This is a genomic window from Coleofasciculus sp. FACHB-542 (assembly GCF_014695825.1).
Classification (GTDB): domain Bacteria; phylum Cyanobacteriota; class Cyanobacteriia; order Cyanobacteriales; family FACHB-T130; genus FACHB-T130.
In genome coordinates, this window is the sequence record NZ_JACJPB010000033.1 from 1 (window position 1) to 57,671 (window position 57,671).

General features: G+C 47.5%; 50 protein-coding genes, 1 tRNA gene and 1 pseudogene (1 of these 52 running past the window's edge). 20 read left to right on the forward strand and 32 right to left on the reverse strand.

Going from position 1 to position 57,671, the window contains the following annotated elements:
• Positions 1-111 precede the first annotated feature (111 nt).
• The 7 genes and pseudogenes from H6F52_RS11055 to H6F52_RS11085 all read right to left on the reverse strand — a co-directional run.
• Positions 112-876, reverse strand: a pseudogene (locus tag H6F52_RS11055) (IS701 family transposase); the annotation flags it as partial.
• 230 nt (positions 877-1,106) lie between these two features.
• Positions 1,107-1,613, reverse strand: a complete 507-nt coding sequence (locus tag H6F52_RS11060) for a GNAT family N-acetyltransferase (protein WP_190534597.1) — start codon at positions 1,611-1,613, stop codon at positions 1,107-1,109.
• A 2-nt stretch (positions 1,614-1,615) separates the two neighbouring features.
• Positions 1,616-2,101, reverse strand: a complete 486-nt coding sequence (locus H6F52_RS11065; protein WP_190428394.1) for a cupin domain-containing protein — start codon at positions 2,099-2,101, stop codon at positions 1,616-1,618.
• 117 nt (positions 2,102-2,218) lie between these two features.
• A complete protein-coding gene (locus tag H6F52_RS11070; protein WP_190534600.1) occupies positions 2,219-2,752 on the reverse strand; it encodes a GrpB family protein in 534 nt (177 codons plus the stop codon).
• A gap of 251 nt (positions 2,753-3,003) precedes the next feature.
• Positions 3,004-7,590 carry a CHAT domain-containing protein gene (locus H6F52_RS11075; protein WP_190534603.1) on the reverse strand — a complete coding sequence of 1,529 codons (4,587 nt, stop codon included), beginning with the start codon at positions 7,588-7,590 and terminating at the stop codon, positions 3,004-3,006.
• A 9-nt stretch (positions 7,591-7,599) separates the two neighbouring features.
• Complete coding sequence (locus H6F52_RS11080) at positions 7,600-8,547, reverse strand: DUF1822 family protein (protein ID WP_190534606.1); 948 nt, start codon at positions 8,545-8,547, stop codon at positions 7,600-7,602.
• On the reverse strand, positions 8,544-9,314 hold the full coding sequence (locus H6F52_RS11085; protein ID WP_190429063.1) for a hypothetical protein: 771 nt from the start codon (positions 9,312-9,314) through the stop codon (positions 8,544-8,546). The genes H6F52_RS11080 and H6F52_RS11085 overlap by 4 nt, the downstream gene beginning before the upstream one ends.
• A 173-nt stretch (positions 9,315-9,487) precedes the next feature.
• Here H6F52_RS11085 and H6F52_RS11090 point away from each other — a divergent pair, with 173 nt between their 5' ends.
• From H6F52_RS11090 to H6F52_RS11105, 4 genes are all read left to right on the forward strand, one after another.
• Entirely contained in the window at positions 9,488-10,168 is a 681-nt protein-coding gene (locus H6F52_RS11090) for an actin-binding WH2 domain-containing protein (RefSeq protein WP_190534609.1), read from the forward strand.
• A 23-nt stretch (positions 10,169-10,191) separates the two neighbouring features.
• Entirely contained in the window at positions 10,192-10,893 is a 702-nt protein-coding gene (locus H6F52_RS11095) for a hypothetical protein (RefSeq protein ID WP_206754033.1), read from the forward strand.
• A 209-nt stretch (positions 10,894-11,102) separates the two neighbouring features.
• Positions 11,103-13,901: a TIGR02921 family PEP-CTERM protein gene (locus tag H6F52_RS11100; RefSeq protein ID WP_190534616.1), complete on the forward strand. Its 2,799-nt coding sequence runs from the start codon at positions 11,103-11,105 to the stop codon at positions 13,899-13,901.
• A gap of 178 nt (positions 13,902-14,079) precedes the next feature.
• Complete coding sequence (locus tag H6F52_RS11105) at positions 14,080-14,943, forward strand: alpha/beta hydrolase (RefSeq protein WP_190534619.1); 864 nt, start codon at positions 14,080-14,082, stop codon at positions 14,941-14,943.
• Between the two features lie 267 nt (positions 14,944-15,210).
• Here H6F52_RS11105 and H6F52_RS11110 read toward each other — a convergent pair whose 3' ends face one another.
• From H6F52_RS11110 to H6F52_RS11160, 11 genes are all read right to left on the reverse strand, one after another.
• Positions 15,211-16,125: a branched-chain amino acid transaminase gene (locus H6F52_RS11110; RefSeq protein ID WP_190534622.1), complete on the reverse strand. Its 915-nt coding sequence runs from the start codon at positions 16,123-16,125 to the stop codon at positions 15,211-15,213.
• Between the two features lie 253 nt (positions 16,126-16,378).
• Positions 16,379-17,854: a DUF697 domain-containing protein gene (locus tag H6F52_RS11115; protein WP_190534625.1), complete on the reverse strand. Its 1,476-nt coding sequence runs from the start codon at positions 17,852-17,854 to the stop codon at positions 16,379-16,381.
• A 91-nt stretch (positions 17,855-17,945) separates the two neighbouring features.
• Positions 17,946-18,022 (reverse strand) — tRNA-Met (locus H6F52_RS11120).
• Between the two features lie 46 nt (positions 18,023-18,068).
• Complete coding sequence (locus H6F52_RS11125) at positions 18,069-19,022, reverse strand: asparaginase (protein WP_190412552.1); 954 nt, start codon at positions 19,020-19,022, stop codon at positions 18,069-18,071.
• A gap of 133 nt (positions 19,023-19,155) precedes the next feature.
• Positions 19,156-19,656 (reverse strand): CGLD27 family protein, encoded by a 501-nt coding sequence (locus tag H6F52_RS11130; RefSeq protein WP_190412553.1) that lies wholly within the window; start codon positions 19,654-19,656, stop codon positions 19,156-19,158.
• A gap of 20 nt (positions 19,657-19,676) precedes the next feature.
• A complete protein-coding gene (rsfS, locus tag H6F52_RS11135; RefSeq protein ID WP_190412872.1) occupies positions 19,677-20,138 on the reverse strand; it encodes a ribosome silencing factor in 462 nt (153 codons plus the stop codon).
• Positions 20,139-20,288: 150 nt separating this feature from the next.
• Positions 20,289-20,894: a bis(5'-nucleosyl)-tetraphosphatase (symmetrical) YqeK gene (gene yqeK, locus H6F52_RS11140; RefSeq protein WP_190436863.1), complete on the reverse strand. Its 606-nt coding sequence runs from the start codon at positions 20,892-20,894 to the stop codon at positions 20,289-20,291.
• Positions 20,895-21,040: 146 nt separating this feature from the next.
• Positions 21,041-22,270 (reverse strand): glycosyltransferase family 4 protein, encoded by a 1,230-nt coding sequence (locus H6F52_RS11145; protein WP_190528377.1) that lies wholly within the window; start codon positions 22,268-22,270, stop codon positions 21,041-21,043.
• Between the two features lie 216 nt (positions 22,271-22,486).
• Positions 22,487-22,936, reverse strand: coding sequence for an anti-sigma regulatory factor (locus H6F52_RS11150; RefSeq protein ID WP_190412556.1), 450 nt, complete (start codon positions 22,934-22,936; stop codon positions 22,487-22,489).
• A gap of 22 nt (positions 22,937-22,958) precedes the next feature.
• On the reverse strand, positions 22,959-23,957 hold the full coding sequence (locus H6F52_RS11155; protein ID WP_190429387.1) for an anti-sigma factor antagonist: 999 nt from the start codon (positions 23,955-23,957) through the stop codon (positions 22,959-22,961).
• A gap of 223 nt (positions 23,958-24,180) precedes the next feature.
• Positions 24,181-24,324 (reverse strand): hypothetical protein, encoded by a 144-nt coding sequence (locus H6F52_RS11160; RefSeq protein ID WP_190534628.1) that lies wholly within the window; start codon positions 24,322-24,324, stop codon positions 24,181-24,183.
• A gap of 109 nt (positions 24,325-24,433) precedes the next feature.
• Here H6F52_RS11160 and H6F52_RS11165 point away from each other — a divergent pair, with 109 nt between their 5' ends.
• Positions 24,434-25,222 (forward strand): 7-carboxy-7-deazaguanine synthase QueE, encoded by a 789-nt coding sequence (locus tag H6F52_RS11165; protein ID WP_190534631.1) that lies wholly within the window; start codon positions 24,434-24,436, stop codon positions 25,220-25,222.
• Between the two features lie 198 nt (positions 25,223-25,420).
• Positions 25,421-26,899, forward strand: coding sequence for an esterase-like activity of phytase family protein (locus H6F52_RS11170; protein WP_190534767.1), 1,479 nt, complete (start codon positions 25,421-25,423; stop codon positions 26,897-26,899).
• 164 nt (positions 26,900-27,063) lie between these two features.
• On the opposite strand, the gene H6F52_RS11175 is transcribed toward H6F52_RS11170, so the two are convergent.
• The 4 genes from H6F52_RS11175 to H6F52_RS11185 all read right to left on the reverse strand — a co-directional run bounded on the left by H6F52_RS11175 (position 27,064) and on the right by H6F52_RS11185 (position 28,815).
• Complete coding sequence (locus H6F52_RS11175; RefSeq protein WP_190429385.1) at positions 27,064-27,708, reverse strand: DUF3318 domain-containing protein; 645 nt, start codon at positions 27,706-27,708, stop codon at positions 27,064-27,066.
• An 83-nt stretch (positions 27,709-27,791) separates the two neighbouring features.
• Entirely contained in the window at positions 27,792-28,349 is a 558-nt protein-coding gene (locus tag H6F52_RS11180) for a hypothetical protein (protein WP_190412560.1), read from the reverse strand.
• Positions 28,350-28,402: 53 nt separating this feature from the next.
• Positions 28,403-28,528 carry a hypothetical protein gene (locus H6F52_RS26105; protein ID WP_277881937.1) on the reverse strand — a complete coding sequence of 42 codons (126 nt, stop codon included), beginning with the start codon at positions 28,526-28,528 and terminating at the stop codon, positions 28,403-28,405.
• Positions 28,529-28,584: 56 nt separating this feature from the next.
• Positions 28,585-28,815, reverse strand: coding sequence for a hypothetical protein (locus H6F52_RS11185; RefSeq protein WP_190528383.1), 231 nt, complete (start codon positions 28,813-28,815; stop codon positions 28,585-28,587).
• 404 nt (positions 28,816-29,219) lie between these two features.
• On the opposite strand from H6F52_RS11185, the gene H6F52_RS11190 reads away from it, so the two are divergent.
• The gene (locus H6F52_RS11190) at positions 29,220-30,089 is read left to right on the forward strand and encodes a hypothetical protein (RefSeq protein ID WP_347276209.1); all 870 of its coding nucleotides are present in this window, start codon (positions 29,220-29,222) and stop codon (positions 30,087-30,089) included.
• 217 nt (positions 30,090-30,306) lie between these two features.
• Here H6F52_RS11190 and H6F52_RS11195 read toward each other — a convergent pair whose 3' ends face one another.
• The 3 genes from H6F52_RS11195 to bchL form a co-directional block, all read right to left on the reverse strand.
• Positions 30,307-31,713 (reverse strand): ferredoxin:protochlorophyllide reductase (ATP-dependent) subunit N, encoded by a 1,407-nt coding sequence (locus H6F52_RS11195; RefSeq protein WP_190412562.1) that lies wholly within the window; start codon positions 31,711-31,713, stop codon positions 30,307-30,309.
• Between the two features lie 290 nt (positions 31,714-32,003).
• Positions 32,004-32,498, reverse strand: coding sequence for a DUF5331 domain-containing protein (locus H6F52_RS11205; RefSeq protein WP_347275935.1), 495 nt, complete (start codon positions 32,496-32,498; stop codon positions 32,004-32,006).
• A 115-nt stretch (positions 32,499-32,613) separates the two neighbouring features.
• On the reverse strand, positions 32,614-33,480 hold the full coding sequence (gene bchL, locus H6F52_RS11210; RefSeq protein WP_190412565.1) for a ferredoxin:protochlorophyllide reductase (ATP-dependent) iron-sulfur ATP-binding protein: 867 nt from the start codon (positions 33,478-33,480) through the stop codon (positions 32,614-32,616).
• A gap of 827 nt (positions 33,481-34,307) precedes the next feature.
• Between bchL and thiO the strand changes: the two genes are divergently transcribed.
• Entirely contained in the window at positions 34,308-36,296 is a 1,989-nt protein-coding gene (thiO, locus tag H6F52_RS26110; RefSeq protein WP_190534636.1) for a glycine oxidase ThiO, read from the forward strand.
• 183 nt (positions 36,297-36,479) lie between these two features.
• Positions 36,480-36,659: a ssl1498 family light-harvesting-like protein gene (locus tag H6F52_RS11220; protein WP_190534638.1), complete on the forward strand. Its 180-nt coding sequence runs from the start codon at positions 36,480-36,482 to the stop codon at positions 36,657-36,659.
• Positions 36,660-36,778: 119 nt separating this feature from the next.
• On the opposite strand, the gene H6F52_RS11225 is transcribed toward H6F52_RS11220, so the two are convergent.
• The 5 genes from H6F52_RS11225 to H6F52_RS11245 all read right to left on the reverse strand — a co-directional run bounded on the left by H6F52_RS11225 (position 36,779) and on the right by H6F52_RS11245 (position 41,043).
• Entirely contained in the window at positions 36,779-37,582 is an 804-nt protein-coding gene (locus H6F52_RS11225; RefSeq protein ID WP_190534640.1) for a tetratricopeptide repeat protein, read from the reverse strand.
• Between the two features lie 181 nt (positions 37,583-37,763).
• Positions 37,764-39,824: an RNB domain-containing ribonuclease gene (locus H6F52_RS11230; RefSeq protein WP_190436886.1), complete on the reverse strand. Its 2,061-nt coding sequence runs from the start codon at positions 39,822-39,824 to the stop codon at positions 37,764-37,766.
• A 129-nt stretch (positions 39,825-39,953) separates the two neighbouring features.
• Entirely contained in the window at positions 39,954-40,169 is a 216-nt protein-coding gene (gene rpsR, locus H6F52_RS11235; protein WP_190412875.1) for a 30S ribosomal protein S18, read from the reverse strand.
• 86 nt (positions 40,170-40,255) lie between these two features.
• On the reverse strand, positions 40,256-40,450 hold the full coding sequence (gene rpmG, locus H6F52_RS11240) for a 50S ribosomal protein L33 (protein WP_190412570.1): 195 nt from the start codon (positions 40,448-40,450) through the stop codon (positions 40,256-40,258).
• A 50-nt stretch (positions 40,451-40,500) separates the two neighbouring features.
• Positions 40,501-41,043 carry an RDD family protein gene (locus tag H6F52_RS11245; protein ID WP_190412571.1) on the reverse strand — a complete coding sequence of 181 codons (543 nt, stop codon included), beginning with the start codon at positions 41,041-41,043 and terminating at the stop codon, positions 40,501-40,503.
• A 293-nt stretch (positions 41,044-41,336) separates the two neighbouring features.
• Here H6F52_RS11245 and glp point away from each other — a divergent pair, with 293 nt between their 5' ends.
• Positions 41,337-42,578 (forward strand): gephyrin-like molybdotransferase Glp, encoded by a 1,242-nt coding sequence (glp, locus tag H6F52_RS11250; RefSeq protein ID WP_190534773.1) that lies wholly within the window; start codon positions 41,337-41,339, stop codon positions 42,576-42,578.
• A gap of 94 nt (positions 42,579-42,672) precedes the next feature.
• Here glp and H6F52_RS11255 read toward each other — a convergent pair whose 3' ends face one another.
• Positions 42,673-44,313: a serine/threonine-protein kinase gene (locus H6F52_RS11255; protein WP_190412572.1), complete on the reverse strand. Its 1,641-nt coding sequence runs from the start codon at positions 44,311-44,313 to the stop codon at positions 42,673-42,675.
• Between the two features lie 302 nt (positions 44,314-44,615).
• Between H6F52_RS11255 and H6F52_RS11260 the strand changes: the two genes are divergently transcribed.
• The 7 genes from H6F52_RS11260 to H6F52_RS11290 all read left to right on the forward strand — a co-directional run bounded on the left by H6F52_RS11260 (position 44,616) and on the right by H6F52_RS11290 (position 53,945).
• Positions 44,616-44,852 carry a hypothetical protein gene (locus H6F52_RS11260; protein WP_206754034.1) on the forward strand — a complete coding sequence of 79 codons (237 nt, stop codon included), beginning with the start codon at positions 44,616-44,618 and terminating at the stop codon, positions 44,850-44,852.
• A 32-nt stretch (positions 44,853-44,884) separates the two neighbouring features.
• Complete coding sequence (gene pheT / locus H6F52_RS11265) at positions 44,885-47,428, forward strand: phenylalanine--tRNA ligase subunit beta (protein ID WP_190534644.1); 2,544 nt, start codon at positions 44,885-44,887, stop codon at positions 47,426-47,428.
• Positions 47,429-47,499: 71 nt separating this feature from the next.
• Positions 47,500-47,769, forward strand: a complete 270-nt coding sequence (locus H6F52_RS11270; RefSeq protein ID WP_190534645.1) for a YciI family protein — start codon at positions 47,500-47,502, stop codon at positions 47,767-47,769.
• Positions 47,770-48,113: 344 nt separating this feature from the next.
• On the forward strand, positions 48,114-48,533 hold the full coding sequence (locus tag H6F52_RS11275) for a hypothetical protein (protein ID WP_190412576.1): 420 nt from the start codon (positions 48,114-48,116) through the stop codon (positions 48,531-48,533).
• Between the two features lie 3 nt (positions 48,534-48,536).
• Positions 48,537-50,681 (forward strand): ATPase domain-containing protein, encoded by a 2,145-nt coding sequence (locus tag H6F52_RS11280; RefSeq protein ID WP_190534647.1) that lies wholly within the window; start codon positions 48,537-48,539, stop codon positions 50,679-50,681.
• 312 nt (positions 50,682-50,993) lie between these two features.
• Positions 50,994-51,131, forward strand: coding sequence for a hypothetical protein (locus tag H6F52_RS11285; RefSeq protein WP_190534649.1), 138 nt, complete (start codon positions 50,994-50,996; stop codon positions 51,129-51,131).
• A 60-nt stretch (positions 51,132-51,191) separates the two neighbouring features.
• Entirely contained in the window at positions 51,192-53,945 is a 2,754-nt protein-coding gene (locus H6F52_RS11290; protein WP_190534651.1) for a bifunctional diguanylate cyclase/phosphodiesterase, read from the forward strand.
• A gap of 152 nt (positions 53,946-54,097) precedes the next feature.
• Here the strand turns inward: H6F52_RS11290 and H6F52_RS11295 are convergent, their stop codons facing one another.
• Complete coding sequence (locus H6F52_RS11295; protein ID WP_190534653.1) at positions 54,098-55,141, reverse strand: adenosine deaminase; 1,044 nt, start codon at positions 55,139-55,141, stop codon at positions 54,098-54,100.
• Between the two features lie 168 nt (positions 55,142-55,309).
• On the opposite strand from H6F52_RS11295, the gene H6F52_RS11300 reads away from it, so the two are divergent.
• The 3 genes from H6F52_RS11300 to H6F52_RS11310 form a co-directional block, all read left to right on the forward strand.
• Complete coding sequence (locus tag H6F52_RS11300) at positions 55,310-56,650, forward strand: adenylosuccinate synthase (RefSeq protein ID WP_190425281.1); 1,341 nt, start codon at positions 55,310-55,312, stop codon at positions 56,648-56,650.
• Positions 56,651-56,775: 125 nt separating this feature from the next.
• On the forward strand, positions 56,776-57,384 hold the full coding sequence (locus H6F52_RS11305) for a 50S ribosomal protein L25/general stress protein Ctc (protein ID WP_190428852.1): 609 nt from the start codon (positions 56,776-56,778) through the stop codon (positions 57,382-57,384).
• A gap of 127 nt (positions 57,385-57,511) precedes the next feature.
• On the forward strand, positions 57,512-57,671 hold the 5' end (the start) of the coding sequence (locus H6F52_RS11310) for an AAA family ATPase (protein WP_190534654.1). It continues 1,409 nt past the right edge of the window; the window shows 160 of its 1,569 coding nt (coding positions 1-160); its start codon is at positions 57,512-57,514; the stop codon falls past the right edge of the window.

Genomic DNA, 57,671 nt, shown 5'->3' on the forward strand with positions numbered 1-57,671 from the left:
CGTTCTTCGTTGCTGAGCGTGACTGTATATTTTTCTGGCATCGGAAGTTTTGGGTTTTAGCCAGTTTCCCCGATCCCTGTTTATCTGTCAAAACTATCGTGGTTAACTACTAGTTTCTGATTTGTTGTTGCTAAATTTTCTCTCGAATTTACACCATTTATTTGCCCTAACGCTTTGCCCTGAAGGAAGCCAGACTCCATGATCCCTTCTAATTGCTACTACATAGGCTAAGTTATATTCACCTAGTTTTTTGAGGAATTGGCTACTTTCACCATATAAACTATCTGCTAGTACCAGTTCAATCTGAAAGCCCTCTTCAATTAAATTTGTAATGATTTCTGACGCTAACTCTATTTTTGTTTTATATTTATCTGCTTCTTTTAGGGTTCCTTTTGGCTTGAATACTTTGACCATTAATGGAAAGGTTATATTCGAGTAAACTCCATAGGCATTTACTGAAACTATTCCGTTATCGACTTTTCCGACACTCCCTAAATATTGTCTCGCTACATAATCAGTCTTTTTACCTTTTTTCCTGTCTCCAGTTTCATCTATTACTACTGTAATCTTATTACCATTTAATGCTTTTTTGAGTTCATTTAATCTTCTTTGTTTTATTTTCTCTACCGACCAATCTGAATTCGCTATAAAATGATGTAATGATTGGGCTGAGTTTATACTTACAGCTTTCGCTATCTCTGGTAATGATTTTCTTTTGATTGGTGACATTATCCCCAAATGTAAATATTTGAAGCATTCATAATTTCTTACTTCCTTAAACAGGTCTTTATACTCTGCACAATATTCATCTATGAGCGTCACTGTTCGGTGAGCATCTCTTGGCAAATGCTTGAGGATTTGTAATTCTACATCCATTGCCCTACTTACCTTTCAGGGTTTTCTCTATTCATTCTTTTATTTAGAATACCCGGAAAATGACAGAAGAGGGATAACTTAGATGCCTACTTTGCCGTAATTCCGGGAATTTAAGTTGCGCTTTACTACAGGCATACTACAAAAACTTGCGGAAATAATACCTCACCCGATTGGGTGACAAGCAGACATTGCAGATCGTAGTTTGCGATCGCGATGAATTCCTGCACTGCTTAAAGCGATCGTAATTTTTCAAAGTAAAGAAGAGGATGCTCGTTGACGACTTCCCGTCCCGTTTGCCTCATCCCTAGCTTCTCAAGCACCCGCACAGACGCAATGTTTGGTTCGTCCACATCCGCCCTCACCTTGGGAAGGGAAAGCGTGTCCAGAGCATAACCCAATACAGCGCTAGCTGCTTCTGTTGCGTAACCATATCCCCAGCGATCGGGATGAACTCCGTAGATTAAACTGGGAGTCCCTTCCTCTGAAGGCAAGAAGCCAGCAAAGCCAACAAGATATTCAAGGTCGCGCATAAAGACTAGCCAGAGTCCGTACCCATGCTGTTCAAAGTTCGCGATGCTGTCCTCAACGAAAGATTCTGCCTCGTCAGACGAGATTACCCGGTTGTCGAATAAGAAAGACCGGACGCGATCGCTCGTCCAAAGCGTGTGAATGAGTTGAATATCCTCGCTCTGGCAGGGTCGAAGCTGTAATCTACTTGTTTCGAGTACGCAACTCATCGTTATTCGGTGTCTAGTGATCCAAACGGTTTAGCATCTTCTAAGTCAAAGATTTCAATAGCATCCTCACGGCGAAACATGCGTTTTCCAAGGCGCGGGAAATCGGCAATTTCTATATCGAGGTTTTCTCCTCCCGCCAGATAAACTAAGTCTTCCTCACCTGCATTCCTCAAATGATGAGCTACCGAAGGAGTCGGGAATGCCATGAAGTCTCCTGCACCAACTTCAAATTCTTCGCCGTCAATTTCCGCAATTCCGCTGCCCGATAGGATGTAAATCCATTCTTCCTCGCGGTAGTGGGAATGATATACAAAGGATTCCTTTCCTGGAGGGACTTTTACAAAGTTGACTCCGGTGCGCTTTAGTCCGAGCGCTCGCCCCATTTGTGTCCCTGAGATTTCGGATTTCGGATTCCAGGGGTGTGAGAATGTTTGCATATTGTCTTCAATTTGTTGACGCCGCAAAATCAAAGATTTCTTCTCTGCCATGTTCGTAACCCTCAGGTGGTTTACTGGATACCTAATAGCTAAGTTCAGCGATCGCAATATGGGGTTTCATAGAGGTTTCTCCTCGCCAGCAAAATATAAGTTTGGATAGGGACACTGTTACTCATTTACTGAAGACACACACCACTCTGCCGCTTTTTGGTCAATGGTTTTGATAAAGTCGTCTTTCCCGTCCATATATCCCTCTATATCATCGGGATACATCTCTGCTAATTTCCGCTTAAGGTTACTGTATTGCTGTGCATCTTCAGGATGAGCAATCATGTAATCTCGAAATGCTAAGTGACGCTTTACCTGTGCTGAACCAATCTCGAATGTATGAACTTGATGTGTTCTGATACCTGCTTGGCTATTCTTGCGGAAGAATCGACGACCAGGAATTCCATAATCACGCATCACTTCATAACCCTGTGACTCCATTGCTGCACTCTGCTCATCTACACGAGAAATATCTTTCACTTCAACCAGCAGATCGATAATGGGCTTTGCGTAAATATTAGGAATTGCCGTGCTACCAATATGATGTATTGCAACCATATTTTCGCCCATTGCCTCGGCAACTTGCTGCGACTCAGCCTCGAACGCATCTCGCCACTGTAGATTGTGTGGAACTACTTCAACTTTGAACGGCATGACTGGCACCTGTAGTAATGCAAGATTCTGGGAATGAGGAGCGATTCTTGGCTACACTCGCAAATTCTCTAATTGTGAAATTCTTGATTAGTAGATAAGTGCTGTTTGAGGTCATTAATCTTGTATCAGTTTGAGAGGGTCTGGCATTTCGGTTTATTCAGTTAGGAAACTGTTGATTTTAAGCCAGAGGAATTTGGAAGCAACAAAGAGGCAGATATCGCGATCGCAATTAACCTGGATTTTGTGCAACTTTACTGGCAAATCGACAGGCTTTGTGTTTGCAGATAGTCCCGCATCCAGGCACAGTTTAGAACCAGTAGGGCATCCAGATCCAAATTCCATAAAATAATTGTGCGATCGCTACTAGCTGAAGCGATTGTTTGACCATCTGGGCTAAAACTTATCCCCAAAACGCTATCAGTATGCCCACGTAAGGTTTTGAGCAATTTCCCACTCAGGCTCCAGAGTTTCACCGTTCCGTCAGAACTGGCAGAAGCTAGAGTTTGACCATTCGGGCTGAAGCTGATGCTATTGACTCGATTGGTATGTCCGGTTAAGGTTTTGAGCAACTGACCGTTGCTCCAAAGTTTTACGATTCCATCAGCACTGGCAGAAGCGAAGGTACTACCATTGGGACTGAAGCTGACATCTAAGATACCAGCACTATGTCCCGGTAGAGTGCTGAGCAAACTTCCTTTAAGTTGCCAAAGCTTCACCGTTTCGTCAGCACTCACAGAAGCTAAAGTCTGTCCATCCGGGCTAAAACTCACGCTTGTTACCGATTCATGATGTCCGATTAAGGTATCCAGCAGAGTTCCATCCCGATTCCAGAGTTTCACAGTTCTGTCAGCACTCGCTGAGGCTAAAGTCTGACCATCTGGACTGAAACGAACACTCAAGACACTAGCAGTATGTCCCTGGAAGGTCTTCAGAAGCGTGCCGTCTTTGTGCCACAATTTTATCGTTTTGTCAGCACTCGCTGAAGCAAACGTCTGTCCATCTGGGCTAAAACTGATGCTGGAAATCTCCCCATTGTGTCCTTTGAGAGTTTTTAGCAGCTTCCCGTCTTGATGCCAAAGCTTCACTGTTTTGTCGGCGCTGGCGGAAACCAAAGTCTGACCATCTGGACTAAAACTTACACCCCGCACCTCAGAATCATGCTTCTGCAAAGTGGGAAGTTTCTCAGCGTTAGGGTGCCAGAGTTTAACTGTAGTATCGGCGCTGGCAGAAGCCAAACTCTGACCATCGGGGCTGAAACTCACACTGTAAATCGAAGCGCTGTGTCCTTTGAGAGTAGAAACAAGCGTGCCATCCAGACGCCAAAGTTGCACCGTTTTGTCTGCACCGGCAGAAGCCAACGTTTGACCGTCTGGGCTAAAACTAACCGCCCAAACGAGATCCTTGTGTTCGGTGAAAGTTCTGTAGGGACGAGTTTCAAAACCTCCCAGACTCCGATTCTGACGCCAGAGTTTCACTGTAGTATCTGCACTAGCAGAAGCCAAAGTCTGACCGTCGGGGCTGAAACTGACGCTATTAACTGAAGCGGTATGTCCTTTTAAAATCCCTAGCAATTTACCATTGCGGTGCCACAGTCTAATTGTTTTGTCGGTGCTAGCTGTCGCTAAGGTTTGGCTGTCTGGGCTGAAGTGAATACTTGTTACCCAAGAGCGATGACCCTTTAAGGTGACAATTAGGCTGCCGTTCCGCCGCCAAAGTTTCACCGTTTTATCCGCACTGGCAGAGGCGAGAAACTGACCATCTGGGCTAAAAGCAACGCTATTGACTTTGCCAGCGTGCCCTTTGAGAGTAGTTATGAGTGTACCGTCCCGGTGCCAGAGTTTCACCGTTTTGTCATAACTTGCAGAAGCCACCATTTGGCTGTCTGGGCTGAAGCTGACGCTTTTTACTTTGTCTCGATGTCCTTCCAGCGTCGTCAACAGCCTGCCATCCCGTTGCCAAAGTTTAACTGTCCCGTCATCACTGGCAGACGCGATGGTTTGACCATCCGGGCTAAAACTGAGGCTAATGACTGTTCTTTGATGTCCCTCCAGACGGTTATACTCTCTGACGCCATAGACTGCTTGCTGTAGAACCGTTACCACTCGAATGCGGGTATCGGGTTTGGCTTCGATAGATTGTTGTAGCTGTCTACCTGCCTTTAAACTTTCCAGCAATGCTTCTAGTTCTTTATTTGAGGCTAAAAGTTCATCTGAGGAGGCACTTAAAGCATTGAGTTGAGCATCAATTTCACCCGTTTCGGCTCTCTGCCATTGCTTTGTGGCAATTCCCACTAGCAATCCTAGTCCTATCAAACCGCTGGTGAGTCCCAGGATAACTTGTCTTCGTTGGCGATCGCGTACTCTCTGCTCTCGTGCTTGCAGTGCCAAACTCGCCTGTATAAAAGTTTGCTCCTTTAAACTCAGATCGGCTGAACGTTCGGCGTACCAATGTTGGGCTTCTAATAACGGCGCACCTCGCCACAGTACCCCCTCATCTTGCTGGCTCTCCCATTGTCGCAAAGCTATCCGCAATCGCTCCTGCCAAGTCCGGAAGCTGCGGTCATCTTCTAGCCACTGGCGCAAGCGTTGCCACTCTCGAATCAGTGCTTCATGGACGATTTCGACGGTTTCACCCCTGGTTGCCTCATCTTGTCTGCTAACAACCAAACGTGCATCCGCTAAGCGCGTAACTAAGTTCCAATTGTCTTGTCCTACGTCGGTGCGGGTGGCGATGCGGCGAGTATCGGCGGTGCCTTCACCGGGATGCACTAATTGGAGAAAGATACGCTTTGCCTGTTGCTGTGCTTCCGGTTTGAGTGCCGCGTACACCTGTTCGGCATAACTGGCGAGTGCTTGTTCAACACCTCCAATGGCATCATAGGCAGCATGAGTGAGGATACCATTGCATTGTTGTTCCCACAGCAAGGTTAGGGCAAACTCCAGCAAGGGCAGTTGACCGGGTTCGCAACTAACGGCATCTAAAATGCGCGATCGCAATCCTTCCTCGATCTGTACACCTAAATTTTGGGCTGGTTTTGCGATCGCTGCTTGCAGTTCTAAGCGGCTCATTTGCCCTAAAAATTCTGGGGGGAAGCGCTGCAACGCAGAGGCAAAGGGGTGGTAAGAAAGGGCGTATTCGCAGAAATCTGCTCGTAAAGTGAGAATTAAGGTAAAACTGGGTATCTGGTTGACAGCAGTTAACAATTCATCTTGAAAGCGTTGACGGATTTCCGCTTCCTGGCAAAGCGCGTACAATTCCTCAAACTGGTCGGCAAATAAAAGCAGGTGGTCAGTTGTGGGAGTTTTATCTAAAATTCGCTCTAACACAGCGATTAATGGCAAGTCACCCTGCTGAATTGCTGTTGCTAGTTTGTTGATTTCAACCAAACGATCCGTTTCACGCAACTGCGGTTCTAATAGGGGAATCAGTTGTTCTGCCAGTTTTAAAAAAGGACGATTCCCCGGACGAAAGCTAACAATTAGCCAGTTTTCTATCTGACGCAGACGCGGAATTAAGCCTGCAAAGACTGCGGAAGATTTACCGCTACCGGAAGGGCCAATCGTAGCAACGAGTGGCTGATTATATACCGCTTTCAACAGTTTTTCAGTGAAAGCCTCCCTGCCAAAGAAAAACGGTGCATCGGCTTCTTGAAATGCAGACAAACCCCGATAGGGACAGGAGAAATCTTGCCCAATTTGTAGGGGAACGGCGCTGTGTCCGTACCCCTCAAGAGACCCTTTTCCTCTATCATGTAATCCTTGCCAAATTATGGGCACCGCTGTGGGATTTTGGCATATTACTGGCAACCAACTGGCGCAAGGACATCGATCCTCTAAAGCTTGCAGCTGTTCTCGTGCTTCTCGCACAGAGGTATAAAAAGACTCACCCCTAGAAAAAGAAGTGAGGAAATACTTGAGAAATTCCTGAGCAACCAAGTCAGGGACTGGTTCCCGCATGACAATGATTTGAGGAATGTGGAGGCTTTCGAGGGAACGTGCTAAGCCTAGCCCATCGCAGGAGTTGAAAACTGCCAGTTGTAAGCCGCGTTCTATTGCTCTTTTCAGAGCATAGGTTAACTCGGTGATGGATAAGCGATCGCTACCATTAATTTCGATCTCGCCCGTTTCGCCACAAGCAAGGCTGGAACTATGTCCGGCAAAAAATAAGATATCCCACCCTGATGAGTCCCAAAGTTTCTGGTATAACTGGCGGCGTTGCGGTTCGACTAAAAAGACAATTTCTGCATCACAAAGTAAACTTGAAAGCAACTGTCGGTCTGCTTCAATATCAATTCCATTCCCATTTCCCAAAATCGCTAAAATTCTGGGTTTTTCCCGTACTGGTGCATCAGTTTCTACCCGTTCGTAAGCAGTTGCTCCCAGCGCTACTTCTGCCTTAGGGTAACGCTCGAAAAAATCCCATAAATGCCAAGGAAGTCGTCGCAGTTGGTTGTTTTCTATTTGCAGAATCAACCGCACTGTATCGGTTGGTAATAATTTTTCGAGTAATTTTTCTCGAATGGGGCGAAATGACTCAGCTTTGAGCCAGATTGCCAAACTATCTGCTAAGGTTTGAGCAGACTGGCGGCAAGCGTCAAGTAAATCTTTTGGAGAACCCTGAATAATTTGTCCTCCTCTTTCTTCCAAGCGAAACAGGAACGACAGACTGCGATAAATAGACTGCCAGTGTTCGTATTGTTCCAGTAACTGAGTTGCTGGGGGCAATTTACCTTTGGCACGGGTGGTAACAGCATGGTTGCCTTCTCCCCGAATTTCCAGCGTTGCTATTGCTCCCTGATGCAAGTCACCATCGATATCCAAGATGACTAACTTTTCCATTGCTGCGTGCTAGATGACAAAGGCTTCTGTGATGCTAGTATCTCCTAACGCTACTTTGACACTAAATTGTTCCCCCACTTGTCCTCTGAATTCATACTGCATGAAGGTGTCAGTCCCGCTAGCGATAATTTCTCTGAATACCTCCCCAGATTCTGTTAATACCATCAACTTCAGTTGATGTGGCAGCGCCATTTGTGGATTGACAGAACAAACTTGCAGATGGATGCTCAATCTTTCTGGGGTTTCTGGCTGGAGGGTGACTATTAAAACAACTGCATTTGTTTCCAACTCGATCCGCTTTGCCCGTCTCACAGTCGATCTGCGTAATGCTAAAAGGGGCGTTTGTGGCGTCAATACCTCCTCCACTGTTTGCCAACCAGACTCGAAGAAATTTTGTAACCAGTTGTTTAGCTGCGATCGCGTCTTGTCGGGTGCATCTGACAGCGCCGATTCGAGTTGATCTAGATACTCCATCAGTGCATCCAAAGATTGCAAGTCAGCCAGTTGCAGTTCCTCTGGCGGATCGATAGTAGCAACAGCGGGAGCAAATCCAATCAGCTGTGCTTCCTGCAAGTAGACTGGTTCTGTGGGAGTAGAACGCGATCCAAACTGAACTGCCACATAGCCAACTCGATCTTGCATCACTTCTGGCGGTAGCATAACAGATGTCTCCCCAGGCAGGACGGGACGGCACTCTAATCTACCTAAGTTAGGCAACACCAGATCCGCTACATCAAACATTGCTCGCATACCAGGATGCCAGCTGTCGCTTGAGGTGAGATCCGGCTCGTATCTCAGCCATTTTAGATAGCGGTGAACCGCCCACACAGCCAGGGTATTGAGATATACCCGTACCCCTTTTTCAGGAGTCGCTTGCTCTTGTGCAAATTGTCGCGCCAGCTGATGGGCGGTGTCGCTGAGGGGAACGTTAAGAGAAACAGGTGCGGTGCTATTCATAAGTCTTCTTCTACATTTGGTTGATAGCCCAAACTTCTAGCGATCGCTTGGAGAAGCGGGAGTCCCTTGTTTTTCCAATGCCAGTTCAGGGTGTTGTAATTAATGTTGAGATCCCGTGCAACAAGAGCGAGTTTGTCGGGTGGATACTTTAAGAGCAAGCGCTGGCTGAGGATTTGGCAGTTACACGCTGGATAAGCTTGGGGATGGCAACGCCGAAGTTTGCCTTCCGGATCTCGGTCAATATATTGCTTTAGCTGAACCCCAATTCTTTGATTTTTCCGCTGTTCCTGTTCTAGGCGGGTTTGGGCTTCTATTTCTAAAAGCGTACAGGGAACTGAAGCCGCCAAGCGATCGCCAAAAGTTTCGCTCCCCTCATCCCCCAAGGGCACATCAAGCGAGAGGGGTGGTTTCCTCAGTTGTTCTTGAAATTCCGCTTGAGGATTCTTGGGATTTTTGGCGCGAGTCTGCTGGGAGGAATGCAAGTCGCGCACTTCATATTTCAGGCGTAATTTCAGGTTAATCCAAGCCACCAAACTCTTCTCTAAAGAAGGCTGTCTGGGTTCAAATTCGTGTATTTCATCAGCCAATTTCAGCAATGTATCATCCAAAGCTTCCAAGTAATCCGGGTGCGCGGATCTCGCCAATCCTGGCAATTGCTGAATTTCGATCAACAGCTGATTCATCGCTTTTCGCCAGCTAAGGCTCCCAGATGGATGCTGACGGACTGCTTCAATTAGTTTGCCTAGCCGCTCATCCCGTTCGTTCATAGCAGGGAATTAAGTAAGATTCTCTCCTCTGGGTGTTGAGTCCTATCGAATCCGTCTTCGCTTTTCACAGGCTTGTAAAGTTTTGTAACAAATATCGGGAATATCCCCACAAGTTTGAGGCAGGTGCCTGAGAGATTTGTAGAGCGATACCTGAATTGATAGGAGGAGATGCCATGAATCATTTTGCGATCCTAATGCACTTTTTGCGCGATCGCCAGGAATTTCTGGAAGAGATTAGTAAAGGGATAAGAATTGAAACCAAGATTGTTTCCTTGTTAATTAGTAGTTCAGTCTTTTTTGCACTTTATGGAGCAATCATCGGCTCGTTTAGTGGCGGATTGCAAATGGTTGCTTCAGCCATTAAGCTACCAGCCTTATATTTAATCACTCTAGCTGTTTGTTTACCTAATTTATATTTCTTTGATGTAATTTCAGGCTCTAGGCGCAGCTTTGGACAATACCTGGTTTTACTATTAGCTTCAATGTCAATCATTGGGGTAATGCTTTTCAGTTTTGCACCAATCACCCTGTTTTTTCGTCTTTCCATTAACGATTATCAATTTTTTAAACTCTTGAATGTACTGGTCTTTACCATTACAGGTTTGATTGGGATTAATGTTTTTTATCGAAGCCTGATATATATCAACGAGAAAGATTCTGACAAGCCAAGTAACCGCACGGCGATGATTCGAGGCTGGTTAGTGTTATATGGCTTTGTCGGAAGCCAACTAGGATGGACGCTCAGACCCTTTTTTGGCAATCCTGGTAGCCCCTTCGAGCTATTTCGCCCTCTAGAAAGTAACTTTTACTTTCATCTTTTGAAAGTAGTTTCTGACGCACTAGGTCTTCGTTAAGCACGTAACAGGAACCAACTGATATGCAAGCTGACTTAGAAAATTTACAGATGACAAAAGAAGAGCTGGAGACTTTGGTTGATTTAGATCCTAGCACTGCTCTAGCCATTGATGCTTATAGAGGGTTTATCCTCAAAAATCCCAAGCAGATGCTATCAGTTCTCCTGACGGAACTATTTATACTCATGCTGGTCTTAATTTTTGTTATGCCAGTAAGTCTAATTTTACTTCGCAACGCTGGAAGTTTACCGGGAAATACAGATGGTGTTACCAGATTATTAATCATCATTTCTAGTATTTCTCTGTTGGGTGTCTTGATTTGGAATGCTTATTTTTGGCAACAAGTTAAACAAGTCAAATCTTTAGCTAGGTTAATAGATAAAGTCGATAAGTACAATCGCGTAATTCAAGCGATCGCTCTCATCGACGAACTAGAATCAGCAAGCCGCTCACCCTCTCGGTGTAACAGCCTCAGCACTAGAAGAGAAGTCATTCAAGCTTTGAGAATTACCAAAGAAACTTTGAGCGGCGCTTTACAAGCGGAAATGCTCATGAAGAAACATCGTAAATTTCTGAGCAATCATTATGAGTTATTTGCAAACCTTGAAGCAAATCTCACTTCCTTGCTGTCCTTTAGCCTGAGCGATCGCGTAGATGAATATAGTTGTTTACTCAATGAATCTTTACAAATTGGGATTAGCGTACATAAGGAATTGAAGAATTAACGAACCACATTAGCAAAGCATGGGCGTTAGCGCTTTAGGGCGCTAAAAAAATAAAACGAAGAGAGGTTTACGAAATATTCAGAATCGCTGTTGAAGAAATCAGGGCTAATGAGAATTTAATTTCGGGTTGATTGACAACCAAAATTATCAATGGTTTATTCAATCGTTTTCTAAATAATCGAAAATTTGTTTCTAGGTATACATGCATTATGAAGAATCTGCTTCATGCCACATATCACGGCATATTTTGGTTCTGTAATATTACATTTTTGGTGGTTGTCTGCGCTGGGTATTGGCCTGCTTATACAAGTGAAATCGTTAAGGCTGCGTCGAATAGTCCGATCGAAAGAGAATTTTTCATCACCCTTGCAGTTTTGATTGTGATATCGATTATCTGTACGGTGCTGGGACTGCGGCGTTTCCGTAAGCAACCTTTACAGCTGATGCGTTTGTTTTATGGCGTGGAAGCACCCCTGTTTCTCCTGTGCCTACTATTGTTTTTCCTCAGACAGGGACTCCGCCTCCGGCTTGCGGAACTCACCCCCGCTAGCGCTTTGATTTTGGGCACAGTGGGCGTTTGTATGGTTGCTTTTTACCTCGAAGTGCTATACGGCTATGCAGAACGTCATCGAGCGATCGCATGGTTGCAAATGATGGCTCACAGTCTGATGCCGGGGGTTGGTGTGTACCTAGGGTTGCTGCTGCTATTTTATGCCGCACCCGCAGCCGCCTTTCTCGTGTACAACTTCTTCCAATTTCAGTGGATAAGGGACTTTGGGTATATATGGGCTTCCGGAAACTGGTGGATGCCCGTCTCTTTTATGCTCTTTTGCGTAAGCGTTATCCTATCCCTGTTCATGCCTTGGATATTGGCAAGCTACTACATTCAATCTGGGCAGCGAATCTTACGTGCTTTTGCGGCTCAGCATGGGCGAAACCGCACTGTTATTGGTTCGGGGACGGTGGTGACTGCTTGGATGATTCTGTGCCTCTCATTCAATGCCCAGCCTCAGATTCAGGCATTTAAACTGTTAGAGAACCCAGCACCATCAGACAGCGAAAAGGCAGCACTTGTAGCCAAGTCCGACTTGATTCGGGATGGACTCCTGAACGCTTACTTTTCTTCTTATCGGTATCTGGGCACTTCAGAAGAAAATGACCATATCCACGTCATGTATCAGAGCGTCTTTGGCTTACCAGAGCTGCTTTCCCAGTTCTTCCAAGACAGCTACAATCACTTGATGTCGCCGTTCTTATACAACGGTTCCCTAAGAGATATGGAAAAAGCTGGAAAGCTGTACGCCCAGTTTTTTGACAAGCCAATTCAAAAAGCAGAACGACAAGCAATTCAACACGCTTTGCAATCTAGTGGAAATTTGGACGATGCCAAGGCAGGGTTGCTGAATATTAACCAGGAAAAGGTGTGGTTGCGATCGCAACAAGTCACCGTTAAACCACAGGGCGATTGGGCAGATGTGGAACTCTATGAAGTGTATGCCAACAAAACCACTGATGTTGAGGAAATTTTCTATTCCTTTTCTTTGCCAGAAAGCGCGGCAATTACAGGAGTTTGGTTGGGCGACAGCGAGAACTTAGCCAAGCGCTTCCCCTTTAAGGTTTCGCCACGCGGTGCCGCTCAGAAAGTTTATACTTCACAGGTAAGGCGCTGGCGTCCCGTCGATCCAGCTTTACTTGAGCAAGTTGGGCCACTTCAATATCGCTTGCGAGCCTTTCCCATTCCTCCCCGCTTATCACCGCAGGAACAAGCGGAGTCAGAAGATCGACCAACCGAAATGCATCTGTGGCTGACCTATAAAGTCATGCGACAAGAGAAGGGGTGGGCGTTACCCCAGCTAGGAGAGAAGCGCAACATTTTTTGGAATCAGGACACCCAGCGTATCCGCAATGGAGAAGTTGTAGCACGGGTTGGTGATGAATGGTTGGAACCATTTTTGCCAACAGCTGGGCAATACCAGCCAAGTCTACATCAGGTTAAGTTGCCAAATGGCTACCAAATCTCAGCCAAGCCGTTAGCTGCAAAAGATTACTTGATGCCCCAAGGGAAGCGGTTTGCGGTCATTGTCGATGCTTCCCGGAGTATGGCGGCACACACCAAAAAACTGACAGAAACATTGAGTTGGTTGGAACAAAACGGCTTTGCTGACAACATCTTCGCGAATAATGATGCCGATTTGTACATCAGTGCGTCCCCTGGTGCAAAACCGCAGCGCATCGATGATATCAGTCGCTTCAATGCCATGAAGATGACATTCTACGGCAGCATACAACCAAAGGAAATGCTGCGGCAATTTACGCAACTGCGAGGGAATACGCCTTACGACGGCATCTTATTGGTGACGGATGAAAGCGGTTACGAGTTATCAGACAATCGTAAAGATGTACCAGTAATGCCTGCACCGTTGTGGGTGGTGCATCTAGGAGCGTTGCCACCTGCTTATGACGATGCAACTCTCAAAGCCATTCAAGACAGTGGTGGTGGTGTGTGTACCAAAATTTCCGAAGTTTTGCAGCGACAGGCAACGAAGGCAGCGTTAGGGTCATCTGTCGTCAGCGTAGTGGATGGCTATGCTTGGTTTATGGAAAAAGCCCCGGAGAATAGTCAGAGTGCTGATGCAACTCAAAACTCTAATACTCAAGGTTTTGAACCTCTAGCGGCGCGGCAAATGGTTTTGGGGTTAAGCAAACAGCTGAAGGGAAAGCAAATTGCTCAACTTGATGCCATTCATGCGATCGCTAAAACTTACAAAATTGTCACTCCCTACTCGTCCATGATTGTACTGGTCAATGACGAGCAACGAGAGGCACTTAGAATTGCGGAAGCTCAGAAAGACCGTTTTAACCGTTCGGTTGAAGATGGAAAAGAGCAACTGAGGCAACAGAACAATCGTTTTAGCGCTAGTGTACCCGAACCCTCTGCGATTATCGGGTTGGTAGCGATCGCCTTGTTCCTGATTCGCACTCGTCAACGCGGTGTCAAACTACAATAGATGCACGTTTCGACTGTGAGAAACAGAAGGCTCAAAGGCTCACTACTATAGCCATTCAAGGGTTGGGTGCGATACATCAGTAAGGGCTTTTTGAATGCCATGCTCCTACAATGACATTCAAAAAGCCGCTACTGAACGTTAGAACCGCAATCTATTCCACCCAACCGAGAAACGCTCTATGCTCTATCGTAATTTCTCAACGCAAGCCGAGCTGGATGCTGAATATAACGTAGAAAAGTCAGTACCAGATTTCACTGTGTACGCAGATTTCTACGTGAAAACAAGCGCTAGCGTGCGCTCTGCGTTGTCTTGCAAACTCCAGGTTCCCTTTGGCCCCACTCTAGCCGAACATCTGGATATCTTTCCAGCAGCTCAACCGGATGCCCCCATTTTGGTGTTTATTCACGGTGGCTACTGGCGACTGCTCAGCAGCCAGGATTTTAGTTTAGTCGCCAAAGCACCTGTGGAAGCGGGAGTTACAGTAGTCGTCACCAACTATGCTTTGTGTCCTACCGTGACAATGGATGAGATCGTGCGTCAGAGTCGAGCAGCGGTTGCTTGGATTTATCAAAATGCTTCTAGTTTTGGAGGCGATCGCGATCGCATTTACGTCTCTGGTCACTCGGCGGGCGGTCAATTAACAGCAATGCTGATGGCAACTGACTGGGAAGGAACCTACGGTTTACCCGCCGATATCATTAAAGGAGGCTGCGCGATTAGTGGTTTATTTGACCTGATGCCCTTTCCCTACACCTGGCTGCAACCCGCTTTACAATTAACTTGGGGAGAAGTTCTCCGCAACAGCCCCATCCTGCATATTCCCGACAAAGCCGGATCGCTGATTGTCACCTACGGCGGGGATGAATCTAAAGAATTTCAACGCCAGTCCGATGAGTTTCTAGCAGCCTGGAAAGCGAAAGGTTTAAAAGGCGAATATCTATCCCAACCTAGTAAAAACCACTTTACTGCCATTGATGGTTTTCTGGATGTCAATAGCAACCTGTGTACTGCTATCCTCCGACAGATGGGCGTTAAGGCGTAGCGCTAATTTAGGGTTGGGTTATGAGCCGATCTCCTCTGCAAACAAAAATGCCCTCTCACCAGAGAGGGCAGCATTGCTTTTATGGATTGAGGAGTTTCATCGATACAAATAAAAGCGTAAGCCGTGGATGTGACGCGGGAGTGGCAATCAGATATCAATGTTGCGATCGCCTTCGAGTCTTGCCGAGGTTTCTGTTCTTTTATCCTGCGAAGGGAGTTTAGTTTGTAGAGATGCGATCGCCTTTGTCTCTCCGTCTGACGGATTTTCTTATTCAAGCGCGATCGCGTCTACCCAATCTTGATAATCGGGATCTCGATTTTCCGTAATCGCGATGAGTTTTTCTCGCAGTTTTGTAGTAATCGGTTTGCTCTCTGGTAATTGATAATTTTCAATTTTTTTGATGGGCGCAACCTTGGCAGCCGTCCCGCTCAAGAAAACTTCGTCAGCGATAAAAAGCTCTGATTTATCAACGGGTCTTTCTATCGTTTTAATTCCTAGATTTCTGGCAATTGTTAGGACGCTATCTCTGGTAATTCCTTCTAAAATATCCTGTTCAAATCCAGGGGTAATCAGTTGCCCATTTCTCACTAAAAATATATTCATCCCAGAGGCTTCGCAAATTTTTCCCTGCGAATTCATCATAATCGCCTCATCAAAGCCGGACTCTACCGCCTCAGTTTTCGCTAAGGCAGAAGTAATATATGCGGCGCTGATTTTACCTCTCAGAGGCAAGCTGCGATCTTCTTGTCGATACCAGGAACTAATTCGACAGCTGACTCCTTCCGGAGATAAATAATCTGCTAGTTCAATTCCATAAACTAAAAAATCTTTCTCAACATTATGAAGCCTAGGAGCAATTCCTAACCCCGAAGTATATACGAGAGGGCGGATATAAAAAGACTTATTTGGTTGATTTTTTTTTATAAAATCAACGATATTTTCTCGAATTTTAGAGGCTGGTATATCGTAGTGTAAATACTTAGCACTATCACTTAACCTTTGGCAATGACGGTCTAATCTAAATAGTAAAATTTGCTTATCATTTTGAGGATCGGGAATCCCTCTTAATCCCCCAATTGCGCCAGTTCCATAGTGCAAAGCTTGGGTAGCAATAGAAACTTTGGCTTCGTTAAAAGGGACAAATTTATTCTGAAAGTAAGCAATGGGTAAAAAATTATTCATAAGCTTAAAGAAGTTTTTCCAGATGTTTTTCAATTTGCCGATTGCGCTTCTACACATTCGGCTTCCTGAACTTTCTTTCAAAATTCAAAAGGAATGTGTGTTCCGACTAAATTAGGAAATTCAAGAACGTTAGTGACTATTACTATATAATGATGTCTTGATTTCGAGCTAGTACAGATTTCGATATGAATAAAACATTTTAATAGTAGGGCGGGCATTGCTCACCCTACTGTTGGGCTAACCTACTACTTGGCTAACAACTAGCAATCTCGTTACCCGCGATCGCAGGCTGGGGTGATTCTGGCACCAGACGCGCCACAGCTTGCTTGACAAATCCTTGCAAGAAAGCAACTCGTTGATTTTGCTGAAACACTTTTTGCAGGGTTTCGCGCAACTGATCCAGATTCAAGGGACGACCTTCGGATGTCGTAGCGGCTTCCTGCGCTTGGAAATATTCAATCAAGCTCAAACCCGCTAAGCGGGTTAGATAGGCAGCACTGACGCCCTGAACCGCTCCTCCGGCGACAAATGTGATGGCATTGCTCTTCAGAACCCCGCCAACGGTTTGAGTAGTCAGTTCAACTAAACCAAGCTTGAGCATCAAGCTACCCATTGTCCCAGCGATCGCTTGCGCTTGTTGAAGAGAGAATTTTTGCTGATAAAGATTGCCCAGATCCATGACTAACTGACCGTTAATCGCAGCAGTTACCAGCAAGTCCAAGGCGGGCACGGGATTCGCAAAGGCAGTAGCGGCGGCAATCCACTGATATTGCTCGATAACGGGAAGGGCGCGATCGCGTCTGACTTCATTTAAGGCGGATTTCGCATCGGCTTTCAGCGCATAAGCTGCCCTCCAAGCCGTTGCCCAAATGAGCTGTTGACTTTCTTGGGCTAAAATTTGGCTTAACCGACCCGCGATCGCACTCATCTCAGGGGCTGGGGTTTCCATCCACTCCCGCACCGAACCATCCGGTTGATGCTGACGCACTTTGATGGGGGTAGGAGAAGCCGCGATCGCCACAACGTCTTCTCCCTTCAGCGTTCCTTGCATTCGTTGCCGCAATTGCTGTAATACCGTGGCGCGTTCTTCTGGTAAATACCGATCTTGCTTGTTAAGCACTAGCACTGCACGCTGTTTAGATGCCGCTAGTTGCTGTAAGGTTTGATATTCCGGATCGGTCAAATCTCCATTGGTAAGAAATAGCACCAAATCTGACCTCTCCCCGATTCGGGAAGGGGGCGGGGAGGTGGGGTCAATTGCAGTAAATAAAGCGGGTGTCTCCTGCAAGCCGAGTTTTTGCGGCTGTTGAGAAACCCAGTTAGACTCTAAAACTTGAATTAAGGTAGATTTACCGACTGACTTTCCGCCAGTGACAGCCAGATGCATCTCTTGGCGGTCGATTTCAGTCGTAATTTTGGCGAGTTGTTCTCTAAGCGGGGCATTTGCCGGATGGTTTTCTGCCTCTGCCTCTAGCTGGCTAATAGTACCTTCGGTTTGTGCGATCGCTTTTTCTACTGTTTCCCTATCCATCTGGCTGACATCTGGCAGATGAAGCTCTTTGGCTGTCTGTTTCTGGAATAACCAGAAACCAGCGCCGAGTGCGATCGCGCCAATTACACTAAACTCACCGACTGTCCCCGCTGAGTCATGAAAACTCTGCAACAACCAAAGCGAGAATGATAGACCAATTCCCCCGACTAAAATCGGACGCCGCAAATTCACAGCCATAAATATTTAAATGTAACCGAATCGCTGCTAACCAGCCTACAACAAATCCCTGCAACCTTTTGGGATTGCAGGGATTGTTTACTTTTGTATTTGGTGGCGGGAAGTGGATTTGAACCACTGACCTTCGGGTTATGAGCCCGACGAGCTACCAGGCTGCTCTATCCCGCGTCGTTGCCAACTTATTTACTATAACGCAAATTCAAGAATGTGGCAACTACAACATCGAAAGTTCCCCAACGACATCTAGGCGCTTGAATTTGCTCAAGCTCATAAAGGTTTCCGACAAGGTTTCTGCCACCGTAGGACTAATCCAACCCATTTGCTTGAGTAGATGAATGGCAACGGCACACTTTGCCCGTCCTGCTCCATCTGCCACCTTAATTGCTAGTCCCATCCCTTCGCCAACGCGACCGATACACTGAATCCCTTCAGCACCCCCTTTGCTGATGATTTCACCTTCGGTCAGACGCATGAGTTCTGTATCAAATAAACCTTCTCCTGCCACCATATTTGGGTGATGGGTCATGGCTCGGACGATGCGTTCCATATCCAAATTATTCCCAGAGGCAAGCTGACCGTACAAGGTACCCATTTGCCCCAGCTGCATGAAGTAAGTCGGAGCGCCACAATCATCGTGGGCACTGATGAACTCTACAGCGGGCATTCGCAGCAATTCGGCAACTTTGCCTAAAATTAGCTGCTGAACGGGGTGGTTGCGCTGCAAATAGGTATTCAGAGGCCAATGCCTTGCTTGGCAAACGGCAAGCATTCCAGCGTGTTTCCCGGAACAGTTATACTCCAGCGGACTCCGTTTACCTTCTGGAATTGGACACTGAAGTGCTGATGGGTCAACATCCGAGCGCCAAAGAACGTTAAAAGCCTGTCGGACTTGGGCAGTCGTACCTTGGTGGGAGCTACAGATAATGGCTAAGTCTCGATCCGTTAGCTTGTAGCGTTCTAGGGTGCCGGTAGTCGTAATTGCCAACGCCTGGAATGGCTTGAGGGCGGAACGAACAAAAGCAGCGGTTTCCGAACTGCCTGCCACGGATAGGACGCGCCCTCGGTTGTCACAGACGACTGCTTGGGCGCGATGCGTTGATTCAATAATGCCTTCTCGCAGCAACCGAACTTCCAGTTCTGCGGATTGATTTCTTTTTCCCCTTGTCATGGGTAAGACTTTATCACTTTTTGTTAGTTGTTCAGTAGCCTGCGATCGCTTGTTCTGAGGTCTTCGGTAGACTGTGCAGCCTTTCCTTACTATCCACTACCTCTCGCTCAATGACCTAATGCCTAATGGCTCATTACAGAAAATACCAAGTTAGACTACCTGCAAAGAAAAATAAGGCAAGCAAGACAAAGGTTCGCTGTAACCGCTGAAGGATTGGTTGAACTTGGTAAGTGACGATCAAGCGATCGCGTGTCAAAATTTCTTCTGGCTTTGTCCAGCACTGACCGTCGTACCAACCGGATTCTTCATAAAATACTTGTTGATTCTCTAAGCGCGATCGCACGTAAGACCAACCCAAGTACAGTCGCACCAGTGCCAACACCACTCCCAAGCTCGCTCCTGCTGCACCCATGAGGATAAACTTGCTCGGATACTTTCCTGGCGCAAAGCTTGCTGCTGCCATTGGACCTGCGACAAACCAGCCGAGACCCCAAATCCAAGCCAGCTTTTTGATGTATCCTCCCAGTTCCAGCGTCACCCAGCGAAAAGACCAAGAATCCTTCAACTCCTGGTACTCATTGAGCGGTTGTTGTTCGGCGGGAACTGGGCAAACTGAAACTGGAGTTTCCATCATGTTTTTACTCTCCCATCGGCTCACGATGCTGAGAAATCGATTTTTTCAGCATGACCCCAGAATGCTTCCAGATTATAGAATTCCCGCTCTGGAGGCAACAAGATGTGAATGATGACATCCCCGTAATCCAACAATATCCAGCTACCTTCTGCCTTTCCTTCCACGCGCAGAGGCAGGCGTTGCCACTCCGTTTCTACTTTCTGTTCAATGGATTGGGCGATCGCTCTCACCTGGACTCTGGAGAAGCCAGTTGCGATCGCAAAGTAATCCGCCAGATAGGATACCTCTCCTACCTGTAGCAATACGATGTCAGCCGCTTTGCGGTCATCAGCAGCTCTGGCAGCCGTTAAAGCCAGCTCTTTGCTTGCTTTTTGTTTATCTGCATTGACAGCCAGTCGAGCAGAAGCATTCGCGTCGTCTCCGTTGGAGATGAATGCTTCGTTCCCAGTAGAGGAGGACTGTATCTTGAACTGTTCTGACATTAAATCCTGATTTCCTTGTTCAAAAACACCTATAAATTCCTTCAAAGTTGGTTCAACTCACAGCACTGTACTAGAGAGATGCTGAAGTTTCTATTTTAATTTTTGAAGTTTCGAGCCTCAGCTTTTTATGGCTTTTTTTAACTTTTCATTTCATTTATCCTTCATCCTTTCAGCTTCAGGTTGCTGCTTTTTGCTAGCGATTTGAAGTGCCCAATTACGGCTACGGATCGTTCGAGGGTGAATTAAGCAACGAGTTTCGAGGAGATATTTCAGGGAATAATCACAAGTTAGCCAAACAGCTTTGTAGAGATTTTGCCAAGCAACTTGTCTTAAAGCTTCTAACTCAGGAGTGTTACCTCTGCCTGGTTCCAGAGTATCAGCCAAAAACACGATACAACTCAATTCACTCATTCCTGGTCTGCCTAAGGTGTGATCCTGGATTGCCTGCAAAATTTCTTCATCAAGTATTCCAAATTTGTCTCTAGCAACAATTGCACTAACATCTGCGTGCAATAAATGCGGATTTTCTTCATCCACCGGGTCTAATTCCAATCCTTCTTCTCGTGCCATTTGTAACAGCAGCGAAGGCTTAAAGTATTTTGCGAGATCGTGCATCAACCCCGCTGTCCCTGCTTTTTTCTCGTCGAGTTGATAATGCAGCGCTAGCTCAATAGACATCCGCTCGACGCCTAATATATGTTTGATTCGAGCAGCAGGGACACGATCTGCTAACCAGGCTAAGACCTGTTCGCGCATTGGGCGAGGAACTCCATAGGGCTATCGGGACAGAAGCAAAGGGCAAAGCCTAAGGCTTTGGGCGATCGCTAGTTCCCAGGATAATAAACGCTAGGCATCGCGCGATCGCTACTTCAAACCGACAACCATTTTGCTTTCATTCTAGATCAATGAAGCCTAACCTCATCAAACAGCTTCTCATACTGCTCCAAGGCGTGCTTAAAGGAGTAATTTTCGATAGCATATTGTCTGCCTTGCTGACCCAGTCTTTCCGCTTTGTCAGGGTTTTTATATAAGTCTAAAATTGCTGCTGCCAGAGCCTCAGGATCTTCTGGGGGAACGACGACACCGCCGCCGCTATGCTGCACTGCTTTAGCTGCCGTACCACTAGCAGGAACAGAAGCCAGAATTGCCCGACCGCTGGCTAGCAGCACCTGAATTTTAGAAGGCATATTGAAGGAAATCACGTTTTCCTTTTGCATCACCAACCCTACATCCGCTGCTGCCAGTAGTTCCGGTAATTTTTCGCGGGGTTGAAATGGTAGTAGCAAAACGTTTGGCGCATCCACTTTTTGACAATAAAGCTCCAGGTCTTGTAAGGCTTTATCTTCTCCCACAATCACCACAGCAATGTCGGGAATATGTCGCAGGCAAGTCGCCGCATCGATCAGGGTCTTTAAGGGTTGGGTGCGACCAATGTTACCGGAATACAGAACCACAAATTTGCCGTCGAGTTGGTGAACGGCTCGAAAATAATTATTTTCTTTAGGCAAAGGTTGGATAAAGTTAACATCAACCCAGTTAGGAATCAACCTAATTTTACTTTTTGGGACTCCTTTCCCAACTAAATTATCAACAAATCCATCAGCAATGACGCTAATCTTCGTCGCTGTTCGGTAAGCAAAATTTTCCAGCTTTTCAAAGATGGCAATCATCCGTTTGTTGGTGAGCAACCCCGTATGAACTGCGGCTTCCGGCAAAATATCCTGGAGGTTCAAGACTACCGGACAGCGGTGCAACCATCCCAGTAGCGCGGCTGGAACGGAAACTGGCAGGGGCGGTACGGTTAACAAAATTACGTCTGGTCGTCTGCCTTTGAGGGCATGGACTAAGCTGATCAGGACAAAGCTAGCATCCAATAGAATTCGATCTATCAAACCCGGTTTGGGGCGAATCCAGACATAATTGCGCTGAATGGCTACGCCATTTTCGAGTTCTGTTAGGTACAATTTCCCCTTATATTTCTCGTAGATGCGCCGTTGCGGATAGTTTGGCATGGCAGTGACAACTCGCACTTGATGACCTTGTGCTACCAAACCTTCCGCTAGTTCGGTCATCAAGGGGGCAATGCCGATTGGTTCGGGATGGTAGTTGTAGGAGTAAATCAATATCCGCATGATCTAGGTCTTACCAAATATTTAGCACCAAGCTTTTACCTAGTCTAATCGGGGGTTGCGGTATGTTGGTACAATCGCGCATCTTCTTTGAGGAATAATGTGGCTTTTTCTCGGTCTATTTCTCGATCTATAAGTGGGATCGCGCTTGTAGATGAGATTTATTCCCAGTTGTCAGAAGCAGCAGCACATCTAGGAGAAAGCGAATACTCTCCAGTTTTAGCGAATTTTTCTTCGCATCAGCAAGCAATTTCGTTCGTCAGGCATCCGCGTGTAATCGAGTTCATCTGTGAATTGTTGCATAAATATCAACCCCCGACCTCCTTCATTCTCCAGGGGGTCAAAATCCTTTTGACCCACCACTTGCAACTTTGATTGCAGCTTGGCTTGCAAGTTAAACGGTTTTCCGTAGTCCCAAATCCGCATTTCCAGATAGCTAATATAGACTTTCACCTCAATCTGTATTGGGGTGGTTGGGGGCAATGAAGAATGAGCGTGGCGAATGACGTTCGTAAACCCTTCAGTCAAGGCTACCTGGGACTGCCACCATAATTCATAGGGCAGTAGCGGTAGAGTAAGTTGCTCAAACCATTGCAAAACTTCTGTTAAAGCATTTAGATCCGTCTCCACCTGAAGGCGGGATTGTGCTATTGGTTGTTCCTTTGTCATTAACAGAAGTAATTGAGGTTTCCTAATAAGCACCACTGTTTTTGCGAAATAAAATTAGGATTGTTTTAACAATTAACTTGAGGTCGTAAATCAGGCTCCAGTTCTCCTGATAGCGCAAATCTAAGCGAATCACATCTTCAAAATTGCGTACTTGCGATCGCCCATTTACCTGCCACTCACCCGTCATTCCTGGTTTCACATCTAAACGCTGCCATTCCGGAACTTCGTATCGTTCTACTTCATCAGGTGTCGGGGGTCTCGTACCGACTAAACTCATCTCCCCTTTCAGAACATTCCAAAACTGCGGCAGTTCATCCAGGCTTGTCTTCCGTAAAATTCGACCCACCCGTGTTACTCGCGGATCGTTTTCATTCTTGAAAAAGGCACCGCTGGCTTGATTCTCGATTTTGTCTTTCAGTGCTTCCGCGTTTACGCACATCGAACGGAATTTCCACACCTGAAACCGTCTTCCCATCCAACCGCAACGGATTTGACTGAAAAAAATCGGGCCTGGATCGTCGAGCTTAATCACAATGACGATGGGAATAAACAAAATTGCCGTAATCCCTAAACCCACCAGCGATCCCACCACATCAATACCACGTTTAATCCACGAGCGGACGGAAGGATGAGTCGTTGGTAGCTGAATCTCTGATTTTTTCCCAGGGGTTGTGGTTGTGCTTTGGCTTGGCGGCTCGATCGTTAAAACTTGATCCAGCCCCGTCATCGATAACACTGCCATCACTTGAGGATGGACACCCCGAAGCACTAATTCGACTTGTTTTTCCCGCGCTAGCTTTACATTACTGACCAGCGCACCAATACCACTGCTATCAATAAATGTGGTCTGACTCAAATCAAAAACTAATTGCTGGGTAACGGCACTCTCTTGTAAGAATTGCTGACAGCTTTTCTTAAAAGCCACGGCCTCAAGAACAGTAAGGCGAGGGGGTAGCTGGACTACAGGAGTGTCGTTGAAGAACGTAATCCGAAAATCTGCATCGGGGATCGGTCCAACCATGTAAACCTAGTGCTAAGGTGCCATCTTATATTTTGAAAAATATTTGAGATTAGTCAATTCAACTTCATTAAAAGTTTTTGTAAAGAATTATTTTATTGTTTTGATATAATTCAACCTAAATCAAATTCATCGAGTGTCCATAGTAGCACTGAAATAGCGAATTGTACCAAGAATTTTTTAAACTGCTTCTAAGGGTACCAAAGAGCAAACAGCTTGGCGGTGGTTAAAAATTGTAGTTATCGTGAGTTATCCTCAGGGATCGACCGGAATCATCAATATTGACAGAATTATCAAGCGGTGAGAAGGCTGACTGGGGAACCCCCTGCCAACAGCGATCGCTGTTGGCAGCACGCGGAGATTCAAGCATCCTTCCCGCGTGGTTAATCTAGGAACTCAAGGCAGATAATGAGATTAGTAGAAACCTTAAAGTAAACCGAGTCCGGAGCGAACCAGTCGCATCTCAAGTCAGAGCAACAATGACCCCTAAAACTGCCGACTATCCCACTGCGCGGCTAATTGAAGTCTTCTCCGCCATTCAAGGGGAAGGACTGAATGTAGGCACCCGCCAAATATTTATCCGCTTTGCCATCTGCGACCTGCGCTGCCATTTTTGCGACAGTGCCCACACCTGGTTAGCGCCAGATAAGTGTAATGTGGAGCGAACACCTGGGCAAAGAGACTTTGAAACCCACTCCAATCCAGTGTCTAGCTCGGTGTTACTAGAATGGATTGAACGGCAAAATCAACCCGGTTTGCACGACAGCATCAGCCTCACGGGTGGCGAACCGCTGCTTCATGCTCCCTTCCTAGCTAAATTTCTGCCTGTTTTGCGCCACTCCACAGGGTTGCCACTCTACCTAGAAACTGGCGGTCATCGTCCAGAACAACTAGCCCCGATTTTGCCCTTCCTGGACTCTGTAGGCATGGATATGAAGCTGCCTAGCGTCAGTGGAGAACAAAGGTGGGAAGCGCACAGGGAATTTCTCCAGCTTTGCCATGACTCACGGGTTGATAGTTTTGTCAAATTAATTATTTCTAGCCAAACTGAGCCATCTGAGCTGGAACAGGCAGCTGAATTGGTGGCAGCAGTTAGCCCTGCTATCCCGGTGTTTTTACAGCCAGTGACACCCCTACAAATGCCCCATCATCTGCCAGTGTTTGCTCCAACCCCCGCGCAGGTTCTGGAGTGGCAGGCATTAATGAAGCGAAGTCTCAAACAAGTGCGAGTTGTGCCACAGACTCACAAAATGCTGGGTCAACTTTAGAATTGTTCATGGTTCATCAGGAATTCTCAGGAACCACGAATCCTGATTAGTAAATTTGTGTAGTTGAATAAAGAATTGATGAAGAACCGGAATACTTATGTGAAATTACGGTGTGGAAGACCGCTTTAAAGTTATCTTTAACCAGCTTTTAAAGTAACCGTCTGATGCTCGTGATAGTAAAAGTTCTGAGGCTAAGACATTATGAAAGCAAAGCATTGGCTTTGGACGGTTAGTTGCTCGCTGGCGCTCTCTACGCTCTCTATCGCGGCAAATACCACCTCTACTTATGCCGCTTCCCTAGTTAATACTCTGGCGATTCCGGGGGAAAGTACGGATCTATTCCCGACTAATGGCGGCAATGGTGGTGCTAACATCAATCGCTTAGGTTTTTTCTCGGATCTATATTACGATCGCTACGAGAATGTGTACTACGGTTTGGGCGATCGTGGTGCAGGAGGCGGTGTACTTTCCTACGAAACGCGAGTTCAGAAATTTTCGCTGGATGTTGACCCAAACACGGGGACGATTAGCAACTTCAAGCTGCTGAAGACCATTTTATTTACTAAGGACGGTGAGAACTTTAACGGGTTGAACCCCCAGTTACTCAACGGCGATACCGGAATTCTGGGTCTTAGCTTCGATCCAGAAGGCTTTGCAGTTGCACCCAACGGCAACTTCTACGTTTCAGACGAGTATGGCCCCTCTGTTTATGAGTTCACTTCGACTGGTTCGTTCATCCGGGCCTTTGCCACTCCAAGCAACATACTTCCTCTAGCTGGAAGTGTTCCCAACTATGTCGATGGTCGCCCAATCCTTACTAGCGGTCGCCAGGATAACCGAGGCTTTGAGGGAGTGACTCTTAGCCCAGACGGTAAAAAACTGTATGCGATGCTGCAAGACCCGCTCGTAACTGAGGGAAGTCCCGATGGACGACGCAGCCAGAACTTGAGAATTGTGGAGTTTAATACGGCAACAGGTGATAGCGTTGCCCAATATATTTACCAGCTAGAAAGTCTTGCCGCTATTAACGATCGCATTCCCGGAACTGATGACGATTTTGGGCAGAATTCTCAAGGTCGTAATATTGGCATTAGCGCCATTACCGCCCTTAATAACAATGAGTTCCTAGTACTGGAACGCGATAATCGCGGCGTGGGCGAAGCCGATCCTCTAAGTAAAGCCCCAGTCGCCAGTAAGCGGGTTTACAAAATTGATCTCACAGGTGCCACAGATGTCAGCAACATCAGCTTGATAGGTACAAATACTTTACCATCTGGCGTAATACCTGTTAGCAAGTCTCTGTTTTTAGATGTTGCAGCGCAGCTGAAGGCGAGTGGTCAAGTAATCCCTGAGAAGTTGGAAGGTTTGACAATCGGGCCTAAGCTAACGGATGGTTCCTACGCAATTATCCTTGGCACGGATAACGACTTTAGTGTGACTCAGGGGAATGCTGGTCAGCAGGATGTTTGCACAGATGGTACAGCCTTTACTCTCGTATCTATTGATAGCGGCTGTCCCGCCGGACAAAAATTACTTCCAGGCTACCTCTACTCGTTCAAAGCTAGTGCTACAGAGTTAGAGGGGTTTGTACCTCCGGAAAAAGTGCCAGAACCAGCGGCAACGGCTGGATTAATGCTACTGGGTTTTGGCGGTTTATTGCTTAAGCGGCGGCAATAAAAAGGCAATGGCAATATAAACGGTGCCCAAATTCGGGTGTAGCTTTGGTACACCCGAACTTGGGGAAAGACAGGCACTCATGTAAAACAGAACAATTCTTCAATCTCGTTACTCAGCTTACGCCTGGTAACGAAGATTTGGATGCGATCGCATCCGAAGAGTCTTTATATTGAGTCCTCGCGTGCGCCTTTGACTTTAGCTTTGGCTTTGGCAGCACTACGCTTGAGGGCAGAAAGCCGCGTTTCGTATTTGCTCCGTTGCCGTTTGTTTGGGGTTAGCTCTAGCAAAGCTTTCAAAGCGCTACCCAAACTTTTGTAGGCGTTGGGGAGGGAATAACCAAAGCGGGTAGCAAGCGCGATCGCTTTTTCATCCGCTTCAATCATCTCTTTTACCTGCTTCTCCCCACTGTTTTTTTGATACAATCTCCAGCCTGAGACACCACACAAGGCTAAGGCTAATATCAACAGCAAGCCATCCTGCACCCACAGTTCGCCGACAGCACCGCCTAAACCAATTGCAAGCGCTGCCATTTCCCAGCCATCTCTAGGGATGGTGTCGTTTTGAATTCGGGCGACTTCGTGCCAAAACAGTAAATTCCGCTGATCGAGTGCTAGCTGATCCCATTTCACTAGATCAATTTGAACCTCAATTTGATCCTTGCCAATTTCTTCACAGCGGATCAGGGGTGGATTCACTTCAGTCGTTCCTTCGACTGTTACCCAGCTTTGCAATTCTGGCGGCAGTAAGGTTTTTAACCGCCGGAGTTCGCTCATCTCAGCTCTAGCAGAAGAGGTTGCATAGGATGTCATAGTCGTCCAGCCCCAGGAAATTCGCTTTTCAATCGTAAGGTTATTACTTTGGAGTATAGCGATCTTCGTGCCCGGATTCAGATTCACTCAGATGGGAATAGTCCCCGCTTCTTACGCGCTTCCATCGCTCTCTCCAACATTTGCAGTAATCCAGGAGCTTCTTCTTGAAGGGTAAGCAGTAGCCTTTCTCCCAATTCTCGATCGCCTGGATCTTTGCCGGTTTCCATCACCTCTTTCAGTCGAGGCATCGCTACATTATCAATAATTTGAATTAAACCTGACAAACAACGGTTGAATTGTTTTTCGGTAAGACTTGAATCTTCTAAGGGAAACTCAATGATGGCACGAATTTCGCCATCGTTTGGGTCATATTCCCATTGCAGCATTTTGGTTTCCCAGGAAATGCACAGCATTGTCTGGAGGATCGCTTCTTTGTAAGGATGATCTTTAACTCCAGATATAACTTGGGGCGCAAATACCTTGAAAAATTCCCCATCCTCATCCAGCTGGACAACAATCAAGAATTCGTCTACGTTTTCAGCTTGTACACCCGTCAGAATCCGGTACGCTTCTTCGTCAATATGATATTTCCAACCTTGATTGTCTAGATACGTGGCAATCTGTCGTAAAGTAGCGCCCATGACAGCCTCGCTGCGTCAGGTGGAGCAGGAATAACACGACACAGTATAACGTGCTATCTGACAACGGCATAGAGAAAGCCGTCTTTAGTTAGGGCTTGGGGCGATCGCTTGCTTCTAACGCTGTTCTTATCGGGGTTTGGGTTGGAGCTAGGATAGCGATCGCGTCTTTTGTTTCTCAAGCAATTTTGCTCCGAAAAACCCAACGCCAGATGCCTGCGGTACAGTTCAAATTTGCCTAGCGCTGGTGGGAACGACCGCCAAGATAGAGTGCTGCTGCGAGGGCGATTCCAGGTAATGTAATGACTGCTGCTAATGGAGAACGTAACCAACTCGCTTGCTCGTACCGTTCTCGATAATAAGTAGACCTAAGCGAACAGGGTTGAGCGGAACTGACTGAACCCAACAAAATGCTACTAGCGATCGCAGTGCTAGAAGCGATCGTAACCAAAGATAATTTTGTTTTCATACAGTTTTTTCTCCTACCGCGTTTTAGTGCAGGGAACGATCCTGAGCGATCGCGCAAAGTTTCATTTAATTCTAGCTGCCTCTGACTAAACTGGGGTGGAATGCTACGCAAGTGCAAAAAAAGGGGAGTGCGATCGCTCTAACTCAGACAAGCTAAAACTAAAGTGGTTTTTGTAACTGCACAACCCTTCCGGAAGCCTTTGTAGCATTTCAAGCCAGTACGTTTTCTGACAAAAATGCCTTTTCCTATCTAATTCGCACAGTCAAACTACCAACTGAAAACTGAAGAACTAACAAAAACTTGGAAAGCATTTATTGATGGTGCCATACAATTAGGTTGAAATTCAGTATTACTCCTGAATCGGAGCGTCTTTGAGGACTGTTAAAATACCCAGCAGTTTAGCTGTGTATATTGATATGAACTTAGAGCGATCGCTCATGAAGCTAGCCAATGCCGTATCTAAGCTTAATGAACTTTCATCAATGGAAATTTGTACTGAACCAAAATGTACTAAACAAGTTTCTAAACCAGGTCATAAATTGTGTTACGAGCATTGGAAGGCTAACAACACTCAAGCGTCACCCACACCAAAACCTAAACCGAAGCCTCAGCCATCGTCTTCCCCATCGCTGTTGTCCGCTACCAGCATCAGCGAGAAACTGGCAATACCCAAGCACAAAGTTAACCCCATTTTGGCTGAATTAGGATTGTTGAGCAAAGACCAGAACGGCTGGGTTGCTACCAAGTTAGGAATTAACTTCGGTGCGGTGCAAAAAACTTATTCGCAAGACGGCATGCTATACGTTCTCTGGTCTGAGTCGATTCTGACGAATCAAGCGTTCCTCACGACTATCCAAAGTATCAATGGTGATAGTTTAGAAGCAAGTACCAAGGAAGCAACCAGCGAACAAGGGTTTCGCGAGAAGTTTCGGGCTAGCGCACAGCATCGCACCACTGATGGGCATTGGGTTCGATCAAAGGCTGAAGCTCTGATTGATAATTGGTTGTATGTTTCGGGAATCGTTCATGCTTACGAACGACGACTACCCATTGAGGAAGAAGCGTACTGTGACTTTTATCTTCCATCAGGGAGAGTGTATATCGAGTATTGGGGATACGACAACGATCAAGAGTATGCGGCACGTAAGCGAGTTAAGCAGGAGCTATATCAGAAGTACCAGCTCAACTTAATCGAATTATCGGATGAACATATCAAGAATTTGGATGATTGCCTGCCCAGAATATTACTGAAGTTTGGTGTAGTTATTAGTTAAAGAACTCATATAGTTATCCTGTGTTTGCGAGTGCTTCCTCTCTTCCTTCGCGTCTTCTGTAGTTGGGTAAAAAAGCGATCGCAATTCGACCCTTCTATCAAGATGACCTAACTTTACTAATAAAAGTAATAGGAGCGATCGCATCTAGATCGCTCCTACTATTTATTATCTATTACGCCCCTCACCGAAAAGCGGAAAGGGACAAGGGGCGAGGTTCTTAAATCTTCGCTTCTTCTCTCACTAACTTATCCCAACCCAAATCTTTAAGGTTGTTATTCCGGCGCAGCGGACGAGTCACCAACTCCAGAATGTCACGAGCATTTGTAAAGCCGTGAATCTGAGCAAAAGTGAACTCAACAGACCACTTAGTATTGATACCACGTGCTTCCAGTGGGTTGGCGTGCGCCATACCAGTAATCACCAAATCTGGCTTCAGTTCGTAAATACGCTGAATTTGGTTATAGTTGTCCGGCTTCTCCACAATTCTAGGCGTTGGTACACCCATTTCGTGGCAAGTTTTCTCTAGCAGCGCCAATTCAGCGGCTTGATAGCGCTTATCCATGTAGGGGATGCCGATTTCCGGGCAAGTCATGCCACAGCGCACCAGGAAACGAGCTAAAGAGATTTCCAACAAGTTATCGCCCATGAAGAAGACAGATTTGCCGCGAATCAACTGGACGTAGTCTTCCAGATTTTCCCAGATTTGCGCTTCCCGCTCATCTAGCCCTTTGGGTTCAATCCCAAACACCGAGCAAATTTTCTCAATCCAGGCGCGGGTGCCATCGGGACCAATGGGGAAGGGTGCGCCGATGAGTTTGCACTTGCGGCGACGCATCAGCGTAGTGGCGGTGCGGCTGAGAAAGGGGTTCATGCCAGAGACGTAGTAGCCTTCTTCCAGAACTGGCAATTCGGTGTAACGCTTGGATGGTAACCAACCAGAAACTTTAATGCCTTGCTTTTTCAGTTCCAGTGTCAGATTGGTAACAACTGGATCGGGGAGAGAACCGAAGAGAACCAGTGGCGGATGCTTGACATATTCCGATTCATCGGCGGCAACATCTTCTTTTTTCTTGCCGAAGTTGAGCAGAGAAGCGATCGCATTCCTTTCTTTCTTCTCAGTTTCTACCACGGGCGCTTTATCGGGACACCGGGCAGCCATCGCCGCCAGTACGGTGTCTTCCCCTTGAGTAAAGGCGTAGTCTAAACCATTGGCGCGAGCCGTCACAATGGGGATGCCAATTTCGGATTCTAGCTTGGGTGCCAAGCCTTCCAAATCCATTTTGATGATTTCGGTGGTGCAGGTGCCAATCCAAACAATGACGCTGGGGTTGCGATCGCGCTTAATTTGCAAACACAGCCGCTTCAACTCTTCATAGTCATTCAACTGAGCGGAGATATCTCCTTCTTCCAATTCAGCCATCGCGTAGCGGGGTTCCGCAAAAATCATCACCCCCATCGCGTTTTGTAAGAAGTAGCCACAGGTTTTTGTACCAATAACTAGGAAGAAACTATCTTCTATCTTTTGGTACAACCAAGCTACACAGCTAATCGGACAAAATGTATGATAATTTCCAGTTTCACACTCAAAATTAAGCGCTTCCGGTTCTGTATTCGCAAGGGTCATAGTAAAGGTTTCCTCTCAAATTTTTAATTGATTGTTAGTCAAAAGGTGATTAGTTATTAGTCATTCCAGAGACAAAAAAATTCTGATTTAATGACTCATAACTATTGACAAATTACTCAGGATTTGGGATTCGAGCGACAATCTCTGCATCCTTAAGCTTCATTTACAGAGCGCTCCAGGAACGATTCGCTTGAAAATATTCCAACAACTTCTGCTTCAAAGCAGATGTAAAGTTTTCAAAAAAAGCCATACTTTCTGTTAGCTCATCCTGCCAATACTGGTGTTAACTTTTAACGCTGCCAAGGAAAGCGATGCTTTTTGTAAACTCCCTCGCAAGATTCATCCACCTTAGCAGCGATACGACTGGCTGATTGAGCAACATTGACAGCAGATGGAGGTAGCATTCTGACTTCCTCTGTATCTGTTTTTTCAGCCGATAGTGCCTCTAGCTCATCGTCGGGAGCCGCCGGTAATGCCTCTAGCTCATCGTCGGGATCGAAGTCTAGCCCAAAGCTCGCCACAATTCGGTCGGGATCTGCATTGAGATCCACAATCAGGGGAAGCATTTCATTAAATTGCGGGTCTAGAGTCGATAGCGTCGCCAAAATGAAGCTGGAGGTAGGGCGTCTTTGTCCTTCAGATGTCACCCAGACTTGCAGACGATTGAGCCAGTAGTGATTTTTTCGATAGTAGTCTAGCCATTTGGCTCTGACCGATTCCCGTAGCTGCTCAGGACGTAGTTGCTCAGGACGTAGCTGCTCAGGACATAGCTGCTCGGTGTTCACAGTTGGACTTGATGCTGATGCTGGTGAAAATAATTTGGTTTGGAGAATGGTGCATAACAATACGCACGTCAAGATTGACACTAAAAGCATTGATCCATTCTCCATCCTTAGCTCCCTAAACCATCATCATATCTAGCTCTTGTTCTTCAGTCTTCACCTCTGGCTTGGTGGGATTGAGGTAGAAATCAGACAGCAAGGAGAACAACTCGCGGTCTGGAGCATCGTTCGGCACAACACCCTCTGGACGCGCCAGAATTTGGTCGGCAATGTTGAGGTAGTAATCGCAGACGTAGTTGAGCGAGGGGTCAGTCTCTGCCATTTCAAACAGAGTTTTGCCCTTAACACGGGAAACGCGAATGTCTTCAATCAGCGGCAACACTTCCAGCACTGGCATTGGTACCGCAGAAATGTATTTTTCGATCAGGTCGCGCTTAGCAGTGCGGTTGCCAATCAATCCGGCGAGACGCAGGGGGTGAGTCCGAGCTTTTTCACGGACAGAAGCGGCAATCCGGTTGGCTGCAAACAAGGCGTCAAAGCCATTGTCAGTGACAATCAAGCAGTAGTCCGAATAGTTGAGGGGAGCTGCAAAGCCACCGCATACCACGTCACCGAGTACGTCAAACAGAATAATATCGTACTCATCGAAGGCGTTCAGTTCCTTGAGTAACTTCACGGTTTCGCCTACCACGTAACCGCCGCAACCGGCACCGGCTGGGGGACCCCCTGCTTCTACGCAATCAACGCCGCCATAGCCTTTGTAGATGACATCTTCAGCCCAGACATCTTCGTAGTGGTAGTCCTTTTCTTGAAGCGTGTCGATAATTGTGGGAATCAGGAAGCCGGTCAGGGTGAAGGTGCTGTCGTGCTTGGGGTCACAGCCAATTTGCAGGACTTTCTTGCCGCGCTTGGCTAGAGCCACAGAGATATTGCAGCTGGTTGTGGATTTGCCGATTCCGCCTTTTCCGTATACTGACAGTTTCACGCGCTTCGTCTCCTATAGTTTCATTTCAAACCAGGATGGTTGTCTTTGGTGTTAGGCAGGGCATGAATAAAGTCGCTGCCGAAGAAAGCCAGCCGTAGATTGCTTTTTATCTGGGTATGAACTGCATTATTGTCCAACTGCCGCAGAAAATAAAGGGGATGGAGGAATGGATTAGGTACTAATCGCGATTATTGAGAAAATAGATAATTCTTTAATGTTTTTATTTTGCTAAAAATGCTGATAAAGCTGCAATTTAAATTTTTAAGAGGTTTTGTACTCTTTTAATTAAGAATGTGGAACAAAAGACAAAAAGCTCGGGGCCAAGAGAAGACGCTCACGCTACAACGTGAAACCGATAATTTGAGGCTATTTAGGACTCTGCGAACAACGGCGCTCGTCGAGAAAGTCTTAAACTGTACCTATAACTCGGATTGACTTCGCCTAATCGGCTACACTGCCTGAAGCAGATGGCTAATCAAAAGGGTCACAGAGGCATCTGCAAGTAAAGTGGGGATTTTGATGAATAATTATTAATTTTTGAGAGACTGTTTTCTAGGAATCCGAGTTGAGTTCACAGTCAGGGAGAAGATCGCAGAGGGGCGGGAAGAGGCTAACATCAATCACCGAAAGGGGAGGAGGGATGGTTTTGCGGAGCGCCTGGTGTTCCGAAGCAATCCGTCGCCATGACCAAGACTAAAGCGATCGCTACCGCTCATTGGCAACGCTTCTTGACTAGGCTTAAATTAGGACGCCATTTTTTCTAAGGCGTATGCGTTGATTTATGGAAAGCCTTAGAGTCGGATTTAAGTGAAAGCGGCTATATCTATATGAATACAGAAACTGACATTCTCATCATCGGCGGCGGTGCGATTGGCTTAGCGATCGCCCTCGAACTTCGCTTACGGGGGGCAACCGTCACCGTCTTGTGCCGCGACTTCAACTCCGCAGCGGCTCATGCTGCTGCTGGAATGCTAGCACCCCAAGCAGAAGGGATTCCGACCGGCGCAATGCTGGATTTATGTCTGCGGAGTCGGGATTTGTATCCGGACTGGGCAAGCAAACTGGAAGCGATCGCAGGGGTATCTATCGGCTACTGGCCTAGTGGCATCTTGGCACCCGTTTATCTCAATCCTCAGTCCTCAGCCCTCAGTCCTCACTCCTCAGCACATTGGTTAGATAAAGATGCAATCCATCAAATTCAACCCGGACTGGGTTCAGATGTTGTTGGTGGTTGGTGGTATCCCGAAGATGGTCAAGTAGACAATCGGGCTTTAGTTCAAGCCTTGCGGGTGGCAGTGAGGGAATTAGGTGTAGATATCCGTGAAGGCGTGGCAGCTGAAGCACTCCAACAACAGAACCGGAGAATCAACTGCGTCAGAACAGCATCTGGGGATTTTCGCGCTCAACACTATGTCTTAGCCACCGGCGCTTGGTCAAATGAATTTTTGCCAATTCCGGTCAGCCCGAAAAAGGGTCAAATGTTATCCGTGCAAGCGCCTGGGGGTAGTCAGGAGGGATTGCCTCTAAAGCGGGTGCTGTTTGGTGAGGAAATCTACATCGTGCCGCGTCGGAATGGACAACTGATCGTGGGAGCCACTAGCGAGGATGTGGGATTCACACCCCATAACACTCCAGCCGGAATCAGAACCTTATTGGAAAGCGCGATTCGCCTTTATCCCACCTTGCAGAACTTTCCCATCCAAGAATTTTGGTGGGGATTTCGACCGGAGACACCCGATGAGTTGCCGATTCTCGGTTCTAGCGCCTGCGAGAATTTAACGCTGGCAACGGGTCATTACCGCAACGGAATTTTGCTGGCACCCGTGACGGCTTCCTTAGTGGCAGACCTGATTTGGGAGCAAAAGTCCGATCCCCTGTTAGACCATTTTCACTACTCCAGGTTCTACGCTGGATCTAAACCCATCAATGCAACCCCCAAAATGCTTCAAATAAGCCATCCTTCTGAATCCGGGAGAATTCAAGGCTCGTCCCTACAGATGAATCATTCCTTGGAAACCCTGCCATCCGATCCTTTAATTATTGCGGGTCGGACTTTTCGCTCTCGCCTGATGACTGGTACCGGCAAGTATCGCAGCATCGAAGAAATGCAGCAAAGTATTGTGACTAGCGGTTGCGAAATTGTTACTGTGGCGGTGCGCCGGGTACAAACAAAAGCGCCCGGACATGAAGGGCTGGCTGAAGCGTTGGATTGGACAAAAATCTGGATGCTACCCAACACGGCTGGCTGTAAAACGGCTGAAGAGGCGATTCGAGTGGCACGTCTGGGGCGGGAGATGGCAAAACTTTTGGGTCAAGAAGACAATAACTTTGTCAAGTTAGAGGTGATTCCTGACTTAAAGTATCTGCTGCCCGACCCAATTGGCACTTTGGAAGCGGCAGAGCAACTGGTGAAGGAAGGCTTTGCAGTTCTGCCTTATATCAATGCTGACCCCCTACTGGCTAAACGATTGGAAGAGGTTGGCTGTGCGACGGTGATGCCTTTGGGTTCTCCGATTGGTTCCGGACAGGGCATCAAGAATGCAGCGAATATTGAAATCATTATTGAGAATGCTGGGGTGCCGGTGGTGGTGGATGCCGGACTGGCTACGCCCAGTGAGGCAGCGCAGGCAATGGAGATGGGGGCTGATGCCGTGTTGATCAATAGTGCGATCGCTGGGGCAAAAAATCCAGCCGCGATGGGTCGCGCAATGGCTCTGGGTGTTGAGGCTGGGCGTCTCGCCTATCAAGCCGGACGAATCCCTGTAAAAGTCTACGCCAACCCCAGTTCTCCCCTGACTGGCACGATTACCAGTTAAAGGCTAAAGGGGCTGAGGAGAATGTAAGTTCAACCTCTCCTTGGCACCCCTGCACTTAGTCGGTACCAAGATTCTCTCCTCTGGCGGAAGTAGTGTAAATAATTCATGCAAAAGATAGAGTACATTGACCCGATTCTTTGTTACAATTATTTACAAAATAAATCCTAAATAAGGATATCATTCATGCGATATACAACCGAAGACGGCGGACGTTTGAACAATTTTGCAGTAGAACCAAAAGTTTACAAAGCAGAACCGCCAACCCAGGATCAAAAGCGTAACTATCTCTTCATGGGAATTGGCGCGATCGTTTTGCTTAGCAGCTTAATATTTGTTGCTATTTCGGCATCCAATGTAGGCTAAGCCTCCACCTGATACTTTTCAGGAACGGGTGAAATAAGGCAAAAGTAAAAAGTTAAACGTAAAAAGAAACAGAGTTTCGTTTTTTGTCTTTTGCCTTCTACTTTGAATTGAACGTAGGTTTACCGTTGAAGGTTTTTTGTCGCTTCTAGGGCGTCTTGGTAACTTTCTGTTCTTCCTTGGGACTTGAAAAGGTCTGCGGATTTCTGAAAATCTGCAACTGCCGCTTGACGATTATTCAATCGTAAGTAGGTGATTGCGCGGTTGTAATAGGCTTCAGCAAATTTAGAATCTAAATTTACCGTCTGAGTATAATCGTCAAGCGCTTTGGCATGTTGTCCTAGCCGGTTGAAAGCTAAACCCCGATTGTAATAAGCTCTGGCATTCTTGGGGTCGATTTGTAAAGCTTGGTTAAAATCGGCAATTGCGGCTTGAGTTTCTCCTAGATCGTCGCGAGCATTGCCTCGGTTAATATAGACACTTGCATCTTTGGGATTGAGTCGGATCGCCTCCGTAGAATCAGCGATCGCTTGTTGATAATTTTCGAGAAGATAGTAGGAATATCCCCGGTTGCCGTAAGCATTTCCGTACTCAGGATTAATCCGAATCGCCTCAGTGTAATCTGCGATCGCTTGCTGGTAAGCTCCGAGGATGTGACGGGCATACCCCCGATTGTAATAAGACTCTGCATCCTGGGGAGCAAGACGAATCGCTTCGTTAAAGTCTGCGATCGCCCCCTCATAATCACCGGCGTCTAGTTTATCAACGCCCCGGTTGTATAAATCAACCGCGCTCATCGTTGCCTTATTATTATCAGCAGCACTCAGTAACTGGCTGGGCGGCAACTGAGCGTAGACAGCAGTAGGAATTCCACCAATTACTGTGGTGATTCCGACAATGGCGATAGTTTTGCGAATGTTATTCATAGCTTGTCTTTTCTCGCCCCGCTGGAAAGGACTGAGGACTGAAAGCTGAAGACCGATCGCTGAGGTAAAAAATAAACATCAGGGGAAACGTGAAATCTATTTTCTGTTTCTTCCTCTTGAGGTAGTCCTCAGCACTATTTTCTCACTCAGTCCTGTCGAATCAATCCTTTGCACTATTTTTTTACGTGCCAGCTGGCTGAGCTTCCTGATCGATAAGCTGGCGGAACTGAATGACATCTTGCCGGGGATCGGCATGGCTGACTCGGACTTCTAAGCGATCGCCAAGTGCCACTGAGTGGGTGAACCGCATCGCCAACTCTAATCCCAAATCTTCTAACAAAATTAATCCTAATCGGTCATCTTCTCGCAACCATCGCAGCATCAGCGCTTGCCAAACCTGATCGCCATGACGCCGCAGGTACTCTAACCCCCAATAACGATTTGTCTGGCGTTCCACTAACCTTGCTTCTTGGGAGGCGGTGCCGATACCCAGCATAACTTCTTGTAACTCTTGCGCTGAGAATGGCGTGGGTTCGCCGCGTAAATGCGCCTTTATTTGGAAATGCGCCAGCAAGTCGCTGTAGCGGCGGATTGGAGATGTTACCTGAGCGTAGGTTTCCAGCCCCAAACCGGCGTGTCGTCCCGGCGTGAGGCTCATTTCGCTACGAGGCATACATCCCCGCATTGCACAAAATCTCACAGGTCCCGCGGGCAGCTGCAATAGTTCCTCTTCTGAGGGAAGTTCGGGTTGGGGTTGACTGCGAAAGGGCAGAGGAATATTGTGAGTTTTGCCGTAGTGGGCAGCCACTTCACCCGTGAGAATCATCATCTCTGCCACCAATTGGCGTGCGGGTGAGTCTTCCAAAATTTCAATGATGATTTCGTCACCATTGACTTTAATCATCGCCTCTGGCATATGGATGTTAATCGATCCTTGGGACTGCCGCCATGATTGGCGACGTTTCGCCCAAGAAGCGATCGCTGTTATCTCTGGTTCTGCCTGGATACCCAGTTGCAGCATCTCATCCACATCGTCGTAAGTCAGGCGATAGGTCGGCTTAATTAAGCTGGCACTGATGCAATAGTCCTCTACGGCACCTTTTTCATCCAAAAGCACGCCAAAGCTCAGCGCCCAACAAATTTTTCCTTGCACTAAGCTCATCGGCCCGGTTGCCAAACTCGGCGGGAACATCGGAATCATCCCCGTCGGTAAATACAACGTTGTGGTACGCCGTCTAGCTTCTAAGTCTAATTCATCTCCTGGGGAAACCAAGCGCGAGGGGTCGGCAATGTGTATCCAAAGCCGCTGACGCCCATCGGCGAGGGTTTCCATACTCAATCCATCGTCTATTTCCTTTGTACTTTCATCATCAATCGTGTACACCTTCAAATGAGTCAGATCTAATCGGTGCTCATCCGAATCGTTCGGCGCGAACTCAGCATACTGCTTAGCCACTTCTATCACCTTGTCTGGAAAGTGAACGGGGATCTGACTGCGCCGCAGATATAGATTTTCGTGAGGACTCCACAATCCCAAATCCACCAGCAGTTGAAACGCAGCTTGGGGAGTTCCGGGGCGTCCAAGCTCGCTCATTGTTTCCAAAACAGGTGCTGGAGGGGGATAGGCGCGATTCAGAGATTCTTGATTGAGTCCAGCACGAACGACATCTGTCAACAGAGCCGCATATTTTTCAATGGCTTCCAGGCGTTGACGTTCGCGGCGTTCCCACTCTACCTGTTCGCCAGAGAGCGCCTTTTGCACGCGCTCTACAAATTCTTGTCGCCGCAAGAGCCGTTCTTTTTCGACTTCTATCTGATGTTTTAGTTCTGCTACCTGAGTAGCAGGACGCGGCTCGTAGCGATCGCCTTTTTGCTTGAAATAAAGTCTATCTTCAGATAGCAAATAGTACGCTGCGTAACATAGGGGGGCACTTTTGTCAGAAAACAGCACTGACGCCATTTCCACATCTGTAACGCTCGTTCCATCCTCTACCAATAATTCCCATGCTACCTCCAAGCCAGTTGGGTCCAGATAGCGCTGTACCTCTTGGAGGAAGCTGGAAATTTGTGCAGGTTTATAGCTTTCACCTGCAATCTTATAGGTCATTTGTCGGGGATGGATGGTGTGGGATTGACCTTTCTCGTCTACCACAATCCAGTGCGTTTTGCCTTCTTGACGTTCTGCAACAGCAAGACGCCGCTCTCCATGCAGCCGAAACTCAATTAACGTTCCTTTCTCCACAAGTTTTTGGCTTACGCAGTAGCATTCATTGGACAGCCCATCTATCTACCAGTTTAGCGGCGTGGCGATTGTAAATTGTAGATTTTCGATCTAAGTCCAAAATCCACCCATCCCCAATCCAAAATTGAGTTAACCTTCAGGGTTAATAAAGGGCAACAGAGCTAAAAGGCGTGCCCGCTTAATTGCTACGGTTAAATCTCGTTGTTGCTTTGCTGTTAAACCTGTAATTCGGCGAGGCAGTATTTTACCCCGCTCTGTAATAAATTTCCGCAACAAATCGACATCTTTGTAGTCGATAGGTTCGTCAGGTTTAATTGGGGAAAGGCGGCGACGGAAGTAAGTCATCGTTGGTGATTCGTTGTTAATTGTCAGCACTCAGCACTCAGCAGTCATTGGTCATTAATCAAAAACTAATGACTCAGGACTGATGATTACTTAATTTCTTTGTGGACGGTATGTTGGTTGCAGTGGGTGCAAAACTTTTTCAGTTCAATCCGCGCCGTCGTGTTCCGGCGGTTCTTGGTGGTTGTGTATCGGGAAACACCCGGCGATCGCTTGGCGATGTTGGTGCGACAGTCGGTGCATTCCAACGTCACAATCAGGCGCGCCCCCTTCTTACTTGCCATAATGCTATTTCTACAAAATTCAAGAGGACAAAATTAAACACAAACCAATATTATTTCATACGACGAGTCACTTGAGCAAGTAATTTTTTGACGCGGATATCTAAAGAATAACCTCGGCGCGTCTGCACGATACAAGTTCGCCCAACGCGATCGTGAAAAGCTTGTTGCCACTCAGCATCTGCAAAAGCCACTCCACAATCCACTGCTAGAGGGCTGATCAGCAGCAGTAAAGAGACCCCGTTCGACACCCCAATGGTCAGTCCCACCATCGCCAAAACAGCAGCGAATCCCAGAATCCCTTCGCGCTTGCATAACTCAAAAAGCCCAGGAGTTTTGCGGTATTTGGGATCGACGACTTTCATATCCAAAGCCCAGCGGCCCACACTCTGTCCCTGATTTCGCGCAACCAGAAGCACTCGCCCAGCTAGCCATGCGATAATGAAAACCAAGATTTGTGCAATCGGGATACCCGGAGTATTTGCCCCAAAGGGCAAGCTAAAGAGCCAAATAATTAGAAAATCAATCGCAAAAGCAATACACCGTCGCTCAATTGGCACCTTAGGTAATCGGCGGTTGGTCAGTTCGTTACGCATGAAAAATAGCTTTTCCGACGGTCTATTTCCATATTAAGCTTTCACCTAACCGCTTTTTGTCTGTTGTCCGTGAATGTGTTGATAGCGACGACTCTAGGGGTACGGCTCTCCAAACAGTGCCCACCAACTAACTGGCATCGGCGGGTTTCATTGGATAGACAAAAGCGACTCACCGATATCTTGGTTAAAAGAGCCGCTAGGCAATGCAACTAACCTGTAGATGCGATGAATCAGCGTCTCTACTAACTGACAATTTTTTAGACAATTCTTGAGAAGAGGCTGGATTGATGGCGATGCTGTTGGTTAAAGAAGCAGAGGCAATCATTTTCGATTTAGTGCAACCTCTAGATAACCAGATGGATGCTGAGGTTGTAGACCTCTCTCGTGCCAATAGTCGGATTCTAGCGGCTGCGGTGACGAGCGAGTTGGATTTTCCCCACTGGACGAATTCAGCAATGGATGGGTATGCGGTGCAATTTTCCGATGTGCAGGGAGCTAGCGCCGAACAGCCAGTGGTGCTGGAAATTGTAGAAGAGATTCCAGCCGGATATCAACCGCAGCGATCGCTCCAAACTGGGCAAACCGCCCGCATTTTGACAGGTGCGGTGATGCCAGAGAGCGCTGATACTGTAGTGATCCAGGAAGTAACGCGGCGGGAGGAGAAGCAAGTGTTTATCTTCGCTGCTCCAGCAGAATTAGGAGCCTTTGTGCGTCACCGGGCAGCTTTTTACCAGGCGGGAACTACCCTTTTGCCAGGGGGAATTAGACTCAATGCTCCGGAAATCGCTATTTTAGCAGCGGCTCAGTGTACTCAATTGCCCGTTTACCGACGCCCTCGCGTGGCAATTCTGTCCACTGGCGACGAATTGGTGAAACCGGAGCGACCCCTGAAGCCCGGTCAGATCGTGGACTCCAATCAATACGCCCTCGCTGCATTAGTGGCACAGACGGGCGCAGAACCTCAGATGCTGGGGATTGTCAGGGATGAACCAGAGGCACTCAAGAAAGCGATCGCGCAAGCTGTCGCTACCGCTGACGTGGTCATTTCTTCCGGTGGCGTTTCCGTAGGCGACTACGATTATGTGGATGAAATTCTTGCCCAACTCGGTGCTGAGATTCATATCCGTGCTGTTGCGGTTAAACCCGGTAAACCTTTAACCGTCGCCAGATTTCCCAACGCCCAGCGTCCGATTCTATACTTTGGTCTCCCGGGAAATCCAGTTTCTTCCTTGGTGAGTTTTTGGCGATTTGTGCAGCCAGCCGTGAGAAAACTTGCCGGTCTAGCTGAGGGTTGGGAGCCAAAGTTTGTACAAGCGCGATCGCATCACGATTTGCGTTCAGACGGCAAACGAGAAAGCTACCTCTGGGGCAACATGAATTTAGCAAACGGTGCTTATGAATTTCATTTGGCTGGCGGTAGTCACAGTTCCGGTAATTTAATTAATCTTGCTCAAACTAATGGTCTGGCTGTTTTACCAGCAGGTCAAACCTTCATTGCATCTGGAGATCCGGTGCAAGTTTTACCAATTGGTTAACCCAAAGAGTCATTGGTAAAAACTTTAAAGTTTTGAGTTTTGAATTACAGAACTCTCTTCGTACTCAAAACTTATTGCGCTTAGTTCCTTCCAATTACCAAAAACCTCTTTTGCCAGTGGGTAAAACGGTTGCCCAATTCGTTTTTGCCTGCGATAGCTGTTCCTCGCTAACTTTTGCCCCCGTGAGATTAGCGCCACACAAATTTGCACCTCGGAGATTCGCATGATTGAGATAGGCAAAGCTCAAATCTGCACCGCGTAGGTCAGCTCCTTCCAAATTTGCCGTGCTGAAGTAAGCCCTGCCCAAATTTGCCTCCTTCAGAATTGCCCCAACTAAATTCGCCCTGCCAAAATCAGCACTTGACAAGTCAGCGCCCTGAAGGTTGGTTTTAGCTAACTTAGCCTGATGAAAAATGCCTCCTGATAGGTTAACCCGTTGCAGGTTCAGCGCGCTTAAATCTTGAGAGGCAAAGTCTCGTCTACCTTTGGTGTAGGCAGTTAACACGCCAACAGCATCCAACTTGGCAGGAAGTTTTGACTTAGCATTGCCGTTAGAACCGCTATTTTTGAGCATCGTCGGCGGATAACCAGAGCCGGTAGCAGGACTTGGTTTATACATACTTCCCCCGGTTTGCGGTCCGGTCATGCCTAACTTTTCTCGACGTGCTCGAATTGCCATCGCCAGACGTTCTGAGGCGGAAGTGCCAGTCGAAGGGGCTGAGGAAAGCGTTGGACTGCTTAAGTCTCCAGAGTTGGTGTAGCGATTGCCTGTTTGTGGTTGTCGCTGAGAGCTATTGGGTTTAGTCGTTAAGCCTTGCTCCAAGCTGTCGAGATACGGTTCCAGGTCAAGCGCTCTCAACACTTCCTCAGCAGACTGATAGCGATGACGAACCGAAACCTCTAGCAATTTCTTGAGAACATCGGCAAAATGATCGCTGATCTGAAGCTGCTTTCGCCAGAGCATTTCGCCCGTTGACGGGTTGTAATCTAAGTCTTTTGGCGATTTTCCAGTCAGCAGATAAACGCAAGTGACTCCCAATGCATACAGGTCGCTCGCATAAACCGGGCGCATTGCCATCTGTTCGGGCGGGGCAAATCCAGGTGTCCCAATTGCGTAAGCCGTCAAAGCGGTTTGCTCGGAGCTACTGTTTGCCGTTGTCGGACTGACTTGGTTTTTCACTGCTCCAAAGTCAATCAGAACCAGTTTGCGGTCTTGTTCGCGGCGAATCAAGTTGGCGGGTTTGATATCCCGGTGAATCACCTGCTGGCTGTGGATGTAGTGCAGGACGGGCAAAATTTCGCTTAAGAATTGCTTGACACCAGCTTCGCTTAGAGGTCCCGATCCTTTAACCTCCTGCTGTAGCGTCAAGCCGCTAATATATTCCTGCACTAAGTAAAACTGCTGGTTGTCTTCAAAGTAATCCAGCAGCCGTGGCACTTGGGGATGATTGCCAATTTTCCCCAAGGTTCTGGCTTCTCGTTCAAATAGCTCGCGTGCCATTTGTAAAACGTGGGCTACAGTCGTTGCTGGTCTCAGTTGCTTGATTACGCAACTTGGCTCCCCAGGCAAAGACTCATCCTCAGCTAAAAATGTCGCTCCAAAACCTCCTTGCCCCAGCGCTTGACTGACTCGATAGCGCTTTCGTAATAGGAGTTCTGAGCCACAGGACCGACAAACTTCGGCGTGGTCGTGGTTTTGCGGATTTGGACAGGCGGGATTGAGGCAGTAGCTCATTCAGACTCACCGGGATGCTGAAACCGGATATTGCTACCCTAACTTAAATTATCGAGGCATTAATAAACAATAAGCATGGTACATTTACGGACAATTCTTTAAAGAGTTGCTAAAGACGATTAATCTTTGCTTAAAGAATTGAAAAACGATGTACTCCTGCAACTGCCAAGATTTTTCTCAAACATTGCAGTTAGAGACGGTATTAAATTGTAATCAAACAACTAGCGAACAGAAGAAGCGGATCGGGATTAAGCACAAAAATTGTTTCCATATCTTTGATAGCACATCCGGAAGCGCTAGATGTGATTGGTGTTACCCCTAAAACACTCATGCCATCTGGAAGTGAGGGCAAAATTTTGGCAGAACAAAGGAACAAAGAAGCTGAGGGGGATGGTGCTAAGCAACACGCTCACCTGGAGAAGCGATCGCACTCACCCTCCCCGAAGGCCCTCCTAGAAGGCTGCGTCTGCGGGCATTTCTATCTTTGGCTTTCCCCACTCGTCGCCGGAATGCTTCAGCTGTACAAAACGGTAAAATGATCGGGCTGAGGTAAGTAAAAGCTTAAGCGTAAATGCGTATTTCTCTGAACTGGCTACAAGAATTGGTTGACTTGACGATGACTCCGGCGGAGTTGGCGCACACGCTAACAATGGCTGGGTTTGAAGTAGAAGATATTGAAGACCGCCGCACTTGGGCGGATGGGGTGGTGGTCGGGAAAGTTCTAGAGATTCAACCCCATCCGAATGCAGATAAACTCAGGGTGTGTACGGTCGATGTAGGGGCAGCGTCTCCCTTGAATATTGTCTGTGGGGCATCCAATGCCAGAGCAGATATTTATGTGCCTATCGCCACCATCGGGACTTATTTGCCTGCTGTTGACCTGAAAATTAAACCGGCTAAACTCCGGGGGGTTCCTTCCGAGGGGATGATTTGCTCTTTAGCGGAATTAGGTTTAGCAAAAGAGTCCGCAGGAATTCATATTTTTGGGCAAGAAAATCTTCAACTGGGTAGCGATGTGCGATCGCTCCTAGGCTTAGATGATGTAATTTTAGACTTGACATCTACCGCGAATCGTGCTGATGCTTTGAGTATGGTTGGCGTTGCACGGGAAGTCTCGGCGCTGACGGGTGCCGCCCTGCGACTTCCACAAGCCCCAGAAGTGTCAATCCCGAAGGGGAATGGCGGTCTGAAGTTGCGAATTGCTTCGGGTCAAGCGTGTCCGGCTTACATCGGGACGGTCATCGAAAAGGTCAAAATTGCCCCTTCTCCCGCATGGTTGCAAGGGCGATTACAAGCCGCTGGAGTCCGACCCATCAATAACGTGGTAGATATTACCAACTATATTTTGCTGGAATGGGGTCAGCCGCTCCACGCCTTTGACCGCGATCGCTTGCAATCCGTGGCAAGTGGTGGTGGGGGAACTTCACCGCTCCAGATCGGGGTACGCTTTGCCAATACAGGGGAATCCCTCAAAACCCTGGACGGTCAAACCCGTACCTTGCAACCGCAAAATCTGCTGATTACTGCCAACGACCACCCGGTGGCACTGGCTGGGGTCATGGGCGGTGAAGAAACCGAAGTGTATGAAGGGACTGAAAATTTAATTTTAGAAGCCGCTTTGTTTGACCCGGTGGCAATCCGCCGGTCGGCACGCAGCCAAAACTTAAGGACAGAAGCCTCTGGGCGCTACGAGCGGGGCGTCAATCAGGCAGAATTGGGAATTGCTTGTCAACGAGCGATCGCGCTGCTCTCGGAGTTTGCAGGGGGCACTCCCGTAGCACAAGAAATTGCCGACACCAAACCCGACCCCTCAACTTGGAGTCGTTCGATTGAACTGCGTCTAGACCGGGTAAATCACGTTTTAGGCCCAGTAGAGATGGGAGACACTGAAACTACAGGGGAAGTTCACGCTGAAGATGTTGAGCGCATCCTAACGGCACTAGGGTGTCAGCTACAGCAAGTGACGAAAAAAGATGAAGGCGGAACCAGGACGAATGAAGAAGATTCTAAGCTTCATCCTTCGGAATCCCTGAAGTGGACGGTGAAAGTACCGCCTTATCGCTACCGAGATTTGGAGCGAGAAATCGATTTAATTGAAGAAGTTGCTCGCCTCTACGGCTACAACAAATTCTGCGACACCCTACCAGATAAGACTGAACCGGGGTACCTTTCTGTCGATCAGATGCTGATGCGTCAGATGAGGGAAGCTTTCCGCGCAGCCGGATTGACAGAAGTCATGCATTACTCTTACTCAGTGGCGAAAACTAAGAACGATACAGAAGTCGCGATCGCAAATCCCATGTTTGCAGAATATTCGTCTCTGCGAACTGAGCTAATCTCCGCTTTGATTGACTCCTTCCAGTACAACTTAGAACAAGGTAACGGCCCCTTGAACGGGTTTGAGATGGGACGGATCTTCTGGCGGGAAGAGGATGGACTGATCGAAGCTGACTCGGTTGCTGGAATTTTAGGCGGCGACTCCTCTACCCAAGGCACTTGGACGCGAGGAGGCAAGCCACAACCGATGACTTGGTTTGAAGCCAAAGGAGTGTTGCAAAGTGTATTTGAGCAACTCAGCCTGCCAGTCGAATATCAACCAGACCGCCGCGATCCACGGCTGCATCCCGGACGCACGGCGTCTTTATGGGTGCAGGGAAACCGATTAGGAACGTTTGGGCAACTCCATCCCCAACTCCGGCAAGAACGAGACTTGCCGGATGAAGTCTACGTGTTTGAGCTGGATTTGGATGTGGTTTTAGATTACCTGGATGCAGAGGAAAATCGGACACCCTTATTCAAGCCTTACTCCACCTTCCCAGCATCCAGCCGGGATTTGGCTTTGTTCGCCTCGGTTCAGGTTTCTGTCTCAGACTTGAAACGAGCGATCGCGAAAGCTGCCATTGCAGACAAACACAAGGGGACATCCCTACTAGAATCGGTCGAGTTGTTTGATGAATATCAAGGGAAAAATGTCCCGGAAGGACAGCGCAGCTTAGCGTTTCGCTTAGTTTACCGAGCAAGCGATCGCACGCTTACCGATGAAGATGTCGAGCCAGTGCATCAAAAAGTCCGCGACGCGCTCGTCGAAAAATTCGGCGTTAATCTGAGAAGTTAAATAAAGTTTTGAGGGTTGAATGTTGATTTAACCCTCAAAACTCAAAACTCAAAACTTTACTGCTATTAACCATGCCTAAATACGTAATGTGGGGAAGCTATTGCGAAGATGTTTTAGAAAAGCGATCGCCTTACCGGCAAGCGCATCTAGACGGTCTTGCTGCCCAAAAAGAAGCGGGTATTCTGATGACGATTGGCCCGACGAAGGACATCACTAAAGTCTTCGGCATCTATGAGGCGGAAGATGAAGCCGCCGTGCGCCAGTTAATTGAAGCTGACCCCTACTGGCAAAACGGCATCTGGACTGAATACGATGTCAAAGAGTGGATTCAAGCCCTCTAATTCCACCAATCAAGCGCATCTCAATTGAGCAGATTTACTGAGAAGCTCTTCAATTCTCCTGAGAAGTAGGAAATTGAGGGGTTTCTACCTCTCCTTACTCAGGCAAAGCCAGCCCCACAACCACCGCCAGTTGCCATTTCCGATAGAATTTTGAGCATAAAATAAAGAAATCACCGTTAAATTAACCCTAGCGGTGAGGACTATGGTAGAAACCAGTAATAACAAGCACGGTAAGTTTTACAAAAACGCCACCAGGCTAAGGTTCTGTAGACTCTCAAGCAGACTGAACAGGAGTCTACTTGAGAGTCTGGCGTCGGCGAACAGGAGCCGTGAGAAGGTTGGAGATGACAGAATCCACGGATGAAGATAGCCAAAAGACAACACTGCGTCAAGCCCAAGCAGAGATGCTAGAAGCAGGCAAACAGGAGACTTTAGACATCTTTAGCGAACTTTTAGAGCGGCTGTGGGAACGCATTGTCGGTTTAATTGGCGAGACGGCGACGGTTGCTGTTTTTCGGAGTGCCCTCTTAGAAGCAAGTCGCGACCATCCGCTATGCCAAGAAATTAATATCGATAGCGATGGAATTTGCCTTAAGCAACTGAAGAACAATTTGGATGCCTTCGAGCGTACAGCCGTCCGAGCCGGACTGATGGCTTTTACTGATAACGTAATGGCTCTACTAATCGATTTAACGGGTGGAATCCTGTTGCGGAAGGTGGAACCCCTCGTGCAGCAGTTAAAACAACAACTGGAAAAGGGCTGAGGGATGAGCAATATTAAACTAATGCCGACAGGTGTTCCCAACTTAGACGCCGTAATGGGCGGAGGCATCCCTGTTTATTCACTGAATATTGTTGCTGGACAACCGGGGACAGGTAAGACAATCCTGGTGCAGCAAATGCTCTTTAACCACATCCGGAATCACAGCACTGCCAAAGTTCTTTACCTGACAACCCTTTCGGAGCCGACGTTGAAGGTGGTGCGCTATATGCAGTGCTTCAGCTTCTTTGATGTAGAAGTTTTTGGCGAACAGGTACTTTTTCAGGATATCGGGCCTTTTATCCGCGAGCATTCCCTGACCGAATTAGCTGACGAGATTCTCGCCAGGGTAGAAAAACACCAACCGGAAATTCTGGCGATTGATTCCTTTAAAGCCATCCGCGATTTGTCTGACGACGTGAGTGATTTTCGTCGTTTCTGTTATGACCTCTCCGTTCGTCTAGCGAGTGCGCGGTGTACCGCCTTTTTATTAGGGGAGTATGACCGCTCGGATATTGGCGAAGGGGCAGAGTTTGCGGTAGCTGATGGCATTGTTTATCTGAACATTGCACTCCAAGAGGGGGAACAGCAGCGTTTTCTCCAGGTATATAAAATGCGCGGTCGAGCGACGGAGATGGTGCCTTACCCGTTTGCGCTCACAGATGGGGGGGTTCAGGTTTTGGGTTCAATGCTGACGCTCAAACGTCGGGAGACAAGTTTGGAGGAGGAGAGCGAGACGGCATCGACAGGAATTACTGGACTAGATAGCATTCTTCGGGGCGGCATCCCTCAGGGGCGGTCTATCCTCCTTTCCGGCGTCTCTGGAACGGGTAAGACGACGCTTGCCATGCAGTTTCTAGTTAATGGCGCTCTTCAGGGAGAGAAGGGACTGCTGTTTTCTTTTGAAGAAACGCGCGATCGCTTGTTCCGAATGGCAGAGGGTTTCGGCTGGAACCCTCAAGATTTGGAAGCCAAAGGCTTGTTACGGATCATTTTTATTCCCCAGACGGAGATTCGGGTCGAGGAACACTTAGAGTACATGGCACAGGAAATCGCAAGTTTCCAGCCTTCGCGCTTTGTCATCGATTCCTTTTCTGTCTTCCTGCACAAAGTGAAAGATTTGGCAGTGCAGCGGGAAAAAACTTTCCAATTGTCTACGCTGGTGCAGCGGGTTGGTGCGGTGGGTTTCCTGATCTCGAATATTCCCGCAGGCGAAGTGAACCGCCTTTCTCGCTTTGGGGTGGAAGAAACCGTGGTGGATGGGACGATTGTCCTTTCCACAGATGTCAATGGTCTTCAGCGCCGACGCTACATAGAAGTTTACAAAATGCGAGCCGCCGACCATGTGCCAGGTCGCCACCGCATGGAAATCGGTCATCAGGGCATTGAGGTGTTATATCTGGCACCGACTGAGCAAAAAACTAGCGGAATGAAGACACCGCCCCTACTGGCTTTCTCGCCGTTAAACGCGATCGCACGGGAGGGAGTTTTCTACGGTTCTGCTTGGTTGGTGCGGGGGGAACAGGGAGTTGGCAAGACGACGCTTGCCCAGCAGTTTGCGATTGAAGGATTGCAACGGGGGGAAAGCGCTCTGTTTATTGCTACAGAGGCTCCTAGCTACTTGCTACGCCAACAAATGGAAGTGTTCGGAGTCGAGATCGAGTCTTATTTGCGATCTCAACACCTGCGTATTTTAGACACTCATCCTTTCTCTAGCCAAGAATATATCGACCTGACTGATATGGAACGCTTTCTCTACGATATCGAGCGTCACCTGCGGGCAATGCCCAAACCCTGTCGGTTGATTACAGATTCTCTCACCCCGCTTGCTGTCCAGTATGCTCCGGATGAGTTCATCACCTTCATCGAACGCAAGAACCGTCTGCTGCGGCAACTGGATGTGGCATTATTTGACACGATTCTCCCCAAAACACTTAATGAGAGCATTCTTTACAGCCTGCTCAATAGTTACGATGTCGTTCTGGACGTGTACGTTCCGAACTGGGGTGAGATGGGTCAGACGGGGCAAGGTTTTCGGGTACTTCAAGTCCGTAAATCTAGAGGGACTCACTCTGACACCCGCCCCTATCCTTACACGATTCGCCAAGGCAAGGGCATTAGCGTCCAAGAAGGCTTTTACGGAGAAATTTAAATTTATATCTGGTTGCTTTTACTAAAAAGAGCCTTCCTACGGATAACGAGAAAGAAGGCTGGAAAGCTGTATCCTACTCCACCAAATCGATCAACCTCTGGTATGGGTAAAACCCCCCATCTTTGACATAGTGTATCGACGAATACTACAAAACAGGGAACAATATCATTAGACAAATTGACCGTGGTCAGATTGTTGAAGCGCCAAAATCAATAAAAAGCCTTTGGTAGGCTCTCCCGGAAAGCGCTAAGGGAGTACCTGCCAGGATAAATACCGCGATTGGGGAGTTATTCCGTAAAGACAACGCCAAGGGTGTCTGCTAAATTCTGGGATTTTTGGCTGCATCTATTGCTAGCCATGATTTGCCGCACGTTTGCGGACTGGCGATCGCTTTCTTCGCATCTAGTGAAGAGCGCCCTTGATGCTGTTTCTTACTTCCTTGAGGACTAACTGCTTGTAGCTTTGCTGCTTTCCTTAAAATTTTTGCTGAATTATAAAAAGCCTCGTATTATGTTGAAAAAAATCGATGAGGAAGACCTCCTCCTAAAGATAGATCCAATAGAAATTCAGGATTATCGGGTCTTGCAACCCGTGGATGGCTCCGAGTTGAAGTATATAGAGTCCGTGATGGAGCGACAGCGTTTGGTCAGTGCTTTGGAACAGCAGGCACGAGAGTTGGAGGCGAGTCAGATGCGCTTCCGCACTTTGGAGATGCTGTACGAGCTTTTTTGGCAACTGGGTTACACCTTAAACTACGAAGAATTGGTGCGACTGATGTTGGCACACCTGCATCGTGCCGTGCCCCATGATGTCTCAGCGAGCATCTTGATGACTGAAGACTTGTGCCATGTTTTCATCCAACCGAATTGCACCCTCGCGCCGGAAGTTCAGGAGGAAATCCAACAGCGGCTGCTCAAAACTTTTGTCCGCATGAGGGGGAAAAATACCCAACTAGAGGCGGCGCAATGCCCAATTACAACGATAGAGCCACAGGGATTTGATGGAACGCGATCGCCCATTCGCAGTTTGGGTTCGTCTTTCCAAGTGCCGATTATTAATGCTGAAGGCAACCAAGTGGTGGGACTGCTATTCGTGGCAGCTCAAGCGGAGGGAGCATTTACTGAAGAGCAGGTACGATTGCTGTACACGGTGGCGAACCAGGCTTCTGCCTCTATTCAGCGGTTGCGGACGCTGCTGGCTGCTGAACAACAACATTTAGAGAGCTTGGTAGAAAATTTGCCGGAGGGAGTGCTGCTACTGGATGCCAACCAGCGGATTGTTCTGGCAAACCAGGCGGCTTGGAAGTATCTGGCGCTCTTACAAAACCAGAGTTCTACTCCGAGCAATATTGTGACTTTTTTAGGAGAGCAGTCTTTGGAGATGCTGCTACAGCCACCGAGCGAGGGAAAGTTTTGCCATGAGGTGGTGCTGGAGGGAGTACAGCGCCAGGTTTTTGAAGTCGTCGCTCAACCGTTGATCGCCAAGGCGGGTTTAGGAACGAGCAATTGGGTGTTGGTGATTCGGGATGTGACAGAACGCCAGCGGGTCGAGGAAACTTCCCGATTGCGCGATCGCGCGATCGCTGCCAGTAGTAATGGGATTGTTATCGTTGACGCCAGACTGCCCGATTTACCTGTTATCTATGTGAATCCGGCATTTGAGCGGATTACAGGTTATACGGCGGCGGAAGTCACCGGACGAAATTGCCGTTTTCTGCAAGGAGAAGAAACCAATCAATCGGGGTTACAGGAACTGCGAACAGCGCTGCGGTTAGGTAAAGCTGCGACTGTTGTTTTACGCAACTTCCGTAAAGATGGCACCCATTTTTGGAATGAGTTAAATGTCTCGCCGATTTACAACAGCGAGGGCGTTGTGACTCATTTTGTTGGCATTCAAATGGATATTACGGAGCGCAAACAAGCGGAAGAGCAACTGCTGCACAATGCGTTTTATGATGTTCTTACCGATTTGCCCAATCGAGCTTTGTTCATGGAGCGCTTGCATCGGGCGCTTGAGCGAGCAAAGCATTCCGAGAATTATTTATTTGCCGTCCTGTTTTTGGATCTTGACCGATTTAAAAATGTCAACGACAGCCTTGGGCATATTGTCGGCGATCAAATGCTGATTGCGATCGCTAAACGCCTAGAAAAAAGCCTTCGCCACGGCGATACGGTAGCGCGTCTGGGTGGAGATGAGTTTGCGATTCTGCTGGAAAATATCAATGGGATCGGCGATGCTACCCATGTTGCCGATCGCATCCATCAGGAACTGACTTTGCCGTTAAATTTAAACGGGCATGAAGTATTTACCACCGCCAGTATTGGCATTGCTGTAGGGGCAGGGTCTTCTTACCCCGACTATGGGGGTTATGAGCATCCAGAGGATCTCCTGCGCGATGCCGATATCGCCATGTATCGAGCGAAGGCACTGGGGAAGGCTCGTTATGAGGTCTTTGATAAAAATATGCACGCCCGTGCAGTGGCGCTGCTTCAGTTAGAAACTGATTTGCAAAGAGCGACTGAACGGGGAGAATTTCTTCTTCACTATCAACCGATTGTATCTCTGCAAACTAACCAGGTTGTTAGTTTTGAAGCCCTGTTACGTTGGCAACATCCAGAACGCGGTCTTGTTTCTCCGGGAGAGTTTATTCCGGTTGCAGAAGAAACCGGATTGATTACTCGGATTGGCTGGTGGGTACTGCGCGAAGCTTGTACCAAATTGCGCGAATGGCAGACTCAATTTCCGAGTTCTATCCCTTTGAGTATCAGCGTAAATCTTTCAGGTAAACAGTTTTCTCAACCTGATTTAGTGGAACGCATCGCTGAAATTTTCGCGGAAACTGGTGTGGATGCTAGCAGTTTAAAACTAGAAATTACTGAAAGCGCCATTATGGAAAATGTTGAATCTGCATCAGCGATGCTTTGGCGACTGAGAAAGCTGGGCGTTCAGTTGTATATGGATGACTTCGGGACGGGTTATTCATCCTTAAGTTACTTGCGTCGTTTTCCGATCGATAAGCTGAAAATTGACCGATCTTTCGTCACCCAGATGGCAGGGGATAATGAGAGTCTGGAGATTGTCCGGACAATCGTGATGCTGGCTCACAATCTGGGAATGAATGCGATCGCAGAGGGTGTGGAAACCGTAGAGCAACTGGCTCAACTGCGATCGCTTCAATGCGAATACGCCCAAGGATATTTCTTCTCGAAGCCGGTCGATGCTGACACTGCGCGATCGCTCATTGCCAGCTCAAACACTCATTGATTCCTCCAACTCGCAAGTATTGAATTCACTCATTTCTGACAACTCGACTTTAGCGATTTGGAGATAAGTCAGCATCGAGAAGAAGAATAAATTAGGTTCTTGTGCCGTATTTAATTCAAATGAGAATTGCTATCGATTTCTCGATTAATGTCCTAACTACTGGCTGCTAAAACATTCGTGGATGCAGGGTGCAGCAATCCTGTCAAAAGTGATGCCGGACGTTGGCTGTAAGGCCAAGCAAAGGCATGACGAAATGCTGCCTCCTGACAAGCTTGCAACTGTTCAAAATCAATAATATCCAGTGTCAGCAGATTCTCATACTCAAAGGGCAGACGCACATTGTGTAACCCAGCGTTATCAGTACAGATGGCAATATCTACACCCGCTTCAAAACAGCGGTCAAACACCAGTTTGAGTTGACGCATATCCTCCAACGTGCCTGTTTTTAAGTACGTGGTAGGACATACTTCCAAACACTGATTTTGTTGAGCCAATTGTGGTAATAATTCTGGGTATTGCAGGGGGATTTGGATGCCGTGACCGATTCGCATCAAATGCGGCAGCAGTTCCGGATAACAGCCAGAAGGGGTTTCGTAGAGATGACCCGTGGTTTTAACACCGAGCGATCGCGCATCCTTATACAATTGGACAAACTCATCTAGACGCTCGGAAATTTGGGCATCTCCTCCCGCCATGTCCACCGCGCAGACATACTCCTTCTTCTGTGCTGCCAAATCAACAATCGCCCGGTTCACCTCATAAGGGAGCCGCGAGTGCATACACAGAATTTGGCTGGTCACAATCGGATACTCAGGCACCCGACTGGCTTTGCCGACAATATCCACAATTGTCGCCATTTGGCCAATTCGTTCTGATTGGCTTAAATGCTCGGACGTTCGCAGATACGGTGTATATCGCAATTCCAAATAAGCCAAATTCTCAAAGATATAAGCACCCCGAATCAGCCGATAGATGAAATAGGGCAAAGTTTCGGCCGTTTGCGTACTTTCCACCAGTGTATGTAGTTCTAGATACTCATCCAGCGTGTTGCGGGGTCGCGTGTAAAATTCTTCAAACTCTGGATAATTCGGAAATCGTTGAGCCAGCTCAGAATCGCTGCGATGGAAATACCGCCAAAGAATACGAGGCACAACAGAACCGCCAAGATGGCGATGTAATTCAGCATATAAAGACACAGGAACCTCTTGCCGTAGTTGTGGAGTTGTTATCTTGTTAGTTGCTAGGGGTAGGCTATGCGCCCCTTGTAGATGTGAAGCTGCGAATTGTTAATTTGAAGTTGACAGCGGTAGCACCATCTGTTAATAATTGTAATTTGTGAAAACTCTAGCTCTTTTAATAAACCCTTGGCTAACGTAGTTGTGATCGGTGCCCAGTGGGGCGATGAAGGCAAAGGTAAGATAACTGATTTACTGAGTAAATCAGCAGATGTCGTAGTACGTTACCAAGGGGGTGTCAACGCTGGGCACACCGTCGTGGTGGAGGATCAGACCTTTAAACTGCACCTGATTCCCTCTGGAATTTTATATCCGGACACCGAGTGCATTATTGGTTGTGGGACGGTCATCGATCCGCAGGTTCTGATTGAAGAACTGGATCAATTAGAAGCTCTGAAGATATCTACCCGTAATCTACTGATTTCTCAGAATGCCCACGTCACGATGCCTTACCACAGGTTAATTGACCAGGCATCCGAGGAGCGACGCGGTAGCTATAAAATCGGTACCACCGGACGTGGGATTGGCCCCACTTATGCAGATAAGTCAGAGCGAACCGGCATTCGGGTTTTAGACTTGATGGATACCGAAGGGTTGCGCGAACAGGTGCGATGGACGATCGATTATAAAAACGTCATTTTAGAAAAGCTTTACAACTTACCGCCCCTGGATGCAGAAATCGTGATCGAGCAGTACCTGGGGTACGCCGAGCGTTTGCGTCCGCATATCGTGGATAGTTCCCTAAAGATTTACGACGCGATTGGGCGACGGCGCAATGTTTTGTTTGAGGGTGCCCAAGGAACGCTCTTAGACTTAGATCACGGAACCTATCCTTACGTTACCTCCTCAAACCCAGTCGCCGGGGGAGCTTGCGTGGGTGCTGGGGTTGGACCAACGATGATCGACCGCGTGATTGGGGTCGCGAAAGCGTACACGACGCGGGTAGGTGAAGGGCCATTTCCCACCGAACAGAATGGCAGCGTCGGAGAAATGTTGTGCGATCGCGGGGCGGAATTTGGCACCACCACAGGGCGCAAGCGCCGCTGTGGATGGTTTGATGCGGTGATCGGTCGTTATGCTGTGCGAATTAACGGTCTCGACTGTCTCGCGATCACCAAACTAGATGTTCTCGACGAACTAGAGGAAATTAACGTCTGCGTCGCCTACGAAATTGATGGCGATCGCACCGAAGACTTCCCCACCAACTCTCGTCAATTTTCCCGCTGTCAGCCGGTTTACAAAACTCTGCCCGGATGGAAACAATCCACTGCTGACTGCCGTACCCTGGAAGACTTACCCCAGCAGGCGTTGGATTATCTCAAGTTCCTGGCAGAGCTGATGGATGTCCCAATTGCGATCGTCTCCCTCGGTGCTAGCCGCGATCAAACGATTATAGTAGAAGATCCGATCCACGGACCCAAGCGGGCGCTATTGCACGCCAATGGCACGCCGGTAACATCACATCGGTAATAGGCGAAAAAATTAAAAGTTAGAAATTAAAAATTGAAGAAAGACGATTTTCTAATTTTTAATTTCTAATTTTTCATGAAGATGCCAATTACCAAGTCACTATTAGCAACTCACAAACAACGAAGATGGAACATACAGTTGAATGTCAAAAGCGCCCTGAAGGGAGCAAGCCGAATGCCCTTCGTCGCAGTGGATTAGTCCCAGCCGTCCTATACGGGCACAAAGGAACTGAATCTATTGAGTTGACTTTGGAAGCCAAAAAGGCTGAAACCTTACTCAAAGGTGCCTCTGTTAATAACACCTTGATTCAGCTCAACATTCCTGAGATTTCTTGGAGTGGTAAAACACTGCTCAAAGAAGTGCAGACGCATCCTTGGAAAAGAACCTCCCTGTATCACCTCAGCTTTTTTGCGGTCGCGGCTCATGGCGATCTGGATGTGCAAGTGCCCCTGCATTATGTAGGAGAAGCCTATGGTGTTAAGCAAGAAGGCGGCGTATTAGACCCCGTACTCAACGAACTTCAGGTGCGGTGTGCGCCTGAAAGTATCCCTGATTCGATTGAGATTGATGTCTCTAATTTGCATATTGGAGATAAATTGCATATCAGCGAACTCGTTTTGCCACCTGGGGTGACAGCGCTTGGTGAGCCAGATCAAGTGACTGTAAGTGTCCTCCAACCTCAAGTCCAAGCTGAAGATCAAGAAACTGAGTCGGAAACTAAATCTGAAGCATGAGACGATGGCTTTTTGCCAGTTTGTTTCTCATTGCCTTGAAAACCAGGGGTTAAGCCCCTGGCTTTTTTTTAACCGTAAAGACACATTAGTGAAGCCATGCGCGATCGCGCTATAGAACGCAAAAAATATGACAGAAGCTTCTTTTCCCCCTTTAATTCAGCAGATGTTGCAGCCGAGTTTTTATCCTCATCCGGTGACGCAACCAATTGAGCTGATTCAAACACACGTTTCTTATGTGTTGTTGACGGGTGATTTGGTTTATAAAGTTAAAAAGCCGATGAATTTTG

Excerpts from the sequence above, each read along its gene's own strand:
- H6F52_RS11280 (WP_190534647.1), top strand. The coding sequence starts at position 48,537 with ATGAGCAATATTAAACTAATGCCGACAGGTGTTCCCAACTTAGACGCC.
- H6F52_RS11130 (WP_190412553.1), bottom strand. The coding sequence starts at position 19,656 with ATGATGGAAACTCCAGTTTCAGTTTGCCCAGTTCCCGCCGAACAACAA.
- yqeK (WP_190436863.1), bottom strand. The coding sequence starts at position 20,894 with ATGCGCGAACAGGTCTTAGCCTGGTTAGCAGATCGTGTCCCTGCTGCT.
- H6F52_RS11245 (WP_190412571.1), bottom strand. The coding sequence starts at position 41,043 with ATGCGTAACGAACTGACCAACCGCCGATTACCTAAGGTGCCAATTGAG.
- H6F52_RS11180 (WP_190412560.1), bottom strand. The coding sequence starts at position 28,349 with ATGGGCGCTACTTTACGACAGATTGCCACGTATCTAGACAATCAAGGT.
- H6F52_RS11080 (WP_190534606.1), bottom strand. The coding sequence starts at position 8,547 with ATGAATAGCACCGCACCTGTTTCTCTTAACGTTCCCCTCAGCGACACC.
- H6F52_RS11095 (WP_206754033.1), top strand. The coding sequence starts at position 10,192 with ATGCAAGCTGACTTAGAAAATTTACAGATGACAAAAGAAGAGCTGGAG.
- H6F52_RS11060 (WP_190534597.1), bottom strand. The coding sequence starts at position 1,613 with ATGAGTTGCGTACTCGAAACAAGTAGATTACAGCTTCGACCCTGCCAG.
- H6F52_RS11225 (WP_190534640.1), bottom strand. The coding sequence starts at position 37,582 with ATGAATAACATTCGCAAAACTATCGCCATTGTCGGAATCACCACAGTA.
- pheT (WP_190534644.1), top strand. The coding sequence starts at position 44,885 with ATGCGTATTTCTCTGAACTGGCTACAAGAATTGGTTGACTTGACGATG.
- H6F52_RS11105 (WP_190534619.1), top strand. The coding sequence starts at position 14,080 with ATGCTCTATCGTAATTTCTCAACGCAAGCCGAGCTGGATGCTGAATAT.
- H6F52_RS11110 (WP_190534622.1), bottom strand. The coding sequence starts at position 16,125 with ATGAATAATTTTTTACCCATTGCTTACTTTCAGAATAAATTTGTCCCT.
- H6F52_RS11185 (WP_190528383.1), bottom strand. The coding sequence starts at position 28,815 with ATGAAAACAAAATTATCTTTGGTTACGATCGCTTCTAGCACTGCGATC.
- rsfS (WP_190412872.1), bottom strand. The coding sequence starts at position 20,138 with ATGTCAGAACAGTTCAAGATACAGTCCTCCTCTACTGGGAACGAAGCA.
- H6F52_RS11125 (WP_190412552.1), bottom strand. The coding sequence starts at position 19,022 with ATGACAAGGGGAAAAAGAAATCAATCCGCAGAACTGGAAGTTCGGTTG.
- H6F52_RS11290 (WP_190534651.1), top strand. The coding sequence starts at position 51,192 with ATGTTGAAAAAAATCGATGAGGAAGACCTCCTCCTAAAGATAGATCCA.
- H6F52_RS11155 (WP_190429387.1), bottom strand. The coding sequence starts at position 23,957 with ATGGTTGGACCGATCCCCGATGCAGATTTTCGGATTACGTTCTTCAAC.
- H6F52_RS11275 (WP_190412576.1), top strand. The coding sequence starts at position 48,114 with ATGACAGAATCCACGGATGAAGATAGCCAAAAGACAACACTGCGTCAA.
- H6F52_RS11255 (WP_190412572.1), bottom strand. The coding sequence starts at position 44,313 with ATGAGCTACTGCCTCAATCCCGCCTGTCCAAATCCGCAAAACCACGAC.
- rpsR (WP_190412875.1), bottom strand. The coding sequence starts at position 40,169 with ATGACTTACTTCCGTCGCCGCCTTTCCCCAATTAAACCTGACGAACCT.
- H6F52_RS11165 (WP_190534631.1), top strand. The coding sequence starts at position 24,434 with ATGACCCCTAAAACTGCCGACTATCCCACTGCGCGGCTAATTGAAGTC.
- H6F52_RS11090 (WP_190534609.1), top strand. The coding sequence starts at position 9,488 with ATGAATCATTTTGCGATCCTAATGCACTTTTTGCGCGATCGCCAGGAA.
- rpmG (WP_190412570.1), bottom strand. The coding sequence starts at position 40,450 with ATGGCAAGTAAGAAGGGGGCGCGCCTGATTGTGACGTTGGAATGCACC.
- H6F52_RS11085 (WP_190429063.1), bottom strand. The coding sequence starts at position 9,314 with ATGAACGAACGGGATGAGCGGCTAGGCAAACTAATTGAAGCAGTCCGT.
- H6F52_RS11160 (WP_190534628.1), bottom strand. The coding sequence starts at position 24,324 with ATGCTTGAATCTCCGCGTGCTGCCAACAGCGATCGCTGTTGGCAGGGG.
- H6F52_RS11065 (WP_190428394.1), bottom strand. The coding sequence starts at position 2,101 with ATGGCAGAGAAGAAATCTTTGATTTTGCGGCGTCAACAAATTGAAGAC.
- H6F52_RS11195 (WP_190412562.1), bottom strand. The coding sequence starts at position 31,713 with ATGACCCTTGCGAATACAGAACCGGAAGCGCTTAATTTTGAGTGTGAA.
- H6F52_RS11175 (WP_190429385.1), bottom strand. The coding sequence starts at position 27,708 with ATGACATCCTATGCAACCTCTTCTGCTAGAGCTGAGATGAGCGAACTC.
- H6F52_RS11305 (WP_190428852.1), top strand. The coding sequence starts at position 56,776 with ATGGAACATACAGTTGAATGTCAAAAGCGCCCTGAAGGGAGCAAGCCG.
- H6F52_RS11220 (WP_190534638.1), top strand. The coding sequence starts at position 36,480 with ATGCGATATACAACCGAAGACGGCGGACGTTTGAACAATTTTGCAGTA.
- H6F52_RS11075 (WP_190534603.1), bottom strand. The coding sequence starts at position 7,590 with ATGGAAAAGTTAGTCATCTTGGATATCGATGGTGACTTGCATCAGGGA.
- H6F52_RS11150 (WP_190412556.1), bottom strand. The coding sequence starts at position 22,936 with ATGACAAAGGAACAACCAATAGCACAATCCCGCCTTCAGGTGGAGACG.
- H6F52_RS11270 (WP_190534645.1), top strand. The coding sequence starts at position 47,500 with ATGCCTAAATACGTAATGTGGGGAAGCTATTGCGAAGATGTTTTAGAA.
- H6F52_RS11115 (WP_190534625.1), bottom strand. The coding sequence starts at position 17,854 with ATGGCTGTGAATTTGCGGCGTCCGATTTTAGTCGGGGGAATTGGTCTA.
- H6F52_RS11100 (WP_190534616.1), top strand. The coding sequence starts at position 11,103 with ATGAAGAATCTGCTTCATGCCACATATCACGGCATATTTTGGTTCTGT.
- glp (WP_190534773.1), top strand. The coding sequence starts at position 41,337 with ATGCTGTTGGTTAAAGAAGCAGAGGCAATCATTTTCGATTTAGTGCAA.
- H6F52_RS11070 (WP_190534600.1), bottom strand. The coding sequence starts at position 2,752 with ATGCCGTTCAAAGTTGAAGTAGTTCCACACAATCTACAGTGGCGAGAT.
- thiO (WP_190534636.1), top strand. The coding sequence starts at position 34,308 with ATGAATACAGAAACTGACATTCTCATCATCGGCGGCGGTGCGATTGGC.
- H6F52_RS11145 (WP_190528377.1), bottom strand. The coding sequence starts at position 22,270 with ATGCGGATATTGATTTACTCCTACAACTACCATCCCGAACCAATCGGC.